Source organism: Bradyrhizobium sp. UFLA05-89, assembly GCF_059803475.1.
In genome coordinates, this window is the sequence record NZ_JBANBA010000065.1 from 1 (window position 1) to 52,362 (window position 52,362).

49 protein-coding genes, 2 tRNA genes and 1 riboswitch are annotated in these 52,362 nt (G+C 64.8%); of the genes, 30 read left to right on the plus strand and 21 right to left on the minus strand.

Going from position 1 to position 52,362, the window contains the following annotated elements:
* Window positions 1-86: 86 nt before the first annotated feature.
* The 4 genes from SO139_RS28100 to SO139_RS28115 all read right to left on the minus strand — a co-directional run bounded on the left by SO139_RS28100 (window position 87) and on the right by SO139_RS28115 (window position 4,212).
* Window positions 87-162, minus strand: a tRNA-Thr gene (locus tag SO139_RS28100).
* 112 nt (window positions 163-274) lie between these two features.
* Window positions 275-2,116 carry a heme biosynthesis protein HemY gene (locus SO139_RS28105; RefSeq protein WP_449380262.1) on the minus strand — a complete coding sequence of 614 codons (1,842 nt, stop codon included), beginning with the start codon at window positions 2,114-2,116 and terminating at the stop codon, window positions 275-277.
* A 21-nt stretch (window positions 2,117-2,137) separates the two neighbouring features.
* Window positions 2,138-3,391: a COG4223 family protein gene (locus tag SO139_RS28110; RefSeq protein ID WP_449380263.1), complete on the minus strand. Its 1,254-nt coding sequence runs from the start codon at window positions 3,389-3,391 to the stop codon at window positions 2,138-2,140.
* A gap of 74 nt (window positions 3,392-3,465) precedes the next feature.
* The gene (locus tag SO139_RS28115) at window positions 3,466-4,212 is read right to left on the minus strand and encodes a uroporphyrinogen-III synthase (RefSeq protein ID WP_449380264.1); all 747 of its coding nucleotides are present in this window, start codon (window positions 4,210-4,212) and stop codon (window positions 3,466-3,468) included.
* 147 nt (window positions 4,213-4,359) lie between these two features.
* Here SO139_RS28115 and tsaD point away from each other — a divergent pair, with 147 nt between their 5' ends.
* The 3 genes from tsaD to SO139_RS28130 all read left to right on the plus strand — a co-directional run bounded on the left by tsaD (window position 4,360) and on the right by SO139_RS28130 (window position 6,944).
* A complete protein-coding gene (gene tsaD, locus SO139_RS28120) occupies window positions 4,360-5,433 on the plus strand; it encodes a tRNA (adenosine(37)-N6)-threonylcarbamoyltransferase complex transferase subunit TsaD (protein ID WP_474799753.1) in 1,074 nt (357 codons plus the stop codon).
* Window positions 5,434-5,435: 2 nt separating this feature from the next.
* Complete coding sequence (locus SO139_RS28125; RefSeq protein WP_449380266.1) at window positions 5,436-6,416, plus strand: NAD(P)H-dependent glycerol-3-phosphate dehydrogenase; 981 nt, start codon at window positions 5,436-5,438, stop codon at window positions 6,414-6,416.
* 114 nt (window positions 6,417-6,530) lie between these two features.
* Entirely contained in the window at window positions 6,531-6,944 is a 414-nt protein-coding gene (locus SO139_RS28130; RefSeq protein ID WP_449380267.1) for an EVE domain-containing protein, read from the plus strand.
* Window positions 6,945-7,087: 143 nt separating this feature from the next.
* Here the strand turns inward: SO139_RS28130 and SO139_RS28135 are convergent, their stop codons facing one another.
* Window positions 7,088-8,170 (minus strand): adenylate/guanylate cyclase domain-containing protein, encoded by a 1,083-nt coding sequence (locus SO139_RS28135; protein ID WP_449380340.1) that lies wholly within the window; start codon window positions 8,168-8,170, stop codon window positions 7,088-7,090.
* Between the two features lie 114 nt (window positions 8,171-8,284).
* Between SO139_RS28135 and SO139_RS28140 the strand changes: the two genes are divergently transcribed.
* The gene (locus SO139_RS28140) at window positions 8,285-8,743 is read left to right on the plus strand and encodes an SRPBCC family protein (RefSeq protein ID WP_449380268.1); all 459 of its coding nucleotides are present in this window, start codon (window positions 8,285-8,287) and stop codon (window positions 8,741-8,743) included.
* Between the two features lie 139 nt (window positions 8,744-8,882).
* Here the strand turns inward: SO139_RS28140 and SO139_RS28145 are convergent, their stop codons facing one another.
* The gene (locus tag SO139_RS28145; RefSeq protein WP_449380269.1) at window positions 8,883-10,052 is read right to left on the minus strand and encodes a DNA topoisomerase IB; all 1,170 of its coding nucleotides are present in this window, start codon (window positions 10,050-10,052) and stop codon (window positions 8,883-8,885) included.
* Window positions 10,053-10,443: 391 nt separating this feature from the next.
* Here SO139_RS28145 and acs point away from each other — a divergent pair, with 391 nt between their 5' ends.
* Together acs and SO139_RS28155 are read left to right on the plus strand one after the other, a co-directional pair.
* Window positions 10,444-12,396: an acetate--CoA ligase gene (gene acs, locus SO139_RS28150; protein WP_449380270.1), complete on the plus strand. Its 1,953-nt coding sequence runs from the start codon at window positions 10,444-10,446 to the stop codon at window positions 12,394-12,396.
* Window positions 12,397-12,843: 447 nt separating this feature from the next.
* Complete coding sequence (locus tag SO139_RS28155) at window positions 12,844-13,359, plus strand: L,D-transpeptidase (RefSeq protein WP_449380271.1); 516 nt, start codon at window positions 12,844-12,846, stop codon at window positions 13,357-13,359.
* Between the two features lie 46 nt (window positions 13,360-13,405).
* Here SO139_RS28155 and SO139_RS28160 read toward each other — a convergent pair whose 3' ends face one another.
* Window positions 13,406-13,999 (minus strand): thermonuclease family protein, encoded by a 594-nt coding sequence (locus tag SO139_RS28160; protein ID WP_449380272.1) that lies wholly within the window; start codon window positions 13,997-13,999, stop codon window positions 13,406-13,408.
* 49 nt (window positions 14,000-14,048) lie between these two features.
* Window positions 14,049-14,249, minus strand: a complete 201-nt coding sequence (locus SO139_RS28165) for a DUF1674 domain-containing protein (protein WP_449380273.1) — start codon at window positions 14,247-14,249, stop codon at window positions 14,049-14,051.
* Window positions 14,250-14,443: 194 nt separating this feature from the next.
* On the opposite strand from SO139_RS28165, the gene SO139_RS28170 reads away from it, so the two are divergent.
* From SO139_RS28170 to purH, 3 genes are all read left to right on the plus strand, one after another.
* Window positions 14,444-15,790 (plus strand): RsmB/NOP family class I SAM-dependent RNA methyltransferase, encoded by a 1,347-nt coding sequence (locus SO139_RS28170; RefSeq protein WP_449380274.1) that lies wholly within the window; start codon window positions 14,444-14,446, stop codon window positions 15,788-15,790.
* A gap of 157 nt (window positions 15,791-15,947) precedes the next feature.
* Window positions 15,948-17,663 carry a heparinase II/III family protein gene (locus SO139_RS28175; RefSeq protein ID WP_449380275.1) on the plus strand — a complete coding sequence of 572 codons (1,716 nt, stop codon included), beginning with the start codon at window positions 15,948-15,950 and terminating at the stop codon, window positions 17,661-17,663.
* A gap of 59 nt (window positions 17,664-17,722) precedes the next feature.
* Window positions 17,723-17,804, plus strand: a riboswitch (ZMP/ZTP riboswitch).
* A gap of 36 nt (window positions 17,805-17,840) precedes the next feature.
* A complete protein-coding gene (purH, locus tag SO139_RS28180) occupies window positions 17,841-19,433 on the plus strand; it encodes a bifunctional phosphoribosylaminoimidazolecarboxamide formyltransferase/IMP cyclohydrolase (RefSeq protein ID WP_449380341.1) in 1,593 nt (530 codons plus the stop codon).
* Window positions 19,434-19,578: 145 nt separating this feature from the next.
* Here the strand turns inward: purH and SO139_RS28185 are convergent, their stop codons facing one another.
* A complete protein-coding gene (locus SO139_RS28185; RefSeq protein ID WP_449380276.1) occupies window positions 19,579-20,967 on the minus strand; it encodes an MFS transporter in 1,389 nt (462 codons plus the stop codon).
* Between the two features lie 115 nt (window positions 20,968-21,082).
* On the opposite strand from SO139_RS28185, the gene ggt reads away from it, so the two are divergent.
* Together ggt and SO139_RS28195 are read left to right on the plus strand one after the other, a co-directional pair.
* On the plus strand, window positions 21,083-22,834 hold the full coding sequence (gene ggt / locus SO139_RS28190; protein WP_498541016.1) for a gamma-glutamyltransferase: 1,752 nt from the start codon (window positions 21,083-21,085) through the stop codon (window positions 22,832-22,834).
* A complete protein-coding gene (locus SO139_RS28195) occupies window positions 22,788-24,422 on the plus strand; it encodes a serine hydrolase domain-containing protein (protein WP_498541017.1) in 1,635 nt (544 codons plus the stop codon). The genes ggt and SO139_RS28195 overlap by 47 nt, the downstream gene beginning before the upstream one ends.
* An 11-nt stretch (window positions 24,423-24,433) precedes the next feature.
* Here SO139_RS28195 and SO139_RS28200 read toward each other — a convergent pair whose 3' ends face one another.
* A complete protein-coding gene (locus SO139_RS28200; RefSeq protein ID WP_449380279.1) occupies window positions 24,434-25,099 on the minus strand; it encodes a glutathione S-transferase family protein in 666 nt (221 codons plus the stop codon).
* Window positions 25,100-25,250: 151 nt separating this feature from the next.
* On the opposite strand from SO139_RS28200, the gene SO139_RS28205 reads away from it, so the two are divergent.
* The 3 genes from SO139_RS28205 to panE all read left to right on the plus strand — a co-directional run bounded on the left by SO139_RS28205 (window position 25,251) and on the right by panE (window position 27,561).
* The gene (locus SO139_RS28205; RefSeq protein WP_449380280.1) at window positions 25,251-25,826 is read left to right on the plus strand and encodes a DUF2239 family protein; all 576 of its coding nucleotides are present in this window, start codon (window positions 25,251-25,253) and stop codon (window positions 25,824-25,826) included.
* A 103-nt stretch (window positions 25,827-25,929) separates the two neighbouring features.
* A complete protein-coding gene (locus SO139_RS28210) occupies window positions 25,930-26,538 on the plus strand; it encodes a 2-hydroxychromene-2-carboxylate isomerase (RefSeq protein ID WP_498541018.1) in 609 nt (202 codons plus the stop codon).
* A 99-nt stretch (window positions 26,539-26,637) separates the two neighbouring features.
* Entirely contained in the window at window positions 26,638-27,561 is a 924-nt protein-coding gene (panE, locus tag SO139_RS28215; protein WP_498541019.1) for a 2-dehydropantoate 2-reductase, read from the plus strand.
* 80 nt (window positions 27,562-27,641) lie between these two features.
* Here the strand turns inward: panE and SO139_RS28220 are convergent, their stop codons facing one another.
* The 4 genes from SO139_RS28220 to SO139_RS28235 all read right to left on the minus strand — a co-directional run bounded on the left by SO139_RS28220 (window position 27,642) and on the right by SO139_RS28235 (window position 31,155).
* A complete protein-coding gene (locus SO139_RS28220; RefSeq protein ID WP_498541020.1) occupies window positions 27,642-28,229 on the minus strand; it encodes a c-type cytochrome in 588 nt (195 codons plus the stop codon).
* Window positions 28,230-28,463: 234 nt separating this feature from the next.
* Window positions 28,464-29,738 (minus strand): PQQ-dependent sugar dehydrogenase, encoded by a 1,275-nt coding sequence (locus tag SO139_RS28225; RefSeq protein WP_498541021.1) that lies wholly within the window; start codon window positions 29,736-29,738, stop codon window positions 28,464-28,466.
* A 278-nt stretch (window positions 29,739-30,016) separates the two neighbouring features.
* Entirely contained in the window at window positions 30,017-31,003 is a 987-nt protein-coding gene (locus SO139_RS28230; protein WP_498541022.1) for an NAD-dependent epimerase/dehydratase family protein, read from the minus strand.
* A 77-nt stretch (window positions 31,004-31,080) separates the two neighbouring features.
* Window positions 31,081-31,155 (minus strand) — tRNA-Gly (locus SO139_RS28235).
* 276 nt (window positions 31,156-31,431) lie between these two features.
* Between SO139_RS28235 and trxA the strand changes: the two genes are divergently transcribed.
* Complete coding sequence (gene trxA / locus SO139_RS28240; RefSeq protein ID WP_498541023.1) at window positions 31,432-32,355, plus strand: thioredoxin; 924 nt, start codon at window positions 31,432-31,434, stop codon at window positions 32,353-32,355.
* Between the two features lie 114 nt (window positions 32,356-32,469).
* Window positions 32,470-33,147: an LON peptidase substrate-binding domain-containing protein gene (locus tag SO139_RS28245; RefSeq protein ID WP_449380287.1), complete on the plus strand. Its 678-nt coding sequence runs from the start codon at window positions 32,470-32,472 to the stop codon at window positions 33,145-33,147.
* A 6-nt stretch (window positions 33,148-33,153) separates the two neighbouring features.
* On the opposite strand, the gene SO139_RS28250 is transcribed toward SO139_RS28245, so the two are convergent.
* Window positions 33,154-33,966, minus strand: coding sequence for an SDR family oxidoreductase (locus SO139_RS28250; RefSeq protein ID WP_449380288.1), 813 nt, complete (start codon window positions 33,964-33,966; stop codon window positions 33,154-33,156).
* Window positions 33,967-33,998: 32 nt separating this feature from the next.
* Window positions 33,999-34,349, minus strand: coding sequence for a hypothetical protein (locus tag SO139_RS28255; RefSeq protein ID WP_498541024.1), 351 nt, complete (start codon window positions 34,347-34,349; stop codon window positions 33,999-34,001).
* 92 nt (window positions 34,350-34,441) lie between these two features.
* Here SO139_RS28255 and SO139_RS28260 point away from each other — a divergent pair, with 92 nt between their 5' ends.
* Window positions 34,442-34,975 (plus strand): TetR/AcrR family transcriptional regulator, encoded by a 534-nt coding sequence (locus SO139_RS28260; protein ID WP_449380290.1) that lies wholly within the window; start codon window positions 34,442-34,444, stop codon window positions 34,973-34,975.
* Window positions 34,976-35,127: 152 nt separating this feature from the next.
* On the opposite strand, the gene SO139_RS28265 is transcribed toward SO139_RS28260, so the two are convergent.
* Together SO139_RS28265 and SO139_RS28270 are read right to left on the minus strand one after the other, a co-directional pair.
* Window positions 35,128-35,958, minus strand: a complete 831-nt coding sequence (locus SO139_RS28265) for an FTR1 family iron permease (RefSeq protein ID WP_498541025.1) — start codon at window positions 35,956-35,958, stop codon at window positions 35,128-35,130.
* A 10-nt stretch (window positions 35,959-35,968) separates the two neighbouring features.
* Window positions 35,969-36,316: a cupredoxin domain-containing protein gene (locus tag SO139_RS28270; protein ID WP_498541026.1), complete on the minus strand. Its 348-nt coding sequence runs from the start codon at window positions 36,314-36,316 to the stop codon at window positions 35,969-35,971.
* A gap of 258 nt (window positions 36,317-36,574) precedes the next feature.
* Between SO139_RS28270 and SO139_RS28275 the strand changes: the two genes are divergently transcribed.
* Window positions 36,575-36,772, plus strand: a complete 198-nt coding sequence (locus tag SO139_RS28275) for a Trm112 family protein (protein WP_027525074.1) — start codon at window positions 36,575-36,577, stop codon at window positions 36,770-36,772.
* Between the two features lie 138 nt (window positions 36,773-36,910).
* On the opposite strand, the gene SO139_RS28280 is transcribed toward SO139_RS28275, so the two are convergent.
* On the minus strand, window positions 36,911-38,131 hold the full coding sequence (locus SO139_RS28280; protein WP_498541027.1) for a ubiquinone biosynthesis hydroxylase: 1,221 nt from the start codon (window positions 38,129-38,131) through the stop codon (window positions 36,911-36,913).
* 210 nt (window positions 38,132-38,341) lie between these two features.
* On the opposite strand from SO139_RS28280, the gene tesB reads away from it, so the two are divergent.
* The gene (gene tesB, locus SO139_RS28285) at window positions 38,342-39,205 is read left to right on the plus strand and encodes an acyl-CoA thioesterase II (RefSeq protein ID WP_449380294.1); all 864 of its coding nucleotides are present in this window, start codon (window positions 38,342-38,344) and stop codon (window positions 39,203-39,205) included.
* Window positions 39,206-39,336: 131 nt separating this feature from the next.
* On the opposite strand, the gene SO139_RS28290 is transcribed toward tesB, so the two are convergent.
* The gene (locus tag SO139_RS28290; protein ID WP_498541028.1) at window positions 39,337-40,233 is read right to left on the minus strand and encodes a DUF4339 domain-containing protein; all 897 of its coding nucleotides are present in this window, start codon (window positions 40,231-40,233) and stop codon (window positions 39,337-39,339) included.
* Between the two features lie 247 nt (window positions 40,234-40,480).
* Here SO139_RS28290 and SO139_RS28295 point away from each other — a divergent pair, with 247 nt between their 5' ends.
* The 7 genes from SO139_RS28295 (at window position 40,481) to SO139_RS28325 (ending at window position 45,173) form a co-directional block, all read left to right on the plus strand.
* Window positions 40,481-40,819 (plus strand): P-II family nitrogen regulator, encoded by a 339-nt coding sequence (locus SO139_RS28295; protein WP_449380296.1) that lies wholly within the window; start codon window positions 40,481-40,483, stop codon window positions 40,817-40,819.
* Between the two features lie 228 nt (window positions 40,820-41,047).
* A complete protein-coding gene (locus tag SO139_RS28300) occupies window positions 41,048-41,362 on the plus strand; it encodes an ArsR/SmtB family transcription factor (protein ID WP_449380297.1) in 315 nt (104 codons plus the stop codon).
* Window positions 41,359-41,712, plus strand: coding sequence for an SRPBCC family protein (locus tag SO139_RS28305; RefSeq protein ID WP_449380298.1), 354 nt, complete (start codon window positions 41,359-41,361; stop codon window positions 41,710-41,712). Before SO139_RS28300 ends, SO139_RS28305 begins: the two co-directional genes overlap by 4 nt.
* A gap of 41 nt (window positions 41,713-41,753) precedes the next feature.
* Window positions 41,754-42,356 (plus strand): ATP-dependent Clp protease proteolytic subunit, encoded by a 603-nt coding sequence (locus SO139_RS28310; RefSeq protein WP_449380299.1) that lies wholly within the window; start codon window positions 41,754-41,756, stop codon window positions 42,354-42,356.
* A gap of 382 nt (window positions 42,357-42,738) precedes the next feature.
* Window positions 42,739-43,077, plus strand: a complete 339-nt coding sequence (locus SO139_RS28315; protein ID WP_280709846.1) for a P-II family nitrogen regulator — start codon at window positions 42,739-42,741, stop codon at window positions 43,075-43,077.
* 37 nt (window positions 43,078-43,114) lie between these two features.
* Window positions 43,115-44,563 (plus strand): ammonium transporter, encoded by a 1,449-nt coding sequence (locus SO139_RS28320; protein ID WP_498541029.1) that lies wholly within the window; start codon window positions 43,115-43,117, stop codon window positions 44,561-44,563.
* A 205-nt stretch (window positions 44,564-44,768) separates the two neighbouring features.
* A complete protein-coding gene (locus tag SO139_RS28325) occupies window positions 44,769-45,173 on the plus strand; it encodes a GFA family protein (protein WP_449380300.1) in 405 nt (134 codons plus the stop codon).
* Between the two features lie 229 nt (window positions 45,174-45,402).
* Here SO139_RS28325 and SO139_RS28330 read toward each other — a convergent pair whose 3' ends face one another.
* Window positions 45,403-46,188 (minus strand): GGDEF domain-containing protein, encoded by a 786-nt coding sequence (locus tag SO139_RS28330; RefSeq protein ID WP_498541030.1) that lies wholly within the window; start codon window positions 46,186-46,188, stop codon window positions 45,403-45,405.
* Window positions 46,189-46,487: 299 nt separating this feature from the next.
* Here SO139_RS28330 and SO139_RS28335 point away from each other — a divergent pair, with 299 nt between their 5' ends.
* The 4 genes from SO139_RS28335 (at window position 46,488) to SO139_RS28350 (ending at window position 52,155) form a co-directional block, all read left to right on the plus strand.
* Window positions 46,488-47,702, plus strand: coding sequence for an aminotransferase class I/II-fold pyridoxal phosphate-dependent enzyme (locus SO139_RS28335; RefSeq protein ID WP_449380302.1), 1,215 nt, complete (start codon window positions 46,488-46,490; stop codon window positions 47,700-47,702).
* A 4-nt stretch (window positions 47,703-47,706) separates the two neighbouring features.
* A complete protein-coding gene (locus tag SO139_RS28340) occupies window positions 47,707-50,178 on the plus strand; it encodes a DNA translocase FtsK (RefSeq protein ID WP_498541031.1) in 2,472 nt (823 codons plus the stop codon).
* Window positions 50,179-50,445: 267 nt separating this feature from the next.
* Window positions 50,446-51,201 (plus strand): outer membrane lipoprotein carrier protein LolA, encoded by a 756-nt coding sequence (locus SO139_RS28345; protein WP_449380342.1) that lies wholly within the window; start codon window positions 50,446-50,448, stop codon window positions 51,199-51,201.
* Window positions 51,202-51,339: 138 nt separating this feature from the next.
* On the plus strand, window positions 51,340-52,155 hold the full coding sequence (locus tag SO139_RS28350; protein ID WP_449380304.1) for an exodeoxyribonuclease III: 816 nt from the start codon (window positions 51,340-51,342) through the stop codon (window positions 52,153-52,155).
* Window positions 52,156-52,362 lie beyond the last annotated feature (207 nt).

A 52,362-nucleotide genomic window follows, 5' to 3' on the forward strand; every position in this document is an offset into this window, starting at 1 on the left:
CCTCGACAACCCGTTCGGCACGAGGCTGTCACCCATGTCTTAGGTACGGTCCGTTACCCATGTCTTCGGGCCGGACAGGGAGAAGGTGGTGCCGCAAGAGGGACTCGAACCCCCGACCCCGTCATTACGAATGACGTGCTCTACCAACTGAGCTATTGCGGCGGACCCTTGGGAGATCCTTGGGGGCCGACACGACCCGCGGCCCCAAATACGCGCGCCCCTGATATCGGGCATGGCCGGAATTGGCAAGGACAAGCCGGGCCGAACTTGCCGATCAGCGGCCCCAGCGGGACCAGAACCCCCGCCAACCGCCGGCCTGGGCCTTCGGCGTGCCGATTTGTTCCGTAAATTCGTCGCTGGGGCCCTCGTCATCGATTCCGGGGTCATCGGGTGCGCGGATGATCGGGATGACGGCGGGAATCGGCGAAGACACCGGCTTGCCGAGGTCGGCCCGGGCGCGGAACATGGGTGTGGCCGCAATGGTGGCTGATTCGGCGGGCCCCTCGGCCGGTTTGGCCAGCTCAGTGGTCTCCGTGGCCGGCTCTGACGCGTCGGACACTTTCGCTTCGGACATTTTGACGTCGACCGTCTTGGCTTCTGTCTTTGCCTCCGGCGCCTTGATCTCGGAAGGCTTGGCTTCCGAAATCTTGGCCTCCGAAGGCTTGATCTCCAAAGGCTTGGGTGCGGGCGGCAGGTTGTCCTGCGCGGCTGGCGCAGGCGCCGGCTGGATCGGTTCTAGCGCCTCGCTACTCACGGTAATCCGCTTCGGCGGCGGGGCAGCCAGCATGGCCTCCTCGAACGGGGAGGCCTCGATCGTCGTGCCCTTGTCCGAGGGCAGGCTCGCCACCGGCGTCTGCCATTGGAAGGCGTCGAGCCGGCCGGTAACCGGCGAAACCGGACGCCAGCGGTTGCTGACATAGCCGTCGGCCGTCCAGGCCGGGTCGTGACGCGCGCGCACCGCGCGCAAGGTCCAGGCCCGCGCGCGGCCGCTGTCGCCATGTTCGGCGCGCTCGATCTCCGCCATCAGCAGCGCAACCCGCTGGGTCGGATCGTTGACCAGCGGTGCCAGCGCCTCGCGCGCGCGGGCGAATTCGGATGCATCGATCGCGGCGCGCGCGAGCGCGAGCTGGCCCTCGACATGACCGGGCGTCTTGGCCGCCAGCGTCTCGATCCTCTGCAGGCGCTGCCGCGCGGAATCGCCGAGCTTCACATGCGCATAGGCGTCCGCAAGATCGGGATGCGGATGGGAGAGCCAGGCAGCTTCCACCAGCTTCATGGCGCGACGCACCTGATGCGCCTCGCTCTCGAATTTCGCCGCGAGGGCTGCAGCCGGCACCAGCGTCGGTGCGAGTTTCACCGCTTCCATCACGCTCTCGCGCGCCACGTCGCGGTCCATGGTCTCGAGCTCCAGCGCGCGCGCGGTGAGCAGGACACCGCGCTGCCGGCGCCAGGTCTTCTTGTCGATCAGGCCCGCGGAGAGATTTGAATCGAGGATCGCAAGCGCGCCGCTCCAGTCGCTGCGCGCGCAGCGGAAACCGAGCACCGCCTGCGAGGCCCAGGTCGAGGACGGCGACAACTTGATTGCCTCCTCCGCGATCATCACTGCGGAAACGGCGTCATCGGCGCGCTGCGCCTCGATGAACAGGCCGCGCAGGCCGAGGAGCCGCGTGTCGGGTCGTTCGGCCATGGCGCGGAAAGCTCGCTGCGCCTCGTCGCGATTGCCGTCGAGCTGCGCCGACTGCGCATGCAGCAGCAGCGCCAAAGGATCGTCCGGCGCATGCCGCCGCGCGGCTTCCGCATGGCGGCGCGCACGCGCGCTGTCGCCATGGCCGATCGCCAGCAGGCCATGGGTGATGGCGTGGCGGCCACGCGCATGGCGCTTCTCGTGGCGACGGCGACGCATCCGCGCCGGCGTTCGCCAGATCCCGCTCAAAATGCTCCAGGCGAATATGGCAGCCACCGCAACAAGGCCGAGCCCGAACGCGAACACCGGCACCGTCGTCGTGGCGCGTAAGTTGCCCCAGGTCAGGATGACATCGCCAGTCTGATCGGCAACCCAGGCCGCGCCGGCCGCGGCAAGTGCGATGAGGATGAGGAACGATACGACGCGAAGCATGGTGATCCCTTCAGGCGCGGCCTATTGCGCGGGTTTGGCGAGATCCGCCATGGCATCGTCGGCGAATTTGCGGGACGCGGCGAGCGCGGCATCGCGCGCATCGGTCTTGTCGAGCCAGGCTTTCGCAGCTTCGCGATCGGCTTCCGGCAAGCCCTTCAACTCGCGCCGCGCCGTGTCGAAATCGTTGCGCAGCGCCGCCGCGGTCACCCGCCCGACGATCGCGCCGCGATCATTGCCGCCACTGTCGGTGCGCTCGATGCGAACGAGTTTTGAGGCGCCCGCCTGAAGGTGTTCGATAATGCCGCCGCTGGGCTGCGCCTCCGCCGGTGGCGACAGTTTTGGCACGATGTTGAGGAGCTCGCGGCTCAGCGAGACCGGAGACGGAATGCCTGCGGATGCGAACGTCTCGAGCGGCTTCAACGCCTGGGGATCAGGCGCAAAGGATTTCGCTGCCGCAAGCTGCGCTGCATAGCCATCGCCGTGACGAACGGCCACGTCGAGCAGCGCCGCCGCAACGACGCGACGCATTGCCTTGTCGTCGGTCGACTTTGCATCGGCGATCTTCTCGCCCTGCTGTGCGAGCTCGGCACGCTCGGCCTTGATGGTGCGCTCGAGCTGCGCGATGCGATCGTTGATATCCGACAAATCCGGCGCGGCAGCCGCGTCGCGCGGCGCCGACTTCACGTCGTTCAGTGCACTGCCGAGCTTGTCCGATTGCGTGCGCAGGCTCGCGATGTCGCTGCGCAGGGTGGTGACGGATTTGTCCAGCGCGTCAAGCCGCGCCGCTGCGGCCGGGTCTGCCGCAGGTGCCGCTGATTTGTTGACCTTGGTCTCGACAACGGCGAGGCGTCCGCTCAGTGCATCGACCGTCGCAGTCGTAACCTGCGGCGCTGATGGAGCCTGCACAGGTTCTTGGCCGACTTGGGGCCAGCCCAGCATCCACCCGACAGCGATCACCAGTGCGGCTGCGACCGCGCCCGACAGCGGCGCGATGACCCAGGGGGACACCGGCTTGGACGTCGGAGGGAGCTCGGCCCGGGCCTCGGCGCGTTCCGGCTCGTCTTCTGGCCTGGCTGCTTGGGGCTTGGTTGCCTCGGCCGCGACGGATTCGGCTTTCACCGCATCGACCTCGGCCGGCTCCGGCTGCGCCTCGTCGGGCGCCTGCTGGGGCTGGGTGGACACCTCGGTCGCCTCGAGATCGATGGTGGGCGGAGTGCGCTTGGCACGACCTGACTCGGGGGCCAATCCTGCGTCTTCAGGCTTGTCTTCGGCCATCGTGACGTTTCCCTCACAATTGCAAGCAACGTACTCGGACCGGACCCCTTTCGCGAAGGATTCGGCCCGTTCTCTTACGCCAAACGGGTGCGCAAAGCACGCGCCAAGGTCTCAATTAAGGCATTTTCGTCCGGCGAGGCCGCGACCGCAACCTGCGTCGCGCCGGCCTCACGGAGCACGCCGGCGATGCTCTCGGACAGGCAGCACTGCGGAATCGACAGCGCGGAGATTTCGACGCCCTCGTCGCGCGCCGCATCCAAAAAGGCGCGCGCGCTGCGCCGCGAATAGTGCAAGACGGCCCGGATGCCATGGGCAGCAAAACCTTCGCAGACCTCGCGCGGCAGATGCTTGACCGGCACCATGCGATAGATGGTTTGCGTGACCACGTTGAATCCTTCCGCACCGAGCTCGGCCGAAAGATCGCGCGACAGATCAGCCCCCGCGAGATAGAGCAGCGCGCCCTTTTTCTTCACGACCTTGTCGCGCGCGCTTTGCAGCACCTTGTCCCTTAACACCGCCGCATCGCCGCCGGCGACGATGACCTCGGTAAAGCCGGCCTCGCGCGCGGCGCTCGCGGTGTGCTCGCCGACCGCGAACAGCGGCAGTTGTGACAGACGAAGCTCGCGCAATTGCGGCGCGATGGCGCGGATCGCGTTCGCCGAGGTGACGATGATGCCGCCATAGCTTGCCTCGCTTTCGTCGCGAAACGCTACCGGCTCGAACTTGAGCGCCGGCGCCAGCAGCACCACATAGCCCAGGGCACGCAAGTCTGCCGCGGTGGCCTCATTGTCGGGATGCGGCCGTGTGACAAGAATGGCCATGATCTCTATTCTCCGGCGCACCGCGACCCGGTGTTCCAGAAGCCCTCAAGGCGCGATTGCCTTTGACGACCTCGGAATGCTACCGGACGTACCAGAACTCTGCTTTGCGGAAGAGCGCAAGGGCGCAAATTGGATAACAATTCGCCAATGCTGGTATTGGGCATCGAAACCACCTGCGACGAAACCGCCGCTGCTGTGATCGCGCGCGCGGGCGACGGCGACGGCAGGATTCTCTCGAACATCGTGCGCTCGCAGATCGAGGAGCACGCCCGCTTCGGCGGCGTGGTGCCGGAGATCGCTGCGCGCGCCCATGTCGACCTTCTCGACGGTATCATTGACCGCGCGATGAAAGAGGCCGGCGTCGGCTTCGCAGAGTTGTCGGGTGTCGCGGCCGCTGCCGGACCGGGATTGATCGGCGGCGTGATCGTCGGGCTCACCACCGCGAAGGCGATCGCGATGGTGCACGACACCCCCCTCGTCGCGGTGAACCATCTCGAGGCGCATGCGCTGACGCCACGGCTGACCGATCACCTCGAATTCCCCTATTGCCTGTTCCTGGCTTCGGGCGGCCACACCCAGATCGTCGCCGTGGTCGGCGTCGGACAATATATTCGGCTCGGCACCACCGTCGACGATGCGATCGGCGAAGCCTTCGACAAGGTCGCGAAGATGCTCGGGCTGCCTTATCCCGGCGGACCGCAGGTCGAGCGCGCCGCGGCAGACGGCGATGCAGCGCGATTCGCGTTTCCGCGGCCGATGCAGGGACGGCGCGATGCCAATTTCTCGCTGTCGGGACTAAAGACGGCGGTGCGCAACGAAGCGAGCCGGATCACGCCGCTCGAGCCACAGGACATCAGCGATCTCTGCGCGAGTTTTCAGGCCGCGGTGCTGGACTCGACCGCCGACCGCCTGAGCATGGGCCTCAGGCTGTTCCGCGAGCAGTTCGGCGCACCGCAGGCGCTCGTCGCGGCCGGCGGAGTTGCGGCCAATCAGGCGATCCGCGGCGCGTTGCAGAACGTTGCGGATGCGGCCGGGACGCGACTGATCATGCCGCCGCCCGCGCTCTGCACGGACAACGGCGCAATGATCGCCTGGGCCGGCGCCGAGCGTCTCGCGCTCGGCCTCACCGACACGATGGATGCCCAGCCCCGCGCGCGGTGGCTGCTCGATGCCAACGCGACGGCGCCCAAAGGCTACGCCAACACGCGCGCAGGATTTTAGCGATGACATCCTTTCAGTCCGTCTCGGTGATCGGTGCGGGCGCCTGGGGCACGGCGCTGGCGACGGTCGCCGCACGGGCGGGAAGAACAGTGACGCTGCGCGCCCGCAACGCCGAGCACGCAGGCCGGATTGCCTCGTCGCGAGAAAATCCGCGGCTGCCCGGCGTAAAATTGTCGCCCGACATCGTGGTGACGAGCGAGCTGGCGCTCGCGGCGCGCGCAGATATCCTGCTGATCGTGACGCCCGCGCAGCACCTGCGCGGCGCGATCAACACGCTGGCGCCGCATTTGACCAAGCCAACTCCGGTGGTCGCCTGCGCCAAGGGCATCGAGCACGGCACCCATAAATTCATGACCGACGTGATCGCGGAAGCCGCACCGATGGCGCAGCCTGCGATCCTGTCGGGGCCGAGCTTCGCCGACGACGTCGCGCGCGGCCTGCCGACGGCGGTGACGCTGGCTGCAAAAGACGAGCAGCTCGCCAGCGCGCTGGTGCAGGCGCTGGGCTCGCCGACATTCCGGCCCTATCACTCGACCGATGTGCGCGGCGTCGAAATCGGCGGCGCGGCCAAGAACGTGCTGGCGATCGCCGTCGGCATTGCCGTTGGCCGCAAGCTCGGCGCTTCCGCGCAGGCCGCGTTGACCACACGCGGCTTTGCCGAGCTCGCCCGCTTCGGCCGTGCACTCGGCGCGCGTAGCGAGACGCTTGCAGGGCTGTCCGGCCTTGGCGACCTGATTCTGACCTGTTCGAGCCCGCAATCGCGCAACTTCGCGCTCGGGCTTGCACTCGGGCGCGGCGAGACGGCGCCAGCCGGCAAGCTCGCCGAAGGCGAATTCACCGCACCCGTGCTGATCGAGCTCGCATCTTTGCAAAACATCGAGATGCCGGTATCAGAAGCCGTCGCAGCGATCCTGAGCGGCAAGAGCACGATCGACGCCGCAATATCCGGACTTTTGACGCGCCCCTTCAAGGCAGAGGAATGATTTCCGACGTCATGCCCGCGCTTGTCGCGGGCATCCACGTCTTGATATTGAGTACGTGGCAAAGACGTCGATGGCCGGGACAAGCCCGGCCATGACGAACGGATGGGACACGTTATGAATTACTGGCTGGTGAAATCCGAACCGTCCGTCTGGTCGTGGGACCAGCAGGTCGCCAAGGGCACCAAGGGCGAAGCCTGGACCGGCGTACGCAACTTCACCGCGCGGCAGAATCTCGTGAGCATGAAGAAGGGCGACAAGGCGTTCTTCTATCATTCCAACGAGGGCAAGGAGATCGTCGGCATCGCGGAAATCATCAAGGAGGCCTATCCTGATCCGACCGACAAGACCGGCAAGTTCGTCTGCGTCGACATCAAGGCCGACAAGCCATTGAAGACGCCGGTGACGATGGCTGCCGTCAAGGCCGACAAGAAGCTCGCCGACATGGCGCTGGTGAAATACTCGCGCCTCTCCGTGCAGCCGGTGACGGCGGACGAATGGAAGCTCGTCTGCAAGATGGGCGGGCTGTAGTTACTGCCGTAGTCCGAATCGTAGGGTGGGCAAAGCGAAGCGTGCCCACCTCTTCTTTCGCAAGCATTGAGAGCAAGCATTGAGAGATGGTGGGCACGGCGCGCGAAGCGCGCGCCTTTGCCCACCGGCAGCCAACTATTCCATCAACCGTCCGGCAGCGCGAACACTTCGCATGGCTCTACGATCCCACGCAGCGGATGCATTCCAAGCGGCAGCAATGGCGTGTCGGTCTCGGCGGCGAGCGCACCCGACACCAGAACCGTCTTGCCGAGCGGCTTGCACAATCCCTCGAGCCGGCTGACCAAATTGACGGCCGAACCGATCGCGGTGAAATCCAGCCGATTGGCTGCGCCGATATTGCCCCACAGCATCTCGCCGAGATGAAGCGCGGCGCCGAACGACAGCGACGGCAATCCCTGGCGGCGCCGTTCGTCATCGAGGTGCATCATGCCGGCGCGCGCCGCGGTCGCCGCGCGCAAGGCGGCGCCGCAAGCCTCGCGCGGTGATGCGCCCACAACCGGAAAAATCGCCAGCACTCCATCGCCGATGAATTTCAGCACCTCGCCGCCAAAGGCGTGCACCGCGCCCGCGATGCGATCGAACCAGGCATCGAGCGCTGAAATGACGGCGGCCGGCGGGTTGCCTTCGGACAAGGCCGTGAAATCGCGCAGGTCGGCATAGAGCAGTGCAGCCTGGATGGTTTCGCCGAGATCGCGGCGCAGCGGCGCCGCCAGCACGCGCTCGGCGCTGCGCCGGCCGAGATAGGCTTCGAGCGCTGCCGCCAACGTGGCACGCGCGGCGAGCACGGCGAGCGGTGCGGCGGCGAAGCGCGCGGCTTGCTGGAGATCGTCGATCTCGCGCGGCGTGAACGGACGCGGCCCGATCCAGCCGAGCAACGGCCCGTCCGGACGCGGCCCGATTACGTCCTCGTGGACGATGCCGGTGGCTGTTGCACTCAGCCAGCGCCGGCCGGCATCGTTGCGTGGCGCGAGCGCGGCAGCCCCCGGCGCAAAACCGAGAGCTTCGACGACCTCGCCACTGTCGGCGCGCCACAGCCAGGTTCGCTGTGCGATCAGGGGATGCGGGACGTCCAGGGTCAGGCTGCCCGCGACGAGCGGCAATCCATCCGCAACCAGATGCCTGCCGAGATCCGCGAGCAAGCGGTCGGCGCCCGTGGTCTCAGCGGCGGCATCGACGAGCCAGGCGAGCGTCGAGGACAACTGCATGGCGCGATCATGCGGTCTGCGCGCCTTTTTTGTCACGACCTATCCTCGATGGCGGGCCTTGAAGAGGCACCGTAGCGGCGCCATCTGCCTAATGCAGCCAGGGAACCGACGCCGATGACTGAGCCCTTCATAGTCCGCCGCGAGACCCATATCCCCGCCCCGCGTGCCACTGTCTTCGCTTACCTCGCCGACCCCGACAAAATCGTGAACTGGATGGGCTCGGAGGCGACGTTCGAGACGCAGCCTGGCGGGCTTTACCTGCTGAAGGGTATTGGCCAGCGCGGCGGCGTCGCCCGCGGCGCGTTTCGCGAGGTCGTGCCGGTGCATCGGCTCGCCTACACGTTCGGTTGGGAAGGCGGTCAGGAAGTGCCACCCGGCTCGAGCCTGATCGAGATTGACCTGATCGAACGCGATGGCGGCACGCTGCTCCGCATGACGCATAGCGGCCTGCCGACCGCAGAACAATGCGACGCCCATAGCAAGGGCTGGGCGCATTATCTGCGCCGGTTGAGCCTCGTGGCCGGAGGCCGAGATCCCGGACCCGACGTGATGAAGCCTGAGAGCAAGATGTAGCCGGCGTTACTCGGTGGAATTCGGTAGGCATTCGTAGGGTGGGCAGAGCGAAGCGTGCCCACCACTTTTTTTTCTTTCGCAATCGCGGAGAGATGGTGGGCACAGCGCTTCGCGCCTTTCCCCACCCGGGGCAAATTGGTTATACCGCAGCCGTCGCCACCACCTGCGCCAGAAGCTGCTCGCGCCTCGCCTGTGAGCGCTGACCCTTCATCGTCGCGGCAAAACGCTCGAGGATGCCGTCCTCGAACGCGGTGACGATGGTGTCGTGGACGTAGCTCCTGCGGCAGATCGCCGGCGTGTTGGAGAGCTGGTCGGCAGCGGCACGGATCGCATCCAGCACCTGACGCTTGCGGCCGCGCTGGCTGGTCGCCGGCGTGATCCGCGACAGCGATTCCACGACGACGGCCGAGGCCATCAGCGTACGAAAATCCTTCAGCGAAATCTTGATGCCGGCGATCTCGCGCAGGAACGCGTTGACCTGCGTGGTATTCACGGCGCGCACGGTGCCGGAGGCATCGCGATACTGGAACATGCGCTTGCCCGGCACGCCGCGCAGAATGCCGATGGCACGGACCAGCTTGGCCGCGTCGCATTCCTTCCGCACCGCCTTGCCGCCCTTGGCCTTGAAGGTCAGCACGAAGCAGTCGTCTTCCAGCGTGACGTTGGACTTCAGCAGCGTGGTGGCGCCGCGGGTGCCGTTGAGGCGGGCATAGGATTCATTGCCGGGACGGATCGCGGTGCGGGCGATCAGTTCGATCACCGCCGAGAGCGCGAACTCGCGCGTCGGCTCCTCGCCCGACAGGAACATCGAGACCTTGCGCCGTATCTTCGGCAGCGCGCCGACGAGCTTTTCCAGGCGATGCGCCTTGCGCTGCTCGCGGACCTTTTCCCAGTCGGCGTGATAGCGATATTGCAGCCGCCCTGCGGCATCGCGACCCACCGCCTGGAGATGCGAGCTCGGATCGGCCGAGTAACGCACCTCGCGATAGGCCGGCGGCACCGCCATGGCATGGAGCCGGCGGATGGTGCGAGCGTCGCGGATATGGGCGCCGTTGGGGCGGACGAAGGAATAGCCCTTGCCGCGCTTGATGCGGCGGATGGTCAGCTCATTCTGGTCGCCGAGCCGCAGGCCCAATTCCTTGGCCAGCGCCTCGACCGAGGTCGCAGCTGCCGTGTCGAAGGTCTTCTTCGGGCTGGGACGCCTGAAACCAGTCGGTTTCGGCCATTGTCCGAGGGCTTTGGCGAGCGCAATAGCGGCGGGATCGGCTGAAGCGGGCCGCATTGTCCCGAAATTCTGCTGATCCATCATAGTCTTACGCCTTAGCTCCGCCTGTTATCGAACAATGCTGTTGTTTTGATTTTTGTTCCCAGCGGGTCTCGTTGGACCCCGGTCAGGCCATTTAGGAGGTTCCGAACGGCATTGCGAGTCCCGAATCAGTGACGATTGGTTTCTAAATACCTCCAACCCGTGCATGGAGGGTCTGCGTCGCCGCTTCCGCGAGGTTCGGTAAAGAGCGGAGGAGCCCTCACCCCGGTTGTTTCAGATTTGCGACAGGCACACTCACCGACTTGATCCTGCGCATGGTCGGATGCCCGCCGAAGGTCCAGCTTGTCCTCCTTGTCGGGCGCGGTAAGCCCGACGCATAATCATTCAAATGATGTCGGCGTGGCGTTGAGCTTGCCGCTTGGTGGAGGAAAACATGTCCGAGAAGATCTACGACGTGCCGGCAGAGTGGGCGAAGCGCGCCTGGGTCGACCAGGCCAAGTACAAGGACATGTACGCCCGCTCGATCTCGGACCCGAACGCGTTCTGGGCCGAGCAGGCCAAGCGCATCGACTGGATGAAGGCTCCGACCAGGATCGAGAACGTCTCCTTCGCGCCCGGCAACGTCTCCATCAAGTGGTTCGAGGACGGCGTCCTCAACGTCGCCTGGAACTGCATCGACCGGCACCTCGCCAAGCGCGCCAACCAGACCGCGATCATCTGGGAGGGCGACGATCCCTCGCAGTCGAAGCACATCACCTACAAGGAGCTGCACGACGAGGTCTGCCGGATGGCCAACATCCTGCGCACCCGCAACGTCAAGAAGGGCGACCGCGTCACCATCTACCTGCCGATGATCCCCGAGGCCGCCTATGCGATGCTGGCCTGCGCGCGGATCGGCGCGATCCACTCGGTGGTGTTCGCCGGCTTCTCGCCCGACAGCCTCGCCCAGCGCATCAACGACTGCAAATCCAAGGTGATCATCACCGCCGACGAGGGCCTGCGCGGCGGCAGGAAGGTGCCGCTGAAGGCCAATGTCGATGCGGCGCTCGCCAAGACCGAAGGCGTCGACTGGGTCATCGTGGTCAAGCGCACCGGCGGCAAAGTCGAGATGTCCCCGTCGCGTGACCTCTGGTACGACGACGCGGCCAGGATGGTGACGACGGAGTGCCCGGCCGAGCACATGCACGCCGAGGATCCGCTGTTCATCCTCTACACCTCGGGCTCGACCGGAACGCCGAAGGGCGTGCTGCACACCTCGGGCGGCTATCTCGTCTACGCCGCGATGACGCATCAATACGTGTTCGACTATCACGACGGCGACGTCTACTGGTGCACGGCGGACGTCGGCTGGGTCACCGGCCACAGCTACATTCTCTACGGGCCGCTGTGCAACGGCGCGACCACGCTGATGTTCGAGGGCGTGCCGAACTACCCCGATAATTCCAGGTTCTGGAACGTCATCGACAAGCACAAGGTCAACATCTTCTACACCGCGCCGACCGCGATCCGCGCCCTGATGCAGGGCGGCGACGAGCCGGTGACGAAGACCTCGCGCGCCTCGCTGCGCCTGCTCGGCTCGGTCGGCGAGCCCATCAATCCGGAAGCCTGGGAGTGGTACCACCGCGTCGTCGGCGACGACCGCTGCCCGATCGTCGACACCTGGTGGCAGACCGAGACCGGCGGCATCCTGATCACGCCGCTGCCGGGCGCCACCAAGCTCAAGCCCGGCTCGGCGACGCTGCCGTTCTTCGGCGTGGTGCCGGAGATCGTCGATGCCGACGGCAAGGTGCTGGACGGCGAGACGTCGGGCAATCTCTGCCTCACCCGCTCCTGGCCCGGCATGATGCGCACGGTCTATGGCGACCACGCCCGGTTCGAGCAGACCTATTTCTCGACCTACAAGGGCAAGTATTTTACCGGCGATGGCTGCCGGCGCGATGCCGACGGCTATTACTGGATCACCGGCCGCGTCGATGACGTCATCAACGTCTCCGGCCATCGCATGGGCACCGCCGAGGTCGAGAGCGCGCTGGTCGCGCATGAGAAGGTGTCGGAGGCCGCCGTGGTCGGCTTCCCGCACGACATCAAGGGCCAGGGCATCTACGCCTACGTCACCCTGATGGCCGGCGTCGAGCCGAGCGAGGATCTGCGCAAGGAGCTCGTGACCTGGGTGCGCAAGGAGATCGGCCCGATCGCCTCGCCCGACCAGATCCAGTTCGCACCCGGCCTGCCCAAGACGCGCTCCGGCAAGATCATGCGCCGCATCCTGCGCAAGATCGCCGAGGACGAGCCGGGCAGTCTCGGCGATACCTCGACGCTCGCCGATCCCGCCGTGGTCGACGATCTCGTCAAGAATCGCCAGAACAAGAAACAGACCTCGGCGTAAGAACGCTCTCGTGCCCCGGACGTAGCGCAGCACTTCCCTGGCGATGCGAAGCATCGTCCAGTTCGGCGGTGCGCTGCGGAGCCGGGGCCCATGCCGCAGACAAGTTTCTGGGTCCCGGCTCAGCGCAGCAGCGCCGAGGCGCTGCAGCGCATCCGGGACACGAGACTGTCCCTCGCTTCAACAGCATTTCCCGTTGGCAAACCACCCTCACGCACTTGTCAGGGCGTGAGCGAACGCGCCTGTATCTTTCCCGCGAAGTGTTGTTTTCCGGTCATTTACTTTAATTCGAACTTTTCCTTTGTTCCCCTGCCGGCTGGGCCCAAGGCGCGGCGCGTGGAAACCATCCGGTTAACACGCGCGGTTAAGAATGCGTGGGCGAGCGGGCAATTGCCGGGTTTTGCGTCAATTTGGACGGCCCGTTCGGGGCAACGGATAAGGAAGCAAGTAATGTCGATGAGGATTGCGGTGGCATTGGCCGCCACCATCGGGGCAGGGATCTTGATGTCGACGGCGGCCGAGGCGCGGCCGGAAATGGTGGGGCTGCACGGAGCCGATTATTCGCCGGGCACCATCGTGGTCAGGACCAACGAGCGCCGGCTCTATCTCATCCTCGATGGCGAACACGCGATGCGCTACCCCGTGGGCGTCGGCAAGTCCGGCAAGCAGTGGGCCGGCACCACGCGCATCGACGGCAAATATCGCAACCCGGCCTGGTCGCCGCCCGCCGAGGTGAAGCGTGACAAGCCGAACATGCCCGACGTGATTCCTGGCGGCTCGCCGCGCAACCCGATGGGCGTTGCGGCGATGACGCTGGCCGGCGGCGAATATGCCATCCACGGCACCAACGTGCCTGGCTCGGTCGGCGGCTTCGTCTCCTATGGCTGCATCCGCATGCTCAACGACGACATCACCGACCTCTATAGCCGCGTCCCCGTCGGCACCACGGTGGTCGTCACGCGCTGAGAACGAAGGGCCTCAGGACGAAAAGCCGCGTTCTGACGCGGCTTTCTTATTGCCAGAAGCGCCAGCTGCGCGCGCACCAGCCTTCGCGATGGCCGCCATTATAGCTGCGGGCATAACCGCCCGCGAGCAGCGCAGCCGAGACGTTGGCCGTGCGCGTGGTGGCAACATCGGCGAGAATGCGCCCGTATTTCTCTGGGCCGAGATTGTAGATCACAACGCCGCCCTGGCCGAGCAGCTTGCGTAGCGCATCGGTGGCAGCTTCGGCCTTGTCCAGCTCTTCCCGACAGGACGCCCTCATTTCAGGCGCATCGATGCCGCGCAAGCGGACCCGCCCGACGAGATCGCGCCCGTTGCGCTGATGCACACGCGCGAGAAACGTGTCGCCGTCGATGGTGCGGATGACGTCGACCGACTGGCGAATGTCGGGATCGCCTGCCTGCTGCAGGATGATCTCGGCGTCCTGCGCTCGTTCGTCACCGCCATGCCGCGCGGACCAGTTGGTCCCGTGCCGGAAGGTGAGCACGACCGCGGTGACGACAACAACCACGAACATCCACGGCAGCAGCCCCGCGAAGCGACGGCCAAACGGCGTGCCACTGAACGAGGGCCGATACGAATTGATTCGGTCGCGGGGAGACATCGGCCAACGCTAGGGCTGAGTCGGGCGAGCCGGCAAGAGACGCCCCGTCTCAGAAATCCGATGCGATGCCCTTGCGCTCCCAGTCGCCATAGCGCGTCGGCTCGGGACCCTTCGGCCCCTGCAGCTCTTTTGGTGCGGCTTCGGCATTGGCAACAGCCGCCCGCCGGCGCGCCTCGGCTTCCGCCAGCGCGCGCTGAGCGGCCGGCGTCTGCGCCTTGCGCTGAGGAGGACTGGACGGAGTGTCGTTCATCTCTGGCTTCCTAGCCCAGGCGCGCCCCTCGCGCGATCGGAAAAAACGCCGCGCATAGGGGTGGAGATCGTCATGCAGGGCTGAAAAAACCAGAGCCGATTCTTACATTTGGCATATTCGCATGCCACAGATGCGCTTCTTCAGGCATGCGCCCTCACGGCGGAACTGCCGCTCGCTCAGAACCTTACCTCCGCATGCCATCTCAACGTTTTGCTCCACCCACCGAAGTGCCTGGTCTGGCGGCACGGCGGATCGCCGCAGATATCGTCGATGGTGTCCTGCATAAGCACCGCACACTTGATGATCAGCTCGACGGTGGCGGCGCCCATCCCGGACTGAAGACGCTCGCCGATCGCGATCGCGCGCTGATGCGGCGCATGGTGGCGACCGTGCTGCGTCGGCTCGGCACGCTGGGCCACGTGCTGTCGCGCCTGCTCGACAAGGGCATCCCTGGCGAGGCGCCGCGCGCGCAAAGCGCGCTCCTGATTGGCGCTGCGCAAATTCTCTGGATGGATGTTCCCGATCACGCGGCGGTCGATCTCTCGGTCCGCCTGGTGCAATCCGACCGCCGCGCAGCGCGCTATGCCGGCCTCGTCAACGCCGTGCTGCGCCGCTGCGCACGCGAGGGCAAGGCGCTGGTGGAGGAAGTCGCAACGCAATCGCTCGACCTGCCACCCTGGCTGCTCGCGCGCTGGAGCGCGCATTATGGCGAGACCACCGCGCGCGAGATGGCGCTCGCGCTCGGCCATGAGCCCTCACTCGATCTGACCGTGAAGTCGGATGCCGCACAGTGGGCGAGTCGCCTGCACGGAGAGGTGCTGCCGACCGGAACCGTGCGCACGCTGCTGCACGGCTCGGTGACCATGCTGCCAGGCTTCAGCGAAGGACAATGGTGGGTCCAGGACGCCGCGGCGGCATTGCCGGCCCGGCTGTTCGGCGATATCGCCGGCAAGTCCATCGCCGATCTCTGCGCCGCTCCCGGCGGCAAGACGGCCCAGCTGGTGCACGCCGGCGCGAATGTTGTCGCCGTAGACCGCTCGCCGGCGCGCGTGGCACGGCTGCGCGAGAATCTGGCGCGGTTGTCGTTGCAGGCCGAAACCGTCGTCGCCGACGCCGTGGAATGGGCGGGTCCACAGCACGGCTTTGACGGCATCCTGATCGATGCGCCCTGTACCTCGACCGGCACGATCCGCCGCCACCCGGATGTGGCCTGGCTGCGTCAGGAGTCCGACATCGCGGCGCTCGCGGCGCTTCAGCAGCGCCTGCTGCGGAAATCCGTCTCGCTGCTGAGGCCGGGCGGAACGCTGGTCTATTGCACCTGCTCGCTGGAGCCAGAGGAAGGCGAGCAGGCGATCGCCGCGCTGCTGACGACCGAGCCCGCGCTGCGCCGCGTGCCGATCCAGCCGTCCGAGGTCTCGGGCCGAGCCGAGATCATTACCACCGAGGGCGACCTGCGCACCCTGCCGAGCCATTTGCCGAACGCCGACCCGAAGCTCGGCGGGCTCGACGGGTTCTTCGCCGCCCGGCTCGTTAAATCCTGATTTTGCACCGGATTTTGCGCCACTGATGCTGATTCGCCGCCTTTCAAGGTGGTGTCAGCCGGCCGATTTTGGGATTAAAAGGATTCGTCAGGAATCCTCTCCCCCTTCAAGGCAAGGCGTGTCGGTCGCTCAACGCAGACGCATCTCGACGTTGGTCATGAACCGCTTCGCGCGGAACATGCTGGCGCGCGCGAGCGGCGGTTCCGTGGCGGTGTCGCGGCTCTGGCCGGGCCGCACCGACCGGCTGATCATCGCCCCGCACGACCTGCGCACCGCAGACGCCACGCGCGCAGCTGAGATCTATGCCGGGCGCTTCGTCTTCGCTGGCAAGATCGTCAATTGCCACGGCCGCTCGATTTTCGATCTCGAGCCGCCGTCGGAGGACTGGGAAGTCGCCCTGCTCGGCTTCGGTTGGCTGCGCCATTTGCGCGCCGCCGACACCGCGCTGACGCGGGCCAATGCTCGCGCGCTGGTCGAAGATTGGATCTCCAATCCCGCCAACAAGCGCCCGGTCGCCCGCCGCGCCGACGTGCTGGCGCGGCGCGTGATCTCGCTGTTGTCGCAGGCGCCGCTTGTGCTTGGCGACACCGACAACAAATTCTATCGCCGCTACCTGCGGGCGCTGGCGCGCGAAATCCGCTATCTGCGTTTCACCATGGTCGACATCCCGGACGGGGTGCCGCGGCTGCAAGTGTTGATCGCGCTCTGCTACGCCTCGCTGTGTCTCGCCAACCAGGCGCGCCACATCCGCAGCGCCTCGCGAAAACTGTCCGACGAATTGCAGCGCCAAATCCTTCCCGACGGCGGACACGTCTCCCGCAATCCCGGCGCGTTGATCGAGCTTCTGATCGACCTGCTGCCACTGCGCCAGACCTTTGCAGCGCGCAACATCGCGCCGCCGCCGGCGCTGCTCAACGCGATCGACCGCATGATGCCGATGCTGCGCTTCTTCCGGCACGGCGACGGCAACTTTGCGCTGTTCAACGGCATGAGCGCGACGTCATCGGATCTTCTCGCCACGCTATTGGCCTATGACGATACCCACGGCGCGCCGATGGCGACCATGCCGCATACCGGCTTCCAGCGCCTCGACGCCGGAGCGTTGACGCTGATCATGGACACCGGCGCGCCGCCGCCTGCGAATGTCAGCCACGATGCCCATGCCGGCTGCCTGTCGTTCGAATTGTCGTCGGGCACGAGCCGCATCGTGACCAATTGCGGCATGCCGACGACCGGACGCGACAATTGGCGGCCATTCGCGCGCGGCACCGCGGCGCATTCGACGCTGACCTATCACGAAACATCGTCCTGCCAGTTCGTCGAGCTGTCGGCGATGAAGAAGCTGCTGCATGGCGCGCCCGTGATCAGGGGGCCGGCCGTGGTCGAGAATTTTCGCGAGGTCGTTCAGAACGGCACGCTGCTGACGACGTCGCATGACGGCTATCTCGCCAAGTTCGGCGTGATCCACCGGCGCGTGGTGATGGTCGCCAATGACGGCGCGCGGCTCGACGGCGAGGACACGCTGTCGCCGCCGCAGGGCGGACGGCTCAAAGGTGCGAATGCGGATTTCGCGCTGCGCTTCCATTTGCATCCGGCGGTGAAGGCGAGCCGGCTGTCGGATGCCCGCGGCGTGATGCTGGTGCTGCCGAACCGCGAGGTCTGGACCTTTGAAGCGTTGGACGACAAGGTCGATCTCGAGGACAGCGTGTTTTTGGCTGGCAATGACGGCCCGCGCCGCACTGCGCAGATCGTGATCCGGCAGGACGCGCGGCAGGCCCCCTCGATCCGCTGGAGCCTTGTTCGCTCCAGCGCCTCGCCGGCTGTCACCAACGCCCGCCGCAACGCCCGACGCGAGCCGGAACTTCCGCTGTAAACGCGCGCGGCTCGCGCCTATCTAGCCGTTGTGAGGAACGCCGAAAGCTGCTAACGAGCCCTCGCTCGCGCGACTGGCGACCTTGGATGGAGCACCATCGGGAAGCGCGGGACATATCTGCCGCGCGCCTGGGCATAGGTACTCCCCACACAGAGGATCTTGCCCATGACTGATGCGATGACTGACCATCCCCGCCGCGTCACCCGCGCCCTGCTTTCCGTTTCCGACAAGACCGGTCTGATCGAGTTCGCCAAGGCGCTTGCCGCCCATGGCGTTGAGCTGGTCTCGACCGGCGGCACCGCCAAGGCGATCGCGAGCGCGGGCCTCGAGGTCAAGGACGTCTCCGAGCTGACCGGCTTTCCTGAAATGATGGACGGCCGCGTCAAGACGCTGCATCCGAAGGTGCATGGCGGCCTGCTCGCGATCCGCGACAACAAGGAACATGCCGAGGCGATGAAGGCGCATGGGATCGCGCCGATCGATCTCCTCGTCGTCAACCTCTATCCGTTCGAGGCAACCGTCGACAAAGGCGCTGATTTCGAAGAGTGCATCGAGAACATCGACATCGGCGGTCCGGCGATGATCCGCGCCGCCGCGAAGAATCATGACGATGTCGCCGTTGTCGTCGACGCGCAGGATTACCAGGCCGTGCTCGATGAGCTCGCCGCCAACAATGGCGCGACCACGTTGAAGCTGCGCCGGCGCCTCGCCGCAAAAGCCTATGCACGCACCGGCGCCTACGATGCCGCGATCTCCAACTGGTTCAACCGGCAGCTCGAGATCGACGCGCCCGACTACCGCGCGTTCGGCGGCAAGCTGATCCAGGCGCTGCGTTATGGCGAGAACCCGCACCAGACCGCCGCCTTCTACGCGACGCCCGACAAGCGGCCGGGCGTCTCGACCGCGCGGCAATTGCAGGGCAAGGAGCTCTCCTACAACAACATCAACGACACCGATGCGGCCTATGAGTGCATCGGCGAGTTCGATGCCAAGCGCACCGCGGCCTGCGTCATCGTCAAGCACGCCAACCCCTGCGGCGTCGCGGAAGGTCCCGATCTCGTCACCGCCTATCGCAGGGCGCTCGCCTGCGACTCGACCTCCGCCTTTGGCGGCATCATCGCGATGAACCGCGTGCTCGATGCCGACACCGCCCGCGAAATCACGAAGATCTTCACCGAGGTGATCATCGCGCCCGATGCCAGCGAGGAAGCGATCGCGATCATCGGCGCGCGCAAGAATCTACGCCTGCTGCTGGCCGGCGCCCTGCCCGACCCGCGCACGCCCGGTCTCACCGCCAAGACCGTTGCCGGCGGCTTGCTGGTGCAGAGCCGCGACAACGCCGTGGTCGACGACATGGCCTTCAAGGTCGTGACAAAACGAGCGCCGACGGATGCGGAGATGCGCGACCTGAAATTCGCGTTCCGCGTCGCAAAGCACGTCAAGTCCAACACCATCATCTACGCCAAGGATCTCGCCACCGTCGGTATCGGCGCGGGCCAGATGAGCCGCGTCGATTCGGCCCGGATCGCAGCACGGAAAGCCCAGGACGCGGCGAACGAAATGAAGCTTGCCGAGCCGCTCACCAAGGGATCGGTCGTCGCGTCAGATGCGTTCTTCCCGTTCGCCGACGGCATGCTCGCCTGCATCGAGGCCGGCGCCACAGCCGTCGTGCAGCCCGGCGGCTCGATGCGTGACGACGAGGTGATCAAGGCCGCCGACGAGCACGGCATCGCCATGGTGTTCACGGGGACGCGGCATTTCAGGCATTAACTCCCTGTCGTCCCGGACAAGCGGAGCGCAGATCCGCGACCATAACCACAGGGAGTAGTTTGGCGAAGACTCGGAATTGACAGCGTCGCGCCACAACCTCTCCTTGGGGTTATGGGTCTCGGCCTTCGCCGGGACGACACTTGAGCTAGTTCTCCCTCACCCGCATCAGCAACGCCAGTCCCGCGGCGAAGAACACCACCAGCACGCCCATGCCGGCCTTCTGGCTTGCGGTCCCGGCCGTGATTGCGCCGATCAGGAGCGGGCCGATGAAGGACGTCACCTTTCCGGTCAGCGCGAACAGGCCGAAATACTGCGCGATGCGATCCCTCGGGGCGAGGCGGATGAGGAGCGTCCGCGAAGCGGCCTGGAGTGGGCCGCCAGCCGCGCCAATCAGGCATCCCAGCACGAGATAGGCGCGCTCGGCTGCGCCCGCGAACAAGGCGCCGCCCGGCTGGGGCGGAGCGACCTTGATGAACAGAATCGAATCCTTGTCGACCAGCAGGATTGCCGCCAGCGACAGCAGCAGCACCAGCATACTGCCGGCGATCACGCGCTTCGGTCCCAGGAGATCGTCGAGCTTGCCGCCGAGCCACGCGCCGAACGTGCCGGCGATCGCCAAGATGATGCCGAAGGTGCCGATCTGAATCGTGTGCCAGCCGAACGTGCCGGCCGCATAGATGCCGCCGAAGGCGAACAGCGAGACGAGGCCGTCGCTGTAGATCATGTTGGCGAGCAGGAACGTCGCCAGCGATCTCTGCCGCGGCAGTTCGCGCAGCGATTGCAGCAGTTGTGCAAGGCCAGCGCGCAGCGCCGCGCGCACCGGCCGCTTGGCGGGATAGTCCGGCGTGAACAGGAACATCGGCGTCACGAACACGATGAACCAGAGGCCCGTCAGCGGTCCCGTGATACGATCGCCCTCATGCACTGCCGGATCGAGCCCGAACAGCGGTTTGAAACCAAGCAGCGTACGCCCGGTCTCCGGGTTCGCGGCAAGGAAGCCGAGCACGATGATCAGGCTGATGATGCCGCCGACATAACCGGTGGCCCAGCCATTGCCGGAGAGCCGCCCGATCCGCTCCGGGGGCACGAGCGTCGGCATCATCGCATTGTTGAACACGGTGGCGAACTCCGCGCCGACGCTGGCGAGCGCCACGGCCGCAAGCAGCGGCGCGATGATGGCGGGATCGCCGGGCCTGCCGATCCACAGCGCACAGGAGCCGAGCACCAGCATAGCGCCGAATGCAGCGATCCAGGGCTTGCGCCGGCCCGCCGCGTCCGCGACGGCGCCTAACACCGGCGACAGCAGGGCAATGACCAGGCCAGCGGCCGCCATCGCGAATCCCCACAGCGACTGTCCGGCCGCAGGGTCCGGCGCGACGCTTGTGGCGAAATAGGGCGCAAAGACGAACGTCGTGATCAAGGTAAAATAGGGCTGTGCAGCCCAGTCGAAGAAGATCCAGCTGACGACGGCAGCGCGCGGCGGATAGATCCGCTCCGCATCGGCCATATCGGTATCAGAGGCGATCGTCGTCATCAGCATTCCTTATCACGAACAGTTTTGCCGCTCTTGGCGCAAACGGTATAGCATTGCCGTGACGGCTGTGGAGCGGCGCCAAGACACGACAGAAACAAGACACGGCGGAAATTTGATGATGTCGCTTGTCCTGACACGACGAAAAGTCGTAGTTGCCCTCACGATTCTAGGTATCGGCCTGTTGCCAGCGCGCGCTCAGGATGCGCGCCGCCTCTACGAGCCACCCGCGCTCGACACCGTTCACGCCATCGCGGCCGAGCACGGCCTGGTGGTGGCCCAGGAGAGAATCTCCGCACGGATCGGCGCAGACATCCTGCGCAGCGGCGGCAATGCGGTGGATGCCGCGGTCGCGACCGGTTTCGCCATGGCGGTGACCTATCCGCGCGCGGGCAATATCGGCGGCGGCGGCTTCATGGTGATCCATTCCGCCGACCGCAAGGAAGACATCGCGATCGACTATCGCGAGACCGCGCCGGCTGCGACGACATCAGACATCTTCCTCGGCGCCGACGGCAAGCCCGATATCGCCAAGTCGCGCGACTCCGCACTCGGCATCGGCGCGCCCGGCACGGTCGCAGGACTGTCGCTGGCGCTGGAGAAATATGGCTCCGGCCAGTTCACGCTGGCGCAATTGCTGGAGCCGGCGATCGCGCTCGCCCGCGACGGTTTTATCATCAGCGACGACATCGCCGACACCTTGCCGGCCGCGCACAAACGATTTGCGCGCTGGCCGGCGTCGGCAAAAATCTTCTCGCGACCGGACGGGACGCCGCTGCAAGAGAATGACCGGCTGGTGCAAGGCGATTTGGCTGAGACGCTGTCGGCTATCGCTGCCCAAGGTCCGCGCGGATTCTACGAGGGACCGGTCGCCGAAAAGCTGGCCAAGGCCGTCACCGATGCCGGCGGCATCATGACTCCGGAGGATCTGCGGTCATACAGGCCCGTGATCCGCGAGCCGGTGCGCGGCAGCTACCGCGGCTTCGACATCGTCTCGATGCCGCAGCCGTCGTCCGGCGGCGTGGTGCTGGTGGAAACGCTGAACATCCTGGAGGGCTTTCAGCTCTCGGATCTGAAGCAGGGCTCGCCGGCCTCGCTGCATCTGCTGATCGAGGCCATGAAGCGCGCCTATGCCGATCGCGCGCGCTACCTCGGCGATCCCGCGTTCGTCAAGGCGCCGATCGAGACCCTGATCGCGAAGGATTATGCCGCAAAACTCCGCACCGGCATCAATGCCGACAGTGCCACGCCAGCGAGCAAGATCGTGGCGAGCGCGACGCCGCCGCGCGAAGGCAGCAACACCACGCATTTCTCGGTCGTCGATATCAGCGGCAATGCGGTGAGCAACACCTATACGCTCAACTTCAGCTATGGCGTCGGCCTCGTCGCCGACGGCACCGGCGTGCTGCTCAACAACGAGCTCGACGATTTCACCGCGGCGGTTGGCGCCTCCAATGCCTATGGCCTCGTCGGCTACGAGGCCAACCTGCCCGGCCCCGGCAAGCGGCCGCTGTCCTCGATGTCGCCGACCATCGTGCTGAGGGACGGCAAGCCGGTCCTGGTGACCGGCTCGCCCGGCGGCAGCCGCATCATCTCCACTGTGCTCCAGGTGATCGTCAACGTGCTCGACTATCATATGGATGTCGCCGCAGCCGTTGCAGCACCGCGGCTGCATCACCAATGGCTGCCGGATGAAGTGCGCGTCGAGCGCGGCTTTTCCGACGATGTCCTGTTCGAACTGAAGGCGATGGGTCACCTCGTCGTCGAGCCGATGGGTCAGACATCGGCCAACTCGATCGCGGTGACGCCGAACGGACCCTTCGGTGCGCCTGATCCGCGCACCCGCGGCGCCGCGGCGGAAGGACAATAAGCTTTCCCCTTTAGGAGGTCCGCGGTCAACGGCGCTGGTCATCGGTTTTCGCCTCCGGCCAATTCTCCGACGGCGGCCTCTGCGGGGTCTTCCTCGCGACCGTTGCGCTACCGGACACCCGCCGCCGCGCGCTGCATGCAGGCTAACAGGGCCCTTCGCATCTCATTCCCATATGTCGCGGGAACGACTAGGCTCGTGTCTCGGCAAGGAGATATGCGTGGTCCGCAAGATTCTGGCTTCCATCGCAGCCTTGCTGCTGGTGGCACTTATTGTGCTGACGGCCGTCTTTCGTCCGGATCGCGCACTTCGAATCGTGGCCGCTGTCGTCGCTCACAATGTCTGCGCCAAGAGCTTTGTCTCAGGACTTGATCCCGAGACATCCTTCGCAGAGATCACGAGTGATACCAGCCTGCGGTTCTGGCGGGCGATCATGACATATCAACTGGATCGCGCGGCAGGAACCGTCGAAATCTTTGCTTTCGGCCGATCTTACGGGCTCGCCGCCTTTCACGAAGGATTCGGCTGTGTGATCGTGAACGGATCGCGCCAGCCTTATGTGCCGCAGAGCGACATTCAGGCGCTGAAAGCGCCGCAGGAGCCGCCATTGCTCCCTGAAATCGCCGGGCCGGATCTCGTCGAACCCGGGGACGACGCGCTCAGGGCAGCCTTGACTCACGCCTTCGAAGAGCCTGGGGCCGTGCCCACGCGGAGAACCAAGGCCGTCGTGGTGGTGCACAATGGCCACGTGATCGCCGAACGCTACGCCCCGGGCGTCGGCATTGATACGCAATTGCTCGGTTTCTCTTTGACCAAGTCGGTGATCAACGCGCTGATCGGCATCATGGCGAACCAGGGCTTGATCAGCCCGTCGATGCCGGCGCCGATCCCGGAATGGCATTCGCCGTCCGACCCGCGCCACCGGATTGAGATCGAGCATCTCTTGCGCATGACGACGGGGCTTGCACTGGATGAGACCTTCGTCGGCTTTGATCAATCCAGCCAGATGTATGTGCAGGACGACATGGCCGGCTTTGCAGCGAAGGCTGCGCTGATCGCACCACCGGGAGCGCGTTGGCATTACTCGAGCGGATCAACACAGCTGCTGGCGCGGATCATACGCGATATGCTGGGCGGTCCCGAGCAAGCGTTGGGCTTTGCCTGGCGCAGATTGTTCAACCCGCTCGGTATGCGCCATGTGACGCTCGAGTTCGATCCATCCGGAACGATGCAGGGCGCGTCCAACATGCTGGCAAGCGCGAGAGACTGGTCGCGATTCGGCTTGCTCTATCTCAACAACGGCGTCATCGGCGGCAAACGCATCCTGCAGGAAGGCTGGGTGGATTTTTGCGCTGCCGCTACGCTCGAGACCAACTATGGGGCGGGCTTCTGGACGAATCGCGGCAAGCAAAGGAACGCGAGGGCCGACGTGCCGGGGGAGATTCCCCGGGATGCCTTCTTTGCGGCAGGCGCGTTCGATCAACGCGTCGCAATCATTCCGTCGCGCAACCTGGTTGTGGTGCGTCTCGGCGACGGCCAGGGTGACGTCCAACGGCTGATCAGGGAAGTGCTGGCCGCGACGCGAGAATGAAGCGAAGGAGCCTACCGCCCGACCTGGTACGGCCCGCCCTTCTCCAGCGCACGTTGATAGGCCGGACGCGCATGGATGCGTTCGAGGAACGCCATCGCCTTGGGATGGCCCTGCTCCAGCCCGCCGCGCGCCTGCGCCGCCTCCAGTGGAAAGCTCATCTGGATATCGGCCGCCGTGAACTCGTTGCCGGCGAACCACTCGCTCTTGCCAAGCTCGCCTTCCCAATAATCCATGTGCTGCTTGAGCTGCGGATTGACGAGCGCCGTGAGCGCCTGGTTCGAGACCTTGCGCACGAGAGGACGGAGCAGCGCCGGCGCGCGCTTCGGCATCAGGGTGAACAGCAGCTTGAGCAGCAGCGGCTGCATCGCCGAGCCTTCAGCATAGTGCAGCCAATAGGTGTAGCGCAGCCGCTCCGGCGTGTTGGGCGACGGGATCAGGCGTCCCTGGCCATAGGTGCCGACGAGGTATTCGACGATCGCGCCGGATTCGGCGATGGTATTGCCGTTGTCGGTGATCACGGGCGACTTGCCAAGCGGATGGATGGCACGCAGCTCCTTCGGCGCGCGCATGTCCGGCTGGCGCTGGTAGCGCACGATCTCGTAGGGCACGCCCAACTCCTCGAGCAGCCACAGCACGCGCTGCGAGCGAGAATTGTTGAGGTGATGAACGGTCAGCATTTTGAGGTCCCCCACTGGTCTCGGACGCGTTGGTGCCAGCCCGGCGGGCGAATGTCGAGCCGGATGGTCGTTAATTTTACCCGGGCATATTGACGCTTCTATTTCATCCGGATATTAAAAGGACACGGTGTCAAATTTCGCAGTGATTTCAATGCAGGAAACCTTCACAGCCTTTGTCGGTCAGCGGTGCCTGGCCTCGGGACCAATCGCGGATGTGGCCTTGGCGGTCAAGCGCGCGGATGCAGGGGCGGGCTCGCCGATCGTGATCTTCAGCGACTCGAGCGGGCGGGCGGCCGATTTCGACCTGCGCGGCGACGACCAGGAGGTGCTGGCCCGCCTGGCGACGATCGCGCCGGCGGAAGGCATCGAGCCGCCGACTGCGCCGCGCGGCCGCGGCCGGCCCAAGCTCGGCGTGGTTGCGCGCGAGGTGACGCTGCTGCCGCGACACTGGGAATGGCTCAACGCACAGCCGGGCGGCGCCTCGGTCGCGCTGCGCAAGCTCGTCGATGAGGCGCGGCGCGCAAGCGGCGATCGCGACCGCGAGCGGCAGGCGCGCGATGCGGCCTACCACTTCATGTCGGCGATGGCGGGCAATCTCGCGCATTTCGAGGAAGCCTCGCGCGCGCTGTTCGCAGGCGACCGCCGGCGCTTTGCGGCCGAGATCGCCGACTGGCCCGCCGACATCCGCGACCACGTCCTGAAACTCGCAAGCAGCGACCGCGCGTAGGCGGAACACGCCCCGGTCAAGGTATTATGACCATCATGAAACGGGTGGACGTGGCGCGGCTGCTGCGCCAAGATGTGCGCAAGCGAGCTCGGGGAGGACGATTTTGACGCGCGCGGCCCCACAATTCCTGTTCGATTTCGGCAGTCCCAATGCGTTTCTCAGCCATGAAGCGATCCCTGCGATCGAGCAGCGGATCGGCGTGAAATTCGAGTATGTGCCGATCCTGCTCGGCGGCATCTTCAAGGCGACCAACAACAAGTCGCCGGCCGAGACGCTCGCCGGCATCAAGAACAAGCGGGAATTCCAGGCTGTCGAGACCGAGCGTTTCATCAAACGCTTCCACGTGCAGCCCTATGTCTGGAACCCGTTCTTCCCCATCAACACGCTGAACCTGATGCGCGCGGCAATCGCGGCCCGGCTCGAAGGCGTGTTCGAACAATATGTCGAAGCCGCATTCCATCACATGTGGCGCGAGCCGAAGAAGATGGACGATCCGGAAGTTGCGATGAAGGCGCTCGCATCGTCAGGCCTCGATGCGCAGAAGCTGTTCACACGTGCCCAGGACCCCGATGTGAAAGCAAAGCTGATCGAGAACACCGAGGAGGCCGTCGCGCGTGGCGCGTTCGGTTCACCGACGTTCTTCGTCGGCAACGAGATGTTCTTCGGCAAGGAGCAGCTGCGCGACGTCGAGGAGATGGTGTCGGGAAAGTGAGAGGCGCGAATGGCGGGTAGCGAATAGCGAGTGGAAATCATCCCTGCTATTCGCTACTCCGTACTCGCCATTCGCCAAGAACAACAACGGAGCATCCCCATGCGCATTCTCGTGGTCGGCGCCGGCGCCATCGGCGGCTATTTTGGGGGCAGGCTGTTGCAGGCCGGGCGCGACGTCACCTTCCTGGTGCGGCCGCGGCGGGCGACAGAGCTCGCGAGCGCCGGCCTCGTCATCAAGAGCCCGAACGGCGATGCAACGCTGACGAATCCGCCGGCGGTGCAGGCGGGCAAGTTCACCGAAAAATTCGACGTCGTGCTGCTGAGCTGCAAGGCGTTCGACCTCGATGACGCCATCAAATCGTTCGCGCCGGCGGTCGGGCCGAACACCACGATCATTCCCGTTCTCAACGGCATGCGCCATCTCGACGTGCTGGACCAGGAGTTCGGCGCCGAGCGCGTGCTCGGCGGGCTCTGCGCCATCGCCGCGACGCTGAACGAGAAGCGCGAGGTGGTGCAGCTCCAGCCGATGCAATCGATCAATTACGGCGAGCGCGACGGAAAACTGTCGGCGCGGGTAAAGGCGATCGACGAAGTCTTCACCAGCGGCATCGCCGGCGCTGGCGCGAGCCAGAACATCATGCAGGACATGTGGGACAAGTGGGTGTTTCTCGCCTCGCTCGCGGCGTCGACCAGCCTGATGCGCACCTCCGTCGGCAACATCCTGGCGGTCGCCGGCGGCATGGATTTTCTCTTAGGGATGTTGGACGAGACCAGCGCGACTGCGACCGCGTCGGGCTATGCGCCCGGCGGACCGTTCTTCGAGCGGGTCAAGGGTTTGATCACCACCGAAGGCTCGCCGATGACCGCATCGATGTTTCGCGACATCAAGGCGAACCTGCCGGTCGAGGCCGATCACATCATCGGCGACCTCATCGCGCGCGCCGATGCTGCGAAAGTGCCGGTGCCAAAACTGCGCATCGCCTATACGCATTTGAAGGCGTACGAGAAGCAGCGGGCGGGGTAGCCTCGCACTCCGCCGTCGTCCCGGGGCGCGCAAAGCGCGAGCCCGGGACGACGAGTTGAGTAACCGTTTACAGCCTTGCGCTACTGCAAATGCGCCAGGTAATGCGCAAGTGCGGTGATCTCTTCCTCGCTGAGCGAATAGGCGACGTCGGCCATGGCGGCGACGCCGCCGCCGACGCGCAGGCCCGCCTTGTAGTCGTGCAGGGCCTTCACCAGATATTCCTCGCGCTGGCCGGCAAGGCGGGCGACGGCCTTGGTGCCGGCATAGCTGTCGGTGTGGCAAGAGGCGCAGCGGCGGCCGCTAGCTGCTTCCTTGCCTTTCCTGGACAGGTCGGGATCCCTGTCTTCCGGACCCTTCGGCGGCGTGAGCTGCGAGAAATAAGCGCCGAGACTGCGGATGTCCTCGTTGGCGATCTCTTCCGCGATCGGCTGCATCTGCTCGTTCTTGCGCGAGCCGGCGCGAAAGAACACGAGCTGCCACTGCAAGAACTGATCCGGCTGGCCGGCAAGTGAGGGGATGTTCTCGGTCTGCGAGATGCCGTTGGCGCCGTGACAGGCGGCGCAGACCGCGGCCTTCTCCTTGACGTCGGCAGCGTGCGCGAAGGGAATAGTGGCAAGCGCGGTGAGCGCAAGTGCGATGATCGCGTGAGGAGCAAACTGCCGGTGCATGATTGGAGGATTCCGCTTTAACGGGCTGTCATTCCGGGGCGCCCGAAGGGCGAGCTATGATGCGCAATTGCGCATCTGAGAATCCATAACCCCTGTTCGTGGTTATGGGTTCCGGACTTGCGCGCAAGCGGCGCGCAATCCGGAACGACACTGTGCAAAATTCAAAGGCCAGGACTCCAAGACAAAGGCTGCGGCCGCCAGTCCGGCCACCGCAGCCTCCACTCTCACACCGCGCTACTTCTTGCTGTAGCTGATGCGATAGATCGCGCCGGCCCAGTCGTCGGCGACGAGGATCGAGCCGTCCTTCGCGAGGATGATGTCGTCGGGACGGCCGAGATAGCCCTGGTCGCCCTCGAGCCAGCCGGAGGCGAACACCTCCTGCTTGGGGTTCTTGCCGTCGGGCCCGACGATCACGCGCACGATGCGCGCGCCCTGGTACTTGTGCCTGTTCCAGGAGCCGTGCTCGGCGATCAGGATGTTGTTCTTGTACTCGGCGGGGAACTGGTCGCCGGTATAGAACTTCATGCCGAGCGGGGCGACGTGAGCGCCGAGGTTCAGCACGGGCGGCGCGAACTCCGAGCACTTGTGACCCATCGCGAATTTCGGGTCCGGCAGATCGCCCTGGTGGCAATAGGGATAGCCGAAGTGCTCGCCGATCTTGGAGATCATGTTCAGCTTGTCGCTGGGGAGATCATCGCTGACCCAGTCACGCGCGTTCTCGGTGAACCAGTATTTGCCGCTGCGCGGATCGACGTCGCCGCCGACCGAGTTGCGGACGCCGAGCGCCCAGATTTCGGCGTTGCCGGTCTTGGGATCGACACGCCGGATCTGCGAGACGCTGGTCGGCGGAATGCCGACGTTGAAGGGCGGTCCGAACGGCAGGAAGAACCAGCCATCCTTGTCGGTCGCGATGTACTTCCAGCCATGAGCGGCATAGGACGGCATGTCGTCATAGACGACCTTGCCCTCGCCGAGATTGTCGAGATTCGCTTCGGCGTTGTCGTAGCGAATCAGCTTGTCGACGGCGATGACGTAGAGTGCGCCGTCCTTGAAGGCGAGGCCGGTCGGCATGTTCAGACCCTTGAGGATGGTCTTGACCTCGCGCTTGCCGCCATTGTCCTTGATCGCATAGACGTTGCCGAGGCCGAACGAGCCGACGAACAGCGTGCCCTTGTCGCCCCAGGCCATCTGCCGCGCGGCGAGAACGCCGGGCGCCCAGACCTCGATCTTGAAGCCCGCCGGCAACTTGATCTTCTTCACGATGTTGGCGAGCTCGGCTTCGGATGCGCCGGTCGGCGGGCCGGACGGCGGCGCAAGACCCTTCTGCGCCTCGGTCTCATCGCCCAAGAACCAGTCATCCGGCGGATGCGTCCAAAACTCCTTGGTGCCGGATTCGTATTTCTTCAGCGCCCGGTTCTTGTCCTGCTGCTGCGCATTCACGACGCTTGTCCCCGCGAGCAGGGCAACCGCCGCAAACGCAAAGATGGATCGATGGAATATGGATGTCATCGCGTCACTCCCCTAAGGCGGCCGTGGCGGCCATACCGTTATTGTTTTGCTATTCGAGAGGCGAAGTTCGGAGTCTGTCGACAGAGGCAGACGCGAAAAGGTTAGCACATCTGCGAGCGCTGAGAAGCGTGGCTGGCGCATCGCGATGAGCCTCAATAAAAATTGAGAGAGAACTTCTCCGCATGCGTAGCATGCGAGCACGTGCGTTCTCGCTGCAACGCGGAATCACGCGGCTAGCGACTATTTCGCAGGCAGCGCTCGCATGCGCGCGACGGGAATTATGAGACTACGGGATAAGGGCCACGGTCGAAGACGGTGTCATGATAACCCTTTGAGCCGACCTGACGCGCCAGCGCGCTGCGAAAATCGTGGTTCTCGCGCAGGCTGCTCAGCACGTGGGCAAAGTCGAATGCGGGCCGCCAGCCGAGTTCGCGGCGCGCACGATCGTTGACGTAGACGCGGTCGATGGTCGGAAACAGGCGCCAATCCCTCGCCGCGTAGAGTTTGGCGCAATCGGGATAGAGCGCATGCACGACGCGCGCGGCGTCCTCAGGCAGGGCGGCGAGGTGGTTTTGCGTGAACGGGCTCGTCGCCGACACGATATAGCGCGAAAAGCCGATGCTGGGTGCGCGCTCGACGGCGAGCAGATGCGCACTTACCGCGTCCGCTATATCCAGCCGGCGATAAAGCAGCTCGTTGGCCTGCGCGTTCTCGGTCGCAAAGCTCGCCCGCGCTGAGGGATCGTCGTCCTCCTCCGGAAAGAAGCGCGAGGTTCGCAAGACGACGACGGGAAGCCCATGCTCGCGAAAGAACAGCTCGCAGAGATTCTCGGCCATCAGCTTGGTGGTACCGTAGATGTTCTTCGGCACCGACGGCAGATCCTCGGTGACCCAGACCGCGGCATTGCCGGCCTCGGGCCGAAGCTGCGAGCCGAACGCGCTGGTGGTGCTGGTGAAGACGAAGCTCTTCACGCCGGCCTCAAGCGCTGCCTCGAGCAGGTTGAGCGTGCCGGTGACGTTGGTGTCGATGAAGTCCTGCTTGGTATGGGTCGCGACATGCGGCTTGTGCAGGGTGGCGGCGTGGATGACGGCGGTGACGCCCGCCATCGCGGTCCGCACGAAGCCGGGATCGACGATCGAGCCCACCCGGTCGGTGAACTCCGATTTCTTCAAATCAACCCCATGCACAGTAGACCCGCGCGCGCGAAGCGCCCGGAAAATGGCTTCCCCGAGATGGCCCGCACTGCCGGTGACCAGAATTGTCATTCCACGTCCAACGTACGTCCCGGACGGAGCCGCCCAAAGGGCGATCCGGTCCTGTCAGGTTTGACGCTGGGAGAAATTGGAGCGGGCGAAGGGGCTCGAACCCTCGACCCCGACCTTGGCAAGGTCGTGCTCTACCACTGAGCTACACCCGCGTCCTGAGCCGGTCGCGTGACGCGCCGGCAACGGCTGTCGTATGCCAAAAGCGGGCGGCGAATGCAACAACTACCCGCGGCATCTATTCGCTTTCGGAGACCTAAATGAGCCCCGAATAGGGTCGAAAGCGACCCGAAACGCCCAGGAACCACCAAATCAGCGGTCATGGATTGAAATTCGGCCGTCCCGGCCCAATTTAGGAGCCGGGACAGCAGCATATGGAACGGCGTCGTGCTAAAGAGCCGCCTTTCCGGACATCAGACGAGGGGACTTCCGTGACGATCATTGACCAGGGCAACGGAGCGGCGGGCCAGGCTGCGCCCGATCTGATCAAGGACACCACCACCCAGACCTTCGTGAAGGACGTCATCGAGGAATCGAAGCGCCAGCCGGTGCTGATCGACTTCTGGGCCGAGTGGTGCGGCCCATGCAGGCAGCTGACCCCGGTGCTGGAAAAGGCCGTCAAGGCGGCCAAGGGCAAGGTCAAGCTGGTCAAGATGAACATCGACCAGCATCCGGCGATTCCGGGCCAGATGGGCATCCAGTCGATCCCGGCCGTGATCGCCTTCGTCAATGGCCAGCCGGCCGATGGCTTCATGGGCGCGGTGCCCGAGAGCCAGGTCAACGCCTTCATCGAGCGCCTGACCAAGGGCGTGACCGCGCCGGGCGAGGTCAACGTCGCAGAGATCGTGAAGGAAGCAGACGCCGTGCTCGCTGAGGGCGACGTCGAGGCCGCGGCGCAGATCTATGCCGAGGCGCTGTCGCACGATGCGACCAACATCGCCGCACTCGCGGGCCTTGCGAAATGCTACGTCACGTCGGGTGCGATCGAGCAGGCCAAGCAGACGCTCGCCATGGTGCCGGAGTCCAAGCACGGCGATGCCGCGGTGAAGGCGGTGCAGGCCGCGATCGATCTCGCCGAGCAGGCGGAATCGCTCGGGCCGGTCACTGAACTGGAGCAGAAAGTCGCTGCAAACCCGCTCGATCATCAGGCCCGGTTCGACCTTGCGACCGCGCTCAACGCGCAAGGCAATCGGGCAGCCGCGACCGACCAGCTGCTCGAGATCGTCAAGCGCGACCGCAAATGGAACGATGATGGCGCACGCAAGCAGCTCATCCAGTTCTTCGAGGCCTGGGGCGGCGCTGATGATGCGACCGTCGAGGGACGCAAGCGGCTGTCGACGATCCTGTTCTCGTAGTTGTTGGAGCATGATCTTGTCGGAAGACCGCTTCACACTTTTCGCTAAAGCGGCCCTTCGGGTCCGGATCACGCTCTAAGGCCTGAGCGCCACACAAGTCAGCGGGGAGCGGGTATGCCGATCAATATCGAATATCGCGGGCCCGCCGATCTTCCCGAGATCATCCCGGTGTTTCCGCTGCCCGGCGCGCTGCTCTTGCCGCGCGGGCAGATGCCGCTCAACATCTTCGAGCCGCGTTATCTGTCGATGGTCGACGACTCACTGCGCGACGGCCATCGCCTGATCGGCATGATCCAGCCCGACGTGGCGCATTCGCCGAAGAACTCTGACAGGCCGGTGCTGTTCAACGTCGGCTGCGTCGGCCGCATCACCCAGCTCGCCGAGTCCGGCGACGGCCGCTACATCCTCGAGCTCACCGGGATTGCGCGCTTCAAGGTGGTCCAGGAGCTCGAGGTGCTGACATCCTACCGGCAGTGCAAGGTGAACTTCTTCGCCTTCACGGATGATTTCACCGCCCGCAAGGGCGAGGACGCGGTCAATCGCGAGGCGCTCCTGGTGGCGCTCGCCGACTTCCTGAAGGCCAACAACCTCAAGGTCGACTGGGAAGGTGTCGAGAGCGCACCCAACGAGGCGCTGGTCAATGCGCTGGCGATGATGTCGCCCTATGGTCCCGCAGAGAAGCAGGCGATGCTCGAAGCTCCCGACCTGAAGACCCGCGCCGAGATCCTGATCGCCGTCACCGAGATGGATCTCGCCAAGAAACGCACCAGCGGCGATCCGCCGCTGCAGTGAGCGCACTTAGGCCGCGCGGCGAACGTCCGGCGATTGGCGGCGCAGCCAGTCCGCCCAGGATGATGTGCCGCGCACGCCCTGGCTGACGACGAAGCCCATGCCTCGCGCTGACCTTTCCGACAAAGCCATCGGCACGATGCGCCGGCGGATGGCGTGCGCCTCCTGGTACTGCCGCGCGAACTCGGTGCAGCCGAAATCGTCGGGTCCGCCGATCTCGGGCCGCATCCCGCGGCCACCATCGAAGGCACAGCTCACGACGTGATCGGCGACATCGGACGTGTCGACCGGATTGAACACCGTCGTCGGCACCGGCCACATCGGAAGCCAGGCGAGGCCGGCCAGCAGCCTGTCGAGCAGATAGTAGAAGGGCATCGCCCGGACCACGGACCATGACACCGACGAGCTGCGGACCAGCTGCTCACCCCTGAGCTTGACGCGTGCGTAAGGCAGCGTTGCATCGTCGAGACCCACGATCGAGACGTGCAGGAGGTGCTGCACCGAGGCCTCCTGGCAGAGCGAGAGCAGCAGCTCAGTTCCTTCGACGTCGACCGCGGACGGCGACGTGAAAAAGTCGGAGGGCCTGAAGCCGCCGCGGCGCGCGATCGGCGAATAGGTCGCCGCATTGATGACGGTGTCGACGCCGTGCAGCGCCTCGCGCAGCCCGGCGCCCGTTACAAGATCGCCGATGGTCCATTCGACATCGGCCCGCGCGCCGGGCGAGCGGGCAAAGACCCGCACGGAATGCCCGGTGGCGATGAGGCGGTCGACGATATCCTGGCCCAAATGGCCGGTGCCCCCGGTAACGAGCGTCAGCGGCATGCTTCGATCCTCATCTAAAGCGCGATCATGCTCTAGTACCCGGCAACCGTCATCGCCACGACGGCACTCAGTGCCATCCAGCCGAAGTGGCGACCGCGTGTTGCCCAGGCGTTGGCGAAGGCGGCAAAGCCGAACACGATGGCCAGCGTGGTGACGATCCAGTGGCGCGCGGGTTCCGACGCCATCCAGGGCGTGGCGAACAGCAGGACGCCGCCGCCGATCCAGGCGACCGTCGAGGTCTGCCAGACCAGGCGGATCAGGGTCCGCAAGCGTTCCGGTTCGATTTTGGCGCGAGCAAAGACTTTTGTTTCGCCGAGGACGCCGTGAATGAGCGCCACGATCATCGTGGCCAATCCGGCGGCTTGCAGCAGCAGATCACGCATAGCCTGACCCTCCATACAGTGATGTATGGTGATAATGCCGGACTTGGCAGATGTCAATACAGTCCTGTATGGTTGGTCCAACGGAACCCGACATGACCGAACAGCTTTCCGCCGACGACTGGATAAAGCAGGGCCTGAAGGCGCTGGCGAGGAGCGGCTTCACGGCGCTGAAGGCCGATCCGCTGGCGAAGGCGATGGGTGTGTCGCGCGGCAGCTTTTACTGGCACTTTGCCGATCTCGGCGCGTTCCATGCTGCGATCCTGAAACGCTGGCGCGAGATCGCGGCCGAGCGGATCATCGCTGATGTCGAGGCCGACAGCGAGGGTGAGCCGCTACGTGCGCTGTTGCGGCGGAGCTTTGGCGCACGGCTCGATGTGGAACGCGCGGTGCGCAATTGGGCGGCGTTCGAGCCGGCGGCACAAGGTGCCGTTCGCGCGATCGATCGCCGCCGGCTCGACTACATCGAAGGGTTGCTCGAAAAACGCGGGTTCGCCTCGGCGATGGCGCAGGCGCGTGCGCAAATCCTGTACTGGACGTTTCTCGGCTTTGCACTGTCGAACACGCCGCTGCCGGCAGCGCGCCTGGAGGCGCTGATCGACGAGCTCCTGCGGATGGTCTCGAACTAAGAGATTGAGCTCGATTGCTGCCGCGCAGCAGGTGCGCTCCCTCCCCCGCAAGCGGGGGAGGGTCGGGGAGAGGGTGTCTCCACAGTGAACAATCCCCAAGTGGAGAGAGCCCTCACCCCGACCCTCTCCCGCCTGCGGGAGAGGGGGCACACCTAACCTGCGGCGACGGCGCGCCTGGGCGGCTCGGATCCGACCAGCCGCATCAAGGCGATCGTGACCAGGACGACGGCGGCATAGATCACGAGCTGCATCCCGGTCGGCTGGTCGGTGTAGCCGATCAGCGTGTGCAGGGTGCGGCCCAAGATGCTGTCCTCGGCGAGAAGCCAGCTCGTGTCCCACACCACGGTGTCGAGCGCGGTGAGCCAGTTGGCGCGCTCGAGGAACGAGACCGCCTGTGCGGCCATGCCGGCCGCGAGCAGCGTGATGAGCACCGTCGTGGTCGCAAACAGCGCGCGCGGCGGAATCCGCAATAGGCCGAAATAAGTGAGGAGGCACACCGCGCCGCCGAGCACGAGGCCGAGCAGGCCGCCCACGAGCAGGCTCATCGCCGTGCCGCCGTCGGATGCGGCGACGCCATAGAGGAACAGCGCCACCTCGCTGCCTTCACGCAGCACCGCGACCCCGACCACGACGGCAAGCGCCAGCAGCGATTTGGATCCTTCGGCGACGGCCTGGCCGACGGCGCGCAATTCGCCCGCCATCTCCTTGCCATGCCGCGCCATCCAGACGTTGTGCCAGGTCAGCATGATCACGGCGACGGCAAGGATCGCCGCGTTGAACAGCTCCTGACCCATGCCTTCGAAGAGCTGTGACAGGGCGCCCGCGAATGCCGCGACCACGCATGCGCCCAGAACGCCCGCCAGCACGCCGCCCACGATCCAGCGATTGCGATGCTTAACAGCGCGCGTCACCGCGAGCACGATGCCGATGATCAGACCGGCCTCAAAAACCTCGCGGAAGACGATGATGAGCGCGGCGAGCACGAGCGAGGCCTTATTCGACGATGAGAGTGCCGCGCGCCTTCTCGTTGAACTCGTCGAAGAACTCGTAGCGGCCGGCCTTCTGCGCGCGAACGTTGACGACGGCCTCGCCCTTCGACGGAATGACCTTCTCGACCTTCAGCGTCTTGCTCTCGAACTCCATCGCCTTGGCGGTGTTGTTCTTGACCTTGACGGTAATCGACTTGCCGGCCGGTGCGCGCAGCTCGTTCGGCTGGAACGCGCCATCATAGGCGATTTGGAGTTCGGTCGCCTGCTGTGCGTTCGCGGCAGCGAGCGGCAGCATCGCGGCAACGCAGAGCGCGGCGAGGGCGAAAGACCTTGGGTTAAGCGAAGCAAACATGGATCGGCGTGTCCCGGGCTAAATGGTCAAAATCGACGGCAAGCGCGCGCCGCGCTGCCTTACGTCCTGCAAACCAAAAATCGGCGCTGGCGGCTAGGCGGCGCGCTCGCAAAAGCACTTACTCTAAAGCTATTCTAAGTTATGACGACATGTGGAAAGCGCTGTCGCGCCGGGGAGCGCAGAGCGTCCGAGATCTCCTGTGCGGCGACACGCCGCAGCTTTCTGTGCTAAGGGCCGGACCACCGCCGGAGACCATTCATGACCACGCCAACCGAACGCCCCGAAGCCACCGTCGATCCCAAGCTCTTGGAGATCCTGGTGTGCCCGCTGACCAAGGGTCCGCTCGAATTCGACGCCGCCAAGCAGGAGCTGATCTCGCGCTCCGCCAAGCTCGCCTACCCGATCCGCGACGGCATACCGATCATGCTGCCGGAGGAGGCAAGGAAGATCGATTGAGGCCGAAGCTCCTCATGGTGAGGAGGGGCGCCAGCGCCGTCTCGAACCATGAGGCCCCGCTGCTGCAGCTCGGCCTTCATCCTTCGAGACGCGCGCAAGCGCGCTCCTCAGGATGAGGGTCAATGGCCTTGTTGACTGCTACAGCGCCTCGCCCTTCAACAACTTCGGCACTTCGCCGGTGAGGCCGGCGGCCTGGCGGATGAAGAGATTCTTCAGCGGCGGGGCGCGGTCGACGATGCCGAGCCCGATGTCGCGCACGGTGCGCAGAAGCGTCGACCTGTTGGAGAACAGGAAGTTCAGCGAGTTGGTCGCTAGCCCCATTGCCATGGTGTCGAAGCGCCGCCAGCGCTGGTAGCGCTCCAGCACATCGCTCTGGCCGATATCCATGCCGAGCCGCGCGGCATCGACGATCACTTCGGCGAGCGCGGCGACATCCTTCAGGCCCATGTTGAGGCCTTGGCCCGCGATGGGATGGATGACATGCGCGGCATCGCCGACCAGCGCGAGGCGCTCGGCGATGAAGGAGCGCGCGACGAAATAGGACAGCGGAAACGCGCGCGGCTTGTCCAGCGCCTTGATCTCGCCGAGATGCAGGCCAAAGCGCTGCTCGAGCTCGCTGTGAAATTCGTCCTCGCTCAGCGCCGTGATGCGCGCGGCCTCGGTGCGGCCCTCGGTCCACACCAGCGAGGAGCGTTTTCCCGTCAGCGGCAGGATCGCGAAGGGGCCGGCGGGCAGAAAATGCTCCTCGGCGCGGCCCTCATGATCGCGCTCATGGCCGACGGTGACGACGATGCCGGACTGATCGTACTCCCAGCCATGGGTGGCGATGCCGGCGCGCTCGCGCAGCTTCGACTTGGCGCCGTCGGCCGCGATCAACAGGCTCGCCGCGACCACGCTGCCATCGCCGAGCGTCACGTCGATGCCATCGGGGCGCGCGTCGTAGGACGCGACAGGAGTGGCGCGAAGATCGATGCCTTCGGCTTCGGCGCGCTTGACCAGCACGTCAATGAGCTGGCGGTTCTCGATCATGTGAGCAAAGGGCTCGCCGGGCTCGACATCGCCGGCGAAGGTCAGGAACACCGGACGCGTGACGTCCTCCAGCTTGGAATCGGTCACGACCATGTCGAGGATCGGCTGCGCACCGCCCTTGACGTCGTCCCAGGTGCCGATCGCCTCGAACAGCCGGCGGCAGGCCGCAACGATGGCGGTGGCGCGCGGATCGCGGCTCGGCCGCGTGGCGAGCGCCGGATCGGCGACGATCACGGGAATGTCTGGACCGAGGCCCTGGCGCAATGCGAGCGCGAGCGCTAGCCCTGCAAATGCGCCGCCGCCAATGACAATGCTACCCTGTACTGACATACCCTGGATCCCGGCTAACTCTTGGCCTTGCTAGCAGACTTGAGCTGGGCGAAACAGTGCGGTGAAACAAGGGCCGTTTCCTCATGTCATTCCGGGGCGCGCAAGGCGCGAACCCGGATTATTGGCTCGAGATTCCACATTGCGCAAATGCGCAATGGGGTTCATCGCTTCGCGTGCCCCGGAATGACGAAATCCTTCGAAAGCGCCGACATGTCCAAAAGCCTGATCGACCTCATCTCCATCCTCGATATCGAGCCGCTCGAGGTGAATTTGTTCCGCGGCAACAGCCCGAAGACGAGCTGGCAGCGGGTGTTCGGCGGGCAGGTGATCGGGCAGGCGATGGTCGCGGCCTGCCGCACGGTGGAGGGCCGGCTGCCGCATTCGCTGCATTGCTATTTCATCCTGCCGGGCGACCCGCAGGTGCCCATCATCTACCAGGTGGAGCGCCTGCGTGACGGCAAGAGCTATTCGACCAGGCGCGTCACCGCGATCCAGCATGGCAATGCGATCTTCTCGATCATGGTCTCGTTCCATGCCGAGGAGGAGGGCGCCTTCGATCACCAGGACAAGATGCCGGATGTGCCACCGCCGGAAAAGCTGACGGCGGAGGAAGTGTCGAAGCAGCCGATATTCCGCGAGATGCCGGAGTTTATCCGCCGCTATTACGAATCCGATCGTCCGATCGAGCTGCGCCCGGTCGAGCTCAGCCGCTATTTCGGCCAGAAGATCGAGGACGGCCGCATCCATGTCTGGATCAGGACTGCAGCAAAGCTGCCGGACGATCCGGCGCTGCATATGTGCGCGCTCGCCTATGCCTCGGACTTCTCGCTGCTCGATGCGGTGATGGCGCGCTACGGTCGCACGCTGTTCGACAAGCGCATGATGCCGGCAAGCCTCGATCACGCGATGTGGTTTCACCGTCCATTCCGCGCCGACGAATGGCTGCTTTACGCCCAGGATTCGCCGAGTGCGCAATCAGGCCGCGGCTTGACCCGCGGCCTGATCTTCAAGCCCGATGGCACGTTGGTGGCCTCCGTCGCGCAGGAAGGCTCCGTGCGCGAGCGGAAGGGCTGAGAGCTAGAGCATGATCCGGAAAAGTGTGCAGCGGTTTTCCCTCGCGACAAACGCGGAACGCGTTTGCGCGGAGATCATGCTCAAACAACAAACTAAAGCGCGATGACGATTCATCCCAATCTCATCGCGCTTTAGACCGACCCCTTTGGCACGAGCTCGGTCTGCGACGCCATCCAGCCCATCATCCAGCGATACATCCAGGGAATCGGGATGATGAAGCTGCACAGGATGGCAGTCACGATCGCGCGCCAAAGGAACTCGAGTCCGGTGCCCTTGAAGACGATGTCGCGCCGCGTGCCTGCAATGTTGCGGCACAGCCAGCGGACCTGGGCAACCATGACCCACGCCCAGCCGATGATGGTGATGAAGGAGATCGCCAGCAGCAGGTTCCAGCCGATATAGGCCCAGATCGAGCCCGTGAAGCTGAGGCCGAGCGGCTGCCCGTTGGAGGCGAGGTTCGCGACCATCCATTTGATCAGCAGCCAGTACAGAACGAGCTCGGCGATGAAGAGCAGGTTGTTGAGCAACTGGACGCCGCTGAAATAGGCGACGATGGCGAGAACAATGAAGCCGAAATACCACGGCACCAGCGTCATCGCATTGCCGGTGAAGCTGAGATTCGGTCGTCCTGGAACCTTCACGCAGGACACGATCCACTGCGTGTACCAGACGAACACCCAGGGCGCCGGAATGATCAGCATCGTGCCGATCAGCATGACGATGGTGCGCCAGGTGGACTCCAGGATGCCGAAATCGATCGCGAGCGCGGAGCCACCGCCGCTGTAACTGCCGCCGCTATAGCCCCCGGGAGAAGCCATCGTGGGTGGCCCACCCGTCGGAACGATCGGCGGCGCGCCGCCGCCAGCCATCAATCCCGGAATTTCGGCCGCCTTCTGCCAGCCCGCCATGCCCTCGGTCCACACCAGCGTGTCCGGGCGGACCACGCCCTGGGCAATGAGATCGCGGAATTGACCTTCCGGATAGGGCCCCTGCTGCTTGCCCTCGGCTGCGTAGAACCAACTCGCCATGAAATGCCCCCCTTCAGTCCCAAAATACTTTTGTACCGGCCGGGACGGTTCGGTTCACCGCATCCATGCCAAAAATGGATTGTGAAGGACGACCCGCAGCTCTGTACAGAGGGCGGCGGCCCAGACTGCTCCGCCTTTTTCTCTCTTCAACCTGCAACATTTTTATGCCATTTGCCCGGAAAGATGCCAGATTGACGCAGCGCCATCTGCGCATTGTTTGGCGAAGCTCCGGGAAACAGGCCTGACCATGAAACTCGTCGTCGCGATCATCAAACCCTTCAAGCTCGATGAGGTCCGCCAGGCACTGACGGCGATCGGCGTGCACGGCATGACCGTCACCGAGGTGAAGGGCTACGGCCGCCAGAAGGGCCATACCGAAATCTATCGCGGCGCCGAATATGTCGTGAACTTCCTGCCCAAGCTCCGGATCGAAATCGCGGTGCCCTCCGAGATCGCCGAGAAGGCCGTCAACGTCATCACCTCGACGGCGCGCACCGGGCAGATCGGCGACGGCAAGATCTTCGTCACGCCGATCGACCACGCGCTGCGCATCCGCACCGGCGAGACCGACAGCGACGCGCTCTGAATTCGACTATGTCGCAAGACCCTCATGGTGAGGAGCGCGGAACGCGCGGCCCCGGACGATGCTGCGCATCGCCGGGCGAACCATGAAGGCCCGGCTCTCACCCACGGCCATCCTTCGAGACGCGCGCAAGCAGGCTCCTGATCGTCACCACCGCGCTGGTCCTGGTACCGAACAGCCTCAGGCCGCTTCGGGCTTGCGCAACACATAAGTGTATGCTTATGTATTACCATGATCGAAGCAGACATCTTCAAGGCGCTGGCCGACCCGACGCGCCGAAAGGTCTTTGAAAAGCTCGCTGGCGGAAGCCTGAACGCCAGTGCTTTGCGCGACGGATTGGACATCAGCCAACCGGCGATGTCGCAGCATCTCGCGGTTCTGCGTGCAGCAGGCCTCGTGCGCGAACAGCGGCAGGGCCGATTTGTGAACTACGAGGTCGACCCCAACGGCATCGCCACCATCGGAACATGGCTTGCGCGCTACCGTGCCTACTGGCCGAAGCGCATGGAAGCGCTCGCCGATCTCTTGAAGGACATGGATCAATGAGCGACGCAGCGAAGCCTGATCAAGCCGATACAGCCCTGGTGCTCGAATACGACTTCGATGCGCCGCCCGCCAAGGTCTGGCGCGCCGTGACCATTCCGGCGCTGCGCGAACGCTGGCTACCGGATTGCGACCTCGCCGGCGCCGAGCCCGAATCATCGGTCGCAGGCGAAGAGGTGCGTTACCGGCTTCGTGATCCCGAACCGCCGTTTCGCGAAAGCCATGTCATCTTCCGGATCGAGCCGAACGAGGACGGCGGCACCCGCTTTCGCATCATCCAGCAAGCCTGCGACGAGCGCGTAACGCTGCCGAAGCCGGCCAACACGAATTGCTGCCTGATGCGCGCGGCCTGACGGAAAACAGACTTCATCACCTGCAGACATGGAGGTCGCCGATGCGCGACATGCTTCAGCTCGTCCCTATGGTCGTCGAACAGTCGAGCCGCGGCGAGCGATCCTTCGATATCTACTCCCGCCTCTTGCGCGAGCGCATCATCTTCCTCAACGGCGAAGTCAATGATGCAATGTCCGGCTTGGTCTGCGCGCAGCTCTTGTTCCTGGAGGCGGAGAACCCGAACAAGCCGATCAATCTCTACATCAATTCCTATGGCGGCGTGGTCACCAGCGGATTTGCCATGTACGACACCATGCAGTTCATCAAGGCGCCGGTCCATACGCTCTGCATGGGTACCGCGCGCTCCATGGGGTCGTTCCTGCTGATGGCCGGCGAGCCCGGCCACCGCGCCGCCCTGCCCAATGCCAGCCTCCACGTGCATCAGCCGCTCGGCGGCTTTCAAGGCCAGGCGTCTGACGTCCTGATCCATGCAACCGAAATGCAGGAAACCAAGCGGCGCATCATCCAGCTCTATGCCCGACATTGCGGGCGCCCTGAGCAGGAGGTGGAACGGACCCTGGACCGCGACCACTTCATGAACGCGCAGCAGGCGGTCGAATGGGGGCTGATCGACAGGGTTTTTGCGGAGCGCAGCGCCACCTGAGGGTCCGAGAGGACCCTTCGGCCGCTACATCCGGCTGCTCCATGCACATCTCCCAGCGTGGTGCGGCGCTGCAGCACGCGCCGAGCCCAAGGTACCTTTCCGCTGCCCTACACGTGAGCAACATTGTGTCGGCAGCCTGTCGTGCATCGGTTTTGAGCAGGCATGACTACGTTTTAGGCGCGACCTATTAGCGCAGTGCAGCGCGACCCCCGCAAGGCGTGAAAAACCTCGCATTCATAATCCGTTAGGCAAGGACGTCGATCTGGCACGGCATTTGATTCTCAGAGCCCGGCTGTGCCCGCGGTGTGAAGCTTCTCCTCGTGGTGAACCAGTCGAGAACGCCCGGCCACGTCCGGACCGGGCCCAAGCGGGGATAGGACCCATGAAAATTGTTATGGCGATAATCAAGCCATTCAAGCTGGAAGAAGTCCGGGACGCCCTGACCGCCATCGGCGTTCACGGTCTCACGGTGACGGAAGTCAAGGGATATGGCCGGCAGAAGGGCCATACGGAAATCTACCGCGGCGCCGAATACGCCGTGAGCTTCCTGCCCAAGATCAAGATCGAAGTCGCTGTCGCTTCCGAGCAGGTCGACAAGACCATCGACGCCATCACGTCGGCTGCGAAAACAGGGCAGATCGGCGACGGCAAGATCTTCGTCATCAGCCTCGACCACGCGGTCCGCATCCGCACCGGCGAGGCCGACGCCGCGGCACTTTGATTTCGCGCTCAACCTTATCGAATCAGGAGAAAATGAAATGACGTTTAAGCGTCCCTATGGCGCGGGACTGGCCGCCCTCGCAGTCGGCATGTTCGCTGCGACCGCAGCCTACGCCGAGCCAACGGTCAACAAGGGGGATAACGCCTGGATGCTGACATCGACAGTGCTCGTGCTGTTGATGACGATCCCGGGTCTTGCGCTGTTCTATGGCGGTCTCGTCCGCTCCAAGAACATGCTCTCGGTTCTCGCCCAGGTCTTCTACACGGTCTGCGTCGTCACCGTGCTCTGGGCCCTCTACGGCTACAGCCTTGCCTTCACCGGCGGTTCGGACTTCATCGGCGGCTTCTCCAAGGCCTTCATGATGGGCATCACGACGGACTCGAAGGCGGCGACCTTCAGCGTCGATGCCAACATCTCGGAACTCGTCTACGTCTGCTTCCAGATGACCTTCGCGGCGATCACGCCCGCCCTCATCGTCGGCGCCTTTGCCGAGCGCATGAAGTTCTCGGCGGTCGCGCTGTTCATTCCGCTCTGGGTCACGCTGATCTACTTCCCGATCGCGCACATGGTCTGGTACTGGCCCGGCCCGGATGCGATCCAGGATGCTGCCAAGGCTCTGGCTGCTGCGGGTGATGCGGCGGCAAAGACTGCGGCCCAGGCCCAGCTCGACCAGGTCAACGCCGATGCCGGCTGGATCTTCAAGAAGGGCGCGATCGACTTCGCGGGCGGCACCGTCGTGCACATCAACGCCGGCATCGCCGGTCTCGTCGGCGCACTGCTGATCGGCAAGCGCACCGGCTACGGCAAGGAGCTGATGGCCCCGCACTCGCTGACCATGACCATGATCGGCGCCTCGCTGCTCTGGGTCGGCTGGTTCGGCTTCAACGCCGGCTCCAACCTGGAAGCCAATGGCGGCGCAGCCCTCGCCATGACCAACTCCTTCGTCGCCACCGCAGCCGCCGCGCTCGCGTGGATGTTCGCGGAGTGGATCGTGAAGGGTCATCCTTCGGTGCTCGGCGCGCTCTCCGGCGCGGTCGCAGGCCTCGTGGCGGTGACGCCGGCGGCCGGCTACTCCGGCCCGATGGGTGCGATCGTGCTCGGCCTCGTCGTCGGCATCGTCTGCCTGTTCTTCTGCACCGTGGTGAAGAATGCGCTCGGCTACGATGACTCGCTCGACGTGTTCGGCGTGCACTGCGTCGGCGGCATCGTCGGTGCGCTCGGCACCGGCATCCTCGTCAATCCGGCGCTGGGTGGTGCTGGGATCATCGACTACACCGCGATCCCGCCGAAGGTTGCCGATTACGACCTCGTGGCGCAGATGACCTCTCAGGTCTGGGGCGTCGGCACCACCCTGGTGTGGTCGGGCATCGGCTCGGCGATCCTCTACAAGGTCGTCGACGTGATCGTTGGCCTGCGCGCCAATGTCGAGACCGAGCGTGAAGGCCTCGACATCACCGAGCACACCGAACGCGCCTACAACATGTAACGCTCTCCTCCCGGAGGCGACCTTCGAAGGAAGATCGCATCCAGAACTGCGGTTTGGGCACATACCCGGCAATGCCCCGACCGTTGAGGGGCTCCAGCGCAAGTTGGAGCCCCTTTCTTTTTGCGGTGTCACAAAAGAAAAACTTGCCAAGCAAGCGGGCCGGCGCAGAAATACGACCTCAACGAACAACAAAAGGGAGGTCGTCATGCGGCTGGAAGGTGGATGCTATTGCGGCGAGGTGCGTTACGTTGCCGAGGGCGATCCGATGATGCAGGCGCAATGCCATTGCCGAGAATGCCAGTACATCTCGGGCGGCGAGCCCAACACCTTCATCGCGATGCCGGCGTCCGGCTTCACCTACATCACCGGCCAGCCCAAGCAGTTTACGCGCAAGGACCTCGAGCGCGCCGTGACACGGGAATTCTGCGCCGAATGCGGCACGCATCTGGTGACGAAGGTCCCTGGCCTGCCGGCCGCGATCGTGAAGGTCGGCACGCTGGACGATCCTGCGCAGTTCAAGCCGCAGATCGCGATCTATACCTGCGACAAGCAGGAGTTCCACCAGATTCCCGCGGGCATCCCGACATTCGAGAAGCTGCCACCGCATTAGGAGCAGAATGGCTTTAGCTTGATCGATGCGGGCCACGGGCTCGCTCAACCTCTCCCGCTTGCGGGGGAGGTCGGCGCGAAGCGCCGGGTGGGGCTCTATCCTCTTGGAGATTGTCCCGTTGCGGAGACACCCTCTCCCTGACCCTCTCCCGCAAGCGGGCGAGGGAGCGCACCGCCTTCGTGGCAATCTAGTCTGATCCCATGCCGTTCAGGCGCCAACCGGCAGATGATCACGCCGCCACGAGCGCGCGCTCGTCGGCCTCGACGACGCGATCGCGGCCGCGGCGCTTGGCAGCATAGAGCGCGCGGTCGGCGATCCGGATCAGCTCGGCGAGCTCGGCATCGGCGCAGGACACCGTGAAGCCGAGGCTGATGGTGACGCGCTCGAGGTTTTCGCCGATCGGGATTTCGCGGCTCGCGCAGCTCGCGCGCAGCGCCTCCGCATGCCGCTCAGCCTGGTCGCGGGTAACGCCGACCATGAGGCCGGCAAATTCCTCGCCGCCATAGCGCGCGACCAGCACGCCCTCGGTCCGGGCGAACTGCCGCAGCACGTCGGCAACCTCGACCAGCACCTCGTCGCCGGCGTCATGGCCGAAGCGGTCGTTGATCGACTTGAAATGGTCGATATCGCACAAGAACACCGTCACCGGCACACTGCGCTCGCGCGCGGAGGTCAGCGCGAGCGCCGCCGCATCGTCGAAGCCGCGGCGGTTGAAGAGGCCGGTGAGCTGATCGGTCTGCGAGATGCGCGCGAGCTCTCTGCGGGTCAGCGCCAATTCCTGCATCACAAGGCCCGAGCGATAGCTGAGGGCGCCGGACAGCAATGCCGAGATCGCGGTGGCGACGCACAGGCAAAAGCCGATGATGTAGCCGACACTCACCGTGGCGCTGAAATCCGTGCCGAGATGCAGCAGCAATGTCGATGCGGTCATCACGATGGCCAGGCCTGCGGCGATCGCCGCACGCCTTGCCGTGTGGCGAAGCACATCGCCATGTGTCGCAATCTGAATGGTCACCCGCCGCCCCCGCTTGTCGTCAGCAGCCATAACACCGGCAAGACTAGCGAATCGCCAACGCGAAAACCTTCTCGGAGGAGGGGGTTAACGGGGCGCAACGGGCTTGCCTAAAATGCCGGGAAACGGAACCGTCGATGGCCACGCATCCCCTGTTGACGGCGGCAATTATTCGGCTCTGGACGGGGGGACCGACCGATGGTTAATCGCGTCTTAACCTCGCCCTATCTATGGTGAACTGAACCGCTTCCGGCCGGTGCGACCTGCAACCGGCAGTTCCAAGAGTGCTGGCGCCCCAACGTATGGCTATGACCGCTTCATCCCGTGCGCCGCAGGGCAGTGGAAGCTCTGAGACCGAACGCTCGCCCTTCATCCGGCTGAACGAGCTCCTGGCCCCGCACCAGCCGGGCAAGTCCTTGATTACGCTCGCGGTTGGCGAACCGCAGCATCCGGTGCCCGACTTCGTAGGACCGGTGCTCGCAAAGCACATTGCCGAATTCGGCCGCTATCCGCTGGCCAAGGGCATCGAGCCGTTCCGCAAAGCTGCCGCAAGCTGGCTCGGCCATCGCTTCAAGCTGCCCCGGCCGATCGATCCCGAGAACGAGGTCCTGGTTCTCAATGGCAGCCGCGAAGGGCTGTTCTTCGCCGCGATCACGGCTGCACGCTATGTCGGCCCGCGCCCCGGCAAGCCAGCGATCCTGATGCCGAACCCGTTCTATCCGGTCTACGGCGCCGGCACCCGCGCAGCAGCTTGCGAGCTGGTCTATCTGCCAACGACGGTCGAAAACGGTTTCCTGCCCGATCTCGACGCGATCGACGAAGCGACGCTGGCGCGCACCGTGGCGTTCTATATCGCCTCGCCCGCCAACCCGCAGGGCTCGATCGCCTCGCGCGACTACTTCACCCGCCTGAAGGGCCTCGCCGATCGCTATGGCTTCGTCATCCTGAGCGACGAGTGCTACTCGGAGATCTATACGCGGGAAGCGCCGGGCAGCGCGCTCGAATGCGCCGGCCCCGACTTCACCCGCGTCGTCGCCTTCCAGTCGCTCTCCAAGCGCTCGAACCTGCCGGGCCTGCGTGTCGGCTTCGCCGCCGGCGACAAGAAATTCTTGAGCCTGTTTCTCGAGCTGCGCAACGTGGCCGCGCCTCAGGTTCCGGTCCCGCTCCAGCATGTCGCCACCGTCGCCTATGGCGACGAGGCGCATGTCGAGGAGAACCGCAGGCTCTACCGCATCAAGTTCGATCTCGCCGACCAGATCCTCGGCAACCGCTACGGCTATCGCCGGCCCGAAGGTGGCTTTTGCGTCTGGCTCGATACCTCGCCGCTCGGCAGCGACGAGGCCGTGACCTTGAAACTCTGGAAGGAAGCCGGCGTGCGGGTCGTGCCGGGCAGCTACCTGGCGCGGCTCCAGCCGGACGGTTTCAATCCGGGCGCAGGCTTCATTCGCCTGGCGCTGGTGCAGAACGGCGAGGTCACCGCCGAAGCGCTGCACCGGCTCGTCGCGACGTTGGGTTAGGCGGATGAGCATGTCGGCAATCGAACGTGTCATCCCACTGGTCGGACACCTGCCGCCCTCGATCCGTGACGCGCTGACGCGCCGTGTGCGCGAGCTGACAGGTCTTGGCCTGATCGCGTTGTCGGGCGTCGCCGCAACCGCGCTGATGACCTGGTCGGTCCAGGACCCCAGTCTGAGCCACGCCACCTCGCGGCCGATCCGCAACATCCTCGGCTATGCCGGCGCGATCGGCGCCGATCTCGCGATGCAGATTCTCGGTCTCGGCGCCATCATGCTGATTCTCACCGTCGCGGTGTGGGGCTGGCGCATGATGACCCACCGCCCGTTCGATCGCGAGGCGCTGCGGCTCGGCTGCTGGATCCTCTGCACGGTGATCGCGTCGGGTTTTGCGAGCTGCTGGCCGCATGGCGGCGCATGGCCGCTGCCGACCGGGCTCGGTGGCGTGGTCGGCGACGCGCTGGTGCGCGCACCGGCCGTGATCTTCGGACCCGCGGGCGCCATCTATCGCATGGTTTTGGGGACGATCCTGTTCGTCGCGATGGCCACGACGTTCCTGATTGCCTGCGGTCTCGGCGCGCGCGAGCGTGACGACGACGAGCTGACGCCGATCGAGGACGACGACACCCCGTTCGAGGAAGAGGAAGAAGAGGAGCGCGGCTCGGTATCGCTCGGCTGGCTGTTCCATGCGCTGATGAGCACGAAGGCGCGGATCGTCTGGCTCTGTGGTGCCGCCTATCGCTCGTTGGTCTCGAGCGGGTCAAAGCCTCGCGCCGCGACTTTCGATCGCCAGGAGCCCAGTCTTGGCGGCCGCACGGCACCCCCGATTTCGCCGCATGCCGAGGACGAGGACTACGAGGAGGAGAGCGAGGAAGAGGAGGACGAAGAGGAGGAGGCGCCGGCCGCGCGCGCCCCGCGCAAGAAGGCTGCACCGAAGGCCGCTGCCAAGAAATCCTCCGACAAGTTCGACCTTCCGTCTGTCTCCATGCTTGCCGCGCCAAAGGCCGGCGATCGCCAGCCACTCAGCAAGGCCGAGCTGGAAACCAATTCGCGTTCGCTCGAAGGCGTGCTCGGGGACTTTGGCGTGCGCGGCGAGATCGTCAAAGCCAATCCGGGTCCGGTCGTCACGCTGTACGAGCTGGAGCCGGCGCCCGGCATCAAGTCGTCGCGCGTGATCGGCCTAGCCGACGACATCGCGCGCTCCATGAGCGCGCTGTCGGCGCGCGTCGCCGTCGTGCCCGGCCGCAACGCCATCGGCATCGAGCTGCCGAATGCGCATCGCGAAAAGGTGTACCTGCGCGAGCTGCTGGTGGCGAAGGAGGCGACCGAGACGGTGGCAAAACTGCCGCTCTGCCTCGGCAAGACCATCGGCGGCGACCCCGTCATCATCGATCTGGCGCGCACGCCGCACATGCTGATCGCCGGCACCACCGGCTCGGGCAAATCGGTCGCCATCAACACCATGATCCTCAGCCTGGTCTACAGGTTGCGGCCCGATCAGTGCCGGCTGATCATGGTCGATCCGAAGATGCTCGAACTCTCCGTCTATGACGGCATCCCGCATCTGCTCACCCCGGTCGTGACCGACCCGAAGAAGGCGGTGGTCGCGCTGAAATGGGCGGTGCGCGAGATGGAAGAGCGCTACAAGAACATGGCCAAGCTCGGCGTGCGCAACATCGACGGCTACAATGCGCGCCTGCTCGAAGTGAAGGCCAAGGGCGAGGAGCTCACGCGCACGGTGCACACCGGTTTCGACAAGGAGACCGGCAAGGCGATCTACGAGGACGAGAAGCTCGCGCTCGATCCGCTGCCCTACATCGTCATCATCGTCGACGAAATGGCCGACCTGATGATGGTCGCCGGCAAGGACATCGAAGGCGCGGTGCAGCGCCTCGCGCAGATGGCGCGTGCCGCCGGCCTGCACGTGATCCTCGCGACGCAGCGTCCGTCGGTCGACGTCATCACCGGCACCATCAAGGCGAACTTTCCGACCCGCATCGCCTTCCAGGTCACCTCCAAGATCGACAGCCGCACCATCCTCGGCGAGATGGGCGCCGAGCAGCTGCTCGGCCAGGGCGACATGCTCTACATGGCCGGCGGCGGCCGCATCAGCCGCGTGCATGGCCCGTTCGCCTCCGACGAGGAAGTCGAGAAGGTGGTGCGTCACCTCAAGACGCAGGGACAGCCGGAATACCTCGAAGCGGTCACCGCGGAAGAACCTGCCGAGGGCGAAGACGGCGCGGTTTTCGACGCCACCGGCATGGGTGCGGATGGCGGCGGCGACCTGTTCTCGCAGGCCGTCGCGATCGTCAAACGCGACCGCAAGGCCTCCACCAGCTACATCCAGCGCCGGCTCCAGATCGGCTACAACCGCGCCGCCTCGCTGATGGAGCGCATGGAACTGGAAGGTATTGTCGGACCGGCCAATCATGCCGGCAAACGCGAGATTCTGGTCGAGGAAGAGGACAGCCATATGTGAGGCGCAAGGCGCCGGAGCATGATCCGGAAAAGTGTGAGCGGTTTTCCGAAAAGATCATGCTCAAACAATAACCTAAGCGCGATGACGATTCGTCCCAATCTCATCGCGCTTTGGCCTCACAATGAGTTTTTCACCCAAAAACGATCTCCGCTTTTGCCCGAAACCACGGTAAAAGGGCGCCAAGCCACACAGGACGTCGCGTTGACCGGAAATTCAGATATTCGATTTGCTGCCTCCTTCGCCGCGCGCAGCGCGCGGCTTGTGGGCATGCTTGTCATCACCGCCTCGATGGCTGCCGCCAGCGCGACGTCGTTCGCGCAGACCGTCCCCGTTCCGAAACCGGCGCCGAAGGGCCGCGACGGCGGACAGATGAGCGGCGGGCCCGCCACGACCGGCGCCACCCAGACGCCGCCCAATCCGATCATCCCGGATCCGCGCCGCAACGTGCCGAGCAGCATTTTCCAGACCTTTGACGACAAGCAGAAGGCACAGGCCGCCAGGGTCAGCGCCTATCTGTCGTCGCTGCAGACTCTGGTCGGCAATTTCGTCCAGGTCGGGCCGGACGGCAGCAAGACGCAAGGCGACTTCTACATCCAGAAGCCCGGCAAGATGCGCGTCGAATACGATCCGCCCAATCCGATCGACATCATCGCCGACGGATCCTCACTCGTGGTGCGCGACCGCAAGCTCGCGACGCAGGACGTCTATCCGCTGTCGCAGACACCGCTGCGCTTCCTGCTCTCGGACCGCATCGACCTGATGAAGGACACCAACGTCGTCAACGTCACCGCGGACGATCTCTTCGTCAGCGTCACCATCGAGGAGAAGCAGGCGCTGATCGGCACCAGCCGCCTGCTGCTGATGGTCGGCGCCAAGGACGGCCAATTGAAGCAATGGACGGTGACCGACCCGCAGGGCTACGACACCACCTTCGCGGTCTATAATCTCGACAGCACCAAGAAGCTCGATCCGAACATGTTCAAGATCGACTTCACCAACTACAACGTCCCGTCGCCGGGATAGATCTCCGCTGCTGTAGGTGTCGTAGGGCGGGCAAAGCGAAGCGTGCCCACCATTTTTGTACGAAATTGAGAGAAGATGGTGGGCACGGCGCCATGCGCCTTTGCCCACCCTACGAGAGCTTGCTATGACGCATCCCTCATGCGTCTCTCCCTGACAACCTGGAACATCAATTCGGTGCGGCTGCGCATCGATCTCGTCGCCAAATTCCTCAAGAGCGCACGGCCGGACGTGCTGTGCCTGCAGGAGACCAAGTGCATCGACGATGCCTTTCCGCTCAAGCGCTTCAAGCGGCTCGGTTATGAGCACATCGCACTGAACGGGCAGAAAGGCTATCACGGCGTCGCCATCGTCTCGAAGCTGCCGTTCGAGGCAACCGACATCCGCACCTTCTGCGACAAGATCGATTCACGCCACATCTCGGTGTCGTTCGGCGAGAAAGCAAACATCGCAAAGCCGCTGGTGCTGCACAATTTCTACGTCCCCGCCGGCGGCGACATTCCCGATCCCGCTCTGAACGAGAAATTCGACCACAAGCTTCGCTTCCTCGACGAGATGAAGGCGTGCGAGCCGCTGCACCCGCGCGGGGAGGATCGCCACATCCTGGTCGGCGACCTCAACGTCGCACCGCATGAGAACGACGTCTGGTCGCACAAGCAGCTTCTGAAGGTGGTCTCGCACACGCCGATCGAATGCGAGAAGCTGCTGGCAGCGCTCTCCGCCGGCGAATGGGTCGACGTCGCGCGCGAGCGCATTCCGATGTCGGAGAAGGTCTATACGTGGTGGAGCTACCGCGCCGCCGACTGGACCGTCGGCGACCGCGGCCGCAGGCTCGACCACATCTGGGTCTCGCGCGCGCTCAAGGATGCGGTCAGCGACTTCAGGATTCTTCGCGATGCGCGGAGCTGGGAGCGTCCGTCCGACCACGTGCCGGTAACGGTGACGCTGGAGGTGTAGTCGCCAACCACAACCGAAGCCCTCATCCTGAGGAGCGCGCTCGCGCGCGTCTCGAAGGATGAGCCGCGGGCAACACTCGGGCCTTCATGGTTCGAGACGGCGCTGACGCGCCTCCTCACCATGAGGAGCAGCTAAAGCGTGATGGCATTAAGTTCGATAGCCTGAATTTTTGAGGTAGTTGGCGCATTCCTCGGGGGTGAAGGCATC

Excerpts from the sequence above, each read along its gene's own strand:
- SO139_RS28105 (WP_449380262.1), bottom strand. The coding sequence starts at position 2,116 with ATGCTTCGCGTCGTATCGTTCCTCATCCTCATCGCACTTGCCGCGGCC.
- SO139_RS28110 (WP_449380263.1), bottom strand. The coding sequence starts at position 3,391 with ATGGCCGAAGACAAGCCTGAAGACGCAGGATTGGCCCCCGAGTCAGGT.
- SO139_RS28115 (WP_449380264.1), bottom strand. The coding sequence starts at position 4,212 with ATGGCCATTCTTGTCACACGGCCGCATCCCGACAATGAGGCCACCGCG.
- tsaD (WP_474799753.1), top strand. The coding sequence starts at position 4,360 with ATGCTGGTATTGGGCATCGAAACCACCTGCGACGAAACCGCCGCTGCT.
- SO139_RS28125 (WP_449380266.1), top strand. The coding sequence starts at position 5,436 with ATGACATCCTTTCAGTCCGTCTCGGTGATCGGTGCGGGCGCCTGGGGC.
- SO139_RS28130 (WP_449380267.1), top strand. The coding sequence starts at position 6,531 with ATGAATTACTGGCTGGTGAAATCCGAACCGTCCGTCTGGTCGTGGGAC.
- SO139_RS28135 (WP_449380340.1), bottom strand. The coding sequence starts at position 8,170 with ATGCAGTTGTCCTCGACGCTCGCCTGGCTCGTCGATGCCGCCGCTGAG.
- SO139_RS28140 (WP_449380268.1), top strand. The coding sequence starts at position 8,285 with ATGACTGAGCCCTTCATAGTCCGCCGCGAGACCCATATCCCCGCCCCG.
- SO139_RS28145 (WP_449380269.1), bottom strand. The coding sequence starts at position 10,052 with ATGATGGATCAGCAGAATTTCGGGACAATGCGGCCCGCTTCAGCCGAT.
- acs (WP_449380270.1), top strand. The coding sequence starts at position 10,444 with ATGTCCGAGAAGATCTACGACGTGCCGGCAGAGTGGGCGAAGCGCGCC.
- SO139_RS28155 (WP_449380271.1), top strand. The coding sequence starts at position 12,844 with ATGTCGATGAGGATTGCGGTGGCATTGGCCGCCACCATCGGGGCAGGG.
- SO139_RS28160 (WP_449380272.1), bottom strand. The coding sequence starts at position 13,999 with ATGTCTCCCCGCGACCGAATCAATTCGTATCGGCCCTCGTTCAGTGGC.
- SO139_RS28165 (WP_449380273.1), bottom strand. The coding sequence starts at position 14,249 with ATGAACGACACTCCGTCCAGTCCTCCTCAGCGCAAGGCGCAGACGCCG.
- SO139_RS28170 (WP_449380274.1), top strand. The coding sequence starts at position 14,444 with ATGCCATCTCAACGTTTTGCTCCACCCACCGAAGTGCCTGGTCTGGCG.
- SO139_RS28175 (WP_449380275.1), top strand. The coding sequence starts at position 15,948 with ATGAACCGCTTCGCGCGGAACATGCTGGCGCGCGCGAGCGGCGGTTCC.
- purH (WP_449380341.1), top strand. The coding sequence starts at position 17,841 with ATGACTGACCATCCCCGCCGCGTCACCCGCGCCCTGCTTTCCGTTTCC.
- SO139_RS28185 (WP_449380276.1), bottom strand. The coding sequence starts at position 20,967 with ATGACGACGATCGCCTCTGATACCGATATGGCCGATGCGGAGCGGATC.
- ggt (WP_498541016.1), top strand. The coding sequence starts at position 21,083 with ATGATGTCGCTTGTCCTGACACGACGAAAAGTCGTAGTTGCCCTCACG.
- SO139_RS28200 (WP_449380279.1), bottom strand. The coding sequence starts at position 25,099 with ATGCTGACCGTTCATCACCTCAACAATTCTCGCTCGCAGCGCGTGCTG.
- SO139_RS28205 (WP_449380280.1), top strand. The coding sequence starts at position 25,251 with ATGCAGGAAACCTTCACAGCCTTTGTCGGTCAGCGGTGCCTGGCCTCG.
- panE (WP_498541019.1), top strand. The coding sequence starts at position 26,638 with ATGCGCATTCTCGTGGTCGGCGCCGGCGCCATCGGCGGCTATTTTGGG.
- SO139_RS28220 (WP_498541020.1), bottom strand. The coding sequence starts at position 28,229 with ATGCACCGGCAGTTTGCTCCTCACGCGATCATCGCACTTGCGCTCACC.
- SO139_RS28225 (WP_498541021.1), bottom strand. The coding sequence starts at position 29,738 with ATGACATCCATATTCCATCGATCCATCTTTGCGTTTGCGGCGGTTGCC.
- SO139_RS28230 (WP_498541022.1), bottom strand. The coding sequence starts at position 31,003 with ATGACAATTCTGGTCACCGGCAGTGCGGGCCATCTCGGGGAAGCCATT.
- SO139_RS28245 (WP_449380287.1), top strand. The coding sequence starts at position 32,470 with ATGCCGATCAATATCGAATATCGCGGGCCCGCCGATCTTCCCGAGATC.
- SO139_RS28250 (WP_449380288.1), bottom strand. The coding sequence starts at position 33,966 with ATGCCGCTGACGCTCGTTACCGGGGGCACCGGCCATTTGGGCCAGGAT.
- SO139_RS28255 (WP_498541024.1), bottom strand. The coding sequence starts at position 34,349 with ATGCGTGATCTGCTGCTGCAAGCCGCCGGATTGGCCACGATGATCGTG.
- SO139_RS28260 (WP_449380290.1), top strand. The coding sequence starts at position 34,442 with ATGACCGAACAGCTTTCCGCCGACGACTGGATAAAGCAGGGCCTGAAG.
- SO139_RS28270 (WP_498541026.1), bottom strand. The coding sequence starts at position 36,316 with ATGTTTGCTTCGCTTAACCCAAGGTCTTTCGCCCTCGCCGCGCTCTGC.
- SO139_RS28275 (WP_027525074.1), top strand. The coding sequence starts at position 36,575 with ATGACCACGCCAACCGAACGCCCCGAAGCCACCGTCGATCCCAAGCTC.
- SO139_RS28280 (WP_498541027.1), bottom strand. The coding sequence starts at position 38,131 with ATGTCAGTACAGGGTAGCATTGTCATTGGCGGCGGCGCATTTGCAGGG.
- tesB (WP_449380294.1), top strand. The coding sequence starts at position 38,342 with ATGTCCAAAAGCCTGATCGACCTCATCTCCATCCTCGATATCGAGCCG.
- SO139_RS28290 (WP_498541028.1), bottom strand. The coding sequence starts at position 40,233 with ATGGCGAGTTGGTTCTACGCAGCCGAGGGCAAGCAGCAGGGGCCCTAT.
- SO139_RS28295 (WP_449380296.1), top strand. The coding sequence starts at position 40,481 with ATGAAACTCGTCGTCGCGATCATCAAACCCTTCAAGCTCGATGAGGTC.
- SO139_RS28300 (WP_449380297.1), top strand. The coding sequence starts at position 41,048 with ATGATCGAAGCAGACATCTTCAAGGCGCTGGCCGACCCGACGCGCCGA.
- SO139_RS28305 (WP_449380298.1), top strand. The coding sequence starts at position 41,359 with ATGAGCGACGCAGCGAAGCCTGATCAAGCCGATACAGCCCTGGTGCTC.
- SO139_RS28310 (WP_449380299.1), top strand. The coding sequence starts at position 41,754 with ATGCGCGACATGCTTCAGCTCGTCCCTATGGTCGTCGAACAGTCGAGC.
- SO139_RS28315 (WP_280709846.1), top strand. The coding sequence starts at position 42,739 with ATGAAAATTGTTATGGCGATAATCAAGCCATTCAAGCTGGAAGAAGTC.
- SO139_RS28320 (WP_498541029.1), top strand. The coding sequence starts at position 43,115 with ATGACGTTTAAGCGTCCCTATGGCGCGGGACTGGCCGCCCTCGCAGTC.
- SO139_RS28325 (WP_449380300.1), top strand. The coding sequence starts at position 44,769 with ATGCGGCTGGAAGGTGGATGCTATTGCGGCGAGGTGCGTTACGTTGCC.
- SO139_RS28335 (WP_449380302.1), top strand. The coding sequence starts at position 46,488 with ATGGCTATGACCGCTTCATCCCGTGCGCCGCAGGGCAGTGGAAGCTCT.
- SO139_RS28340 (WP_498541031.1), top strand. The coding sequence starts at position 47,707 with ATGAGCATGTCGGCAATCGAACGTGTCATCCCACTGGTCGGACACCTG.
- SO139_RS28345 (WP_449380342.1), top strand. The coding sequence starts at position 50,446 with ATGCTTGTCATCACCGCCTCGATGGCTGCCGCCAGCGCGACGTCGTTC.
- SO139_RS28350 (WP_449380304.1), top strand. The coding sequence starts at position 51,340 with ATGCGTCTCTCCCTGACAACCTGGAACATCAATTCGGTGCGGCTGCGC.